The organism is Arenibacter latericius DSM 15913 (assembly GCF_000424985.1).
Classification (GTDB): Bacteria; Bacteroidota; Bacteroidia; order Flavobacteriales; family Flavobacteriaceae; genus Arenibacter; species Arenibacter latericius.
Genome location: NZ_KE384290.1, coordinates 1 through 57,671, shown reverse-complemented (window position 1 = coordinate 57,671; position 57,671 = coordinate 1). Strand labels below are relative to the sequence as shown.

Annotated in this window: 47 protein-coding genes (1 of these 47 running past the window's edge); 27 read left to right on the top strand and 20 right to left on the bottom strand. The window is 37.2% G+C overall.

All coding sequences use genetic code 11. The features are described from left to right. The 5 genes in view from nqrE to H344_RS0119050 are tightly spaced (at most 24 nt apart) and all read right to left on the bottom strand, a layout consistent with a single transcriptional unit that may run on beyond the window. A protein-coding gene (nqrE, locus tag H344_RS0119070) for an NADH:ubiquinone reductase (Na(+)-transporting) subunit E (RefSeq protein WP_026811724.1) crosses the window boundary here: on the bottom strand, positions 1–313 show its start. The gene continues 428 nt to the left of window position 1, outside the view; 313 of the gene's 741 nt are visible here — the first part of the coding sequence; the start codon lies at positions 311–313; its stop codon lies beyond the left edge, outside the window. A 24-nt stretch (positions 314–337) separates the two neighbouring features. Further along, on the bottom strand, positions 338–985 hold the full coding sequence (locus H344_RS0119065; protein ID WP_026811723.1) for an NADH:ubiquinone reductase (Na(+)-transporting) subunit D: 648 nt from the start codon (positions 983–985) through the stop codon (positions 338–340). A gap of 3 nt (positions 986–988) precedes the next feature. Beyond that, on the bottom strand, positions 989–1,744 hold the full coding sequence (locus tag H344_RS0119060) for a Na(+)-translocating NADH-quinone reductase subunit C (protein ID WP_026811722.1): 756 nt from the start codon (positions 1,742–1,744) through the stop codon (positions 989–991). 2 nt (positions 1,745–1,746) lie between these two features. Beyond that, positions 1,747–3,015 (bottom strand): NADH:ubiquinone reductase (Na(+)-transporting) subunit B, encoded by a 1,269-nt coding sequence (locus H344_RS0119055; protein WP_026811721.1) that lies wholly within the window; start codon positions 3,013–3,015, stop codon positions 1,747–1,749. A gap of 2 nt (positions 3,016–3,017) precedes the next feature. Beyond that, positions 3,018–4,367 (bottom strand): Na(+)-translocating NADH-quinone reductase subunit A, encoded by a 1,350-nt coding sequence (locus tag H344_RS0119050; RefSeq protein ID WP_026811720.1) that lies wholly within the window; start codon positions 4,365–4,367, stop codon positions 3,018–3,020. A 149-nt stretch (positions 4,368–4,516) separates the two neighbouring features. Here H344_RS0119050 and H344_RS0119045 point away from each other — a divergent pair, with 149 nt between their 5' ends. From H344_RS0119045 to H344_RS22320, 4 genes are all read left to right on the top strand, one after another. Then, a complete protein-coding gene (locus tag H344_RS0119045; RefSeq protein WP_026811719.1) occupies positions 4,517–5,761 on the top strand; it encodes a type IX secretion system plug protein in 1,245 nt (414 codons plus the stop codon). Positions 5,762–6,127: 366 nt separating this feature from the next. Next, positions 6,128–6,514, top strand: a complete 387-nt coding sequence (gene apaG, locus H344_RS0119040) for a Co2+/Mg2+ efflux protein ApaG (protein ID WP_026811718.1) — start codon at positions 6,128–6,130, stop codon at positions 6,512–6,514. A gap of 853 nt (positions 6,515–7,367) precedes the next feature. Continuing rightward, a complete protein-coding gene (gene pruA, locus H344_RS0119030; RefSeq protein ID WP_026811717.1) occupies positions 7,368–8,996 on the top strand; it encodes an L-glutamate gamma-semialdehyde dehydrogenase in 1,629 nt (542 codons plus the stop codon). Between the two features lie 161 nt (positions 8,997–9,157). Then, positions 9,158–9,286: a hypothetical protein gene (locus H344_RS22320; RefSeq protein WP_262482304.1), complete on the top strand. Its 129-nt coding sequence runs from the start codon at positions 9,158–9,160 to the stop codon at positions 9,284–9,286. On the opposite strand, the gene rsmG is transcribed toward H344_RS22320, so the two are convergent. After that, complete coding sequence (gene rsmG / locus H344_RS0119025; protein WP_026811716.1) at positions 9,283–9,918, bottom strand: 16S rRNA (guanine(527)-N(7))-methyltransferase RsmG; 636 nt, start codon at positions 9,916–9,918, stop codon at positions 9,283–9,285. The two genes, H344_RS22320 and rsmG, sit on opposite strands and share 4 nt — an antisense overlap. Positions 9,919–10,031: 113 nt before the next feature. Here rsmG and H344_RS0119020 point away from each other — a divergent pair, with 113 nt between their 5' ends. Both H344_RS0119020 and H344_RS0119015 read left to right on the top strand, forming a co-directional pair. After that, positions 10,032–11,135 carry a fatty acid desaturase family protein gene (locus H344_RS0119020; RefSeq protein WP_026811715.1) on the top strand — a complete coding sequence of 368 codons (1,104 nt, stop codon included), beginning with the start codon at positions 10,032–10,034 and terminating at the stop codon, positions 11,133–11,135. A 13-nt stretch (positions 11,136–11,148) separates the two neighbouring features. Beyond that, a complete protein-coding gene (locus H344_RS0119015; protein ID WP_026811714.1) occupies positions 11,149–12,333 on the top strand; it encodes a pyridoxal phosphate-dependent aminotransferase in 1,185 nt (394 codons plus the stop codon). A gap of 129 nt (positions 12,334–12,462) precedes the next feature. On the opposite strand, the gene H344_RS0119010 is transcribed toward H344_RS0119015, so the two are convergent. Together H344_RS0119010 and trkA are read right to left on the bottom strand one after the other, a co-directional pair. Further along, positions 12,463–13,953, bottom strand: coding sequence for a TrkH family potassium uptake protein (locus H344_RS0119010; RefSeq protein WP_026811713.1), 1,491 nt, complete (start codon positions 13,951–13,953; stop codon positions 12,463–12,465). Between the two features lies 1 nt (position 13,954). Then, positions 13,955–15,304: a Trk system potassium transporter TrkA gene (gene trkA, locus H344_RS0119005; protein WP_026811712.1), complete on the bottom strand. Its 1,350-nt coding sequence runs from the start codon at positions 15,302–15,304 to the stop codon at positions 13,955–13,957. Positions 15,305–15,736: 432 nt separating this feature from the next. Here trkA and ubiE point away from each other — a divergent pair, with 432 nt between their 5' ends. Together ubiE and porT are read left to right on the top strand one after the other, a co-directional pair. Beyond that, positions 15,737–16,468 (top strand): bifunctional demethylmenaquinone methyltransferase/2-methoxy-6-polyprenyl-1,4-benzoquinol methylase UbiE, encoded by a 732-nt coding sequence (gene ubiE, locus H344_RS0119000; protein ID WP_026811711.1) that lies wholly within the window; start codon positions 15,737–15,739, stop codon positions 16,466–16,468. 91 nt (positions 16,469–16,559) lie between these two features. Further along, complete coding sequence (gene porT / locus H344_RS0118995; RefSeq protein WP_034257030.1) at positions 16,560–17,288, top strand: type IX secretion/gliding motility protein PorT/SprT; 729 nt, start codon at positions 16,560–16,562, stop codon at positions 17,286–17,288. Positions 17,289–17,292: 4 nt separating this feature from the next. Here the strand turns inward: porT and H344_RS0118990 are convergent, their stop codons facing one another. After that, positions 17,293–18,012: a TrmH family RNA methyltransferase gene (locus H344_RS0118990; protein ID WP_026811709.1), complete on the bottom strand. Its 720-nt coding sequence runs from the start codon at positions 18,010–18,012 to the stop codon at positions 17,293–17,295. A gap of 75 nt (positions 18,013–18,087) precedes the next feature. Here H344_RS0118990 and tamL point away from each other — a divergent pair, with 75 nt between their 5' ends. From tamL to H344_RS0118960, 6 genes are all read left to right on the top strand, one after another. Further along, positions 18,088–20,631 (top strand): translocation and assembly module lipoprotein TamL, encoded by a 2,544-nt coding sequence (tamL, locus tag H344_RS0118985; protein WP_316929573.1) that lies wholly within the window; start codon positions 18,088–18,090, stop codon positions 20,629–20,631. A gap of 60 nt (positions 20,632–20,691) precedes the next feature. Beyond that, the gene (gene fbaA / locus H344_RS0118980) at positions 20,692–21,759 is read left to right on the top strand and encodes a class II fructose-bisphosphate aldolase (protein ID WP_026811707.1); all 1,068 of its coding nucleotides are present in this window, start codon (positions 20,692–20,694) and stop codon (positions 21,757–21,759) included. Positions 21,760–21,783: 24 nt separating this feature from the next. Continuing rightward, positions 21,784–22,644: an acetyl-CoA carboxylase, carboxyltransferase subunit beta gene (accD, locus tag H344_RS0118975; protein ID WP_026811706.1), complete on the top strand. Its 861-nt coding sequence runs from the start codon at positions 21,784–21,786 to the stop codon at positions 22,642–22,644. A gap of 173 nt (positions 22,645–22,817) precedes the next feature. Further along, positions 22,818–23,087 carry a 30S ribosomal protein S15 gene (gene rpsO, locus H344_RS0118970; RefSeq protein ID WP_026811705.1) on the top strand — a complete coding sequence of 90 codons (270 nt, stop codon included), beginning with the start codon at positions 22,818–22,820 and terminating at the stop codon, positions 23,085–23,087. A gap of 231 nt (positions 23,088–23,318) precedes the next feature. Further along, complete coding sequence (locus H344_RS0118965) at positions 23,319–25,538, top strand: polyribonucleotide nucleotidyltransferase (RefSeq protein WP_026811704.1); 2,220 nt, start codon at positions 23,319–23,321, stop codon at positions 25,536–25,538. A 184-nt stretch (positions 25,539–25,722) separates the two neighbouring features. Next, complete coding sequence (locus H344_RS0118960) at positions 25,723–26,586, top strand: sigma-70 family RNA polymerase sigma factor (RefSeq protein ID WP_026811703.1); 864 nt, start codon at positions 25,723–25,725, stop codon at positions 26,584–26,586. Positions 26,587–26,753: 167 nt separating this feature from the next. Here the strand turns inward: H344_RS0118960 and H344_RS20870 are convergent, their stop codons facing one another. After that, complete coding sequence (locus H344_RS20870) at positions 26,754–27,707, bottom strand: sugar phosphate isomerase/epimerase family protein (protein WP_034257023.1); 954 nt, start codon at positions 27,705–27,707, stop codon at positions 26,754–26,756. Positions 27,708–27,848: 141 nt separating this feature from the next. Between H344_RS20870 and H344_RS0118950 the strand changes: the two genes are divergently transcribed. From H344_RS0118950 to H344_RS0118935, 4 genes are all read left to right on the top strand, one after another. Next, entirely contained in the window at positions 27,849–29,084 is a 1,236-nt protein-coding gene (locus tag H344_RS0118950; RefSeq protein WP_026811702.1) for a DEAD/DEAH box helicase, read from the top strand. 139 nt (positions 29,085–29,223) lie between these two features. After that, entirely contained in the window at positions 29,224–29,883 is a 660-nt protein-coding gene (rpe, locus tag H344_RS0118945; RefSeq protein ID WP_026811701.1) for a ribulose-phosphate 3-epimerase, read from the top strand. Next, positions 29,883–30,875: a YpdA family putative bacillithiol disulfide reductase gene (locus tag H344_RS0118940; RefSeq protein WP_026811700.1), complete on the top strand. Its 993-nt coding sequence runs from the start codon at positions 29,883–29,885 to the stop codon at positions 30,873–30,875. The genes rpe and H344_RS0118940 overlap by 1 nt, the downstream gene beginning before the upstream one ends. Before the next feature lie 227 nt (positions 30,876–31,102). Further along, positions 31,103–31,669, top strand: coding sequence for a hypothetical protein (locus H344_RS0118935; protein WP_034257021.1), 567 nt, complete (start codon positions 31,103–31,105; stop codon positions 31,667–31,669). A gap of 57 nt (positions 31,670–31,726) precedes the next feature. Here the strand turns inward: H344_RS0118935 and H344_RS0118930 are convergent, their stop codons facing one another. Further along, complete coding sequence (locus tag H344_RS0118930) at positions 31,727–33,256, bottom strand: GH3 family domain-containing protein (RefSeq protein WP_026811698.1); 1,530 nt, start codon at positions 33,254–33,256, stop codon at positions 31,727–31,729. Positions 33,257–33,565: 309 nt separating this feature from the next. On the opposite strand from H344_RS0118930, the gene H344_RS0118920 reads away from it, so the two are divergent. Continuing rightward, positions 33,566–34,441, top strand: coding sequence for a glycerophosphodiester phosphodiesterase family protein (locus H344_RS0118920; RefSeq protein WP_026811697.1), 876 nt, complete (start codon positions 33,566–33,568; stop codon positions 34,439–34,441). A 61-nt stretch (positions 34,442–34,502) separates the two neighbouring features. On the opposite strand, the gene H344_RS0118915 is transcribed toward H344_RS0118920, so the two are convergent. Next, entirely contained in the window at positions 34,503–35,945 is a 1,443-nt protein-coding gene (locus tag H344_RS0118915) for a PHP domain-containing protein (RefSeq protein WP_026811696.1), read from the bottom strand. Positions 35,946–36,195: 250 nt separating this feature from the next. Next, positions 36,196–37,119 carry a dihydrodipicolinate synthase family protein gene (locus H344_RS0118910; RefSeq protein WP_026811695.1) on the bottom strand — a complete coding sequence of 308 codons (924 nt, stop codon included), beginning with the start codon at positions 37,117–37,119 and terminating at the stop codon, positions 36,196–36,198. Positions 37,120–37,347: 228 nt separating this feature from the next. On the opposite strand from H344_RS0118910, the gene H344_RS0118905 reads away from it, so the two are divergent. Then, positions 37,348–38,196 carry an AraC family transcriptional regulator gene (locus tag H344_RS0118905; protein WP_026811694.1) on the top strand — a complete coding sequence of 283 codons (849 nt, stop codon included), beginning with the start codon at positions 37,348–37,350 and terminating at the stop codon, positions 38,194–38,196. A gap of 40 nt (positions 38,197–38,236) precedes the next feature. Here the strand turns inward: H344_RS0118905 and H344_RS0118900 are convergent, their stop codons facing one another. The 7 genes from H344_RS0118900 to H344_RS22315 form a co-directional block, all read right to left on the bottom strand. After that, positions 38,237–38,875 carry a hypothetical protein gene (locus H344_RS0118900; protein WP_026811693.1) on the bottom strand — a complete coding sequence of 213 codons (639 nt, stop codon included), beginning with the start codon at positions 38,873–38,875 and terminating at the stop codon, positions 38,237–38,239. Positions 38,876–38,879: 4 nt separating this feature from the next. Further along, positions 38,880–40,151, bottom strand: a complete 1,272-nt coding sequence (locus H344_RS0118895; protein ID WP_026811692.1) for a hypothetical protein — start codon at positions 40,149–40,151, stop codon at positions 38,880–38,882. 189 nt (positions 40,152–40,340) lie between these two features. Then, on the bottom strand, positions 40,341–41,465 hold the full coding sequence (locus tag H344_RS0118890; RefSeq protein ID WP_084148856.1) for a metallophosphoesterase family protein: 1,125 nt from the start codon (positions 41,463–41,465) through the stop codon (positions 40,341–40,343). Between the two features lie 55 nt (positions 41,466–41,520). Then, on the bottom strand, positions 41,521–42,732 hold the full coding sequence (locus H344_RS20865) for a sialidase family protein (RefSeq protein WP_051254408.1): 1,212 nt from the start codon (positions 42,730–42,732) through the stop codon (positions 41,521–41,523). A gap of 198 nt (positions 42,733–42,930) precedes the next feature. Next, entirely contained in the window at positions 42,931–44,586 is a 1,656-nt protein-coding gene (locus H344_RS0118880; RefSeq protein WP_026811690.1) for a SusD/RagB family nutrient-binding outer membrane lipoprotein, read from the bottom strand. Between the two features lie 17 nt (positions 44,587–44,603). Then, positions 44,604–48,005 (bottom strand): SusC/RagA family TonB-linked outer membrane protein, encoded by a 3,402-nt coding sequence (locus H344_RS0118875; protein ID WP_026811689.1) that lies wholly within the window; start codon positions 48,003–48,005, stop codon positions 44,604–44,606. Between the two features lie 61 nt (positions 48,006–48,066). Continuing rightward, positions 48,067–49,017: a PKD domain-containing protein gene (locus tag H344_RS22315; RefSeq protein ID WP_084148855.1), complete on the bottom strand. Its 951-nt coding sequence runs from the start codon at positions 49,015–49,017 to the stop codon at positions 48,067–48,069. Between the two features lie 308 nt (positions 49,018–49,325). Between H344_RS22315 and H344_RS0118865 the strand changes: the two genes are divergently transcribed. The 7 genes from H344_RS0118865 (at position 49,326) to H344_RS20850 (ending at position 57,581) form a co-directional block, all read left to right on the top strand. Beyond that, a complete protein-coding gene (locus H344_RS0118865) occupies positions 49,326–50,627 on the top strand; it encodes a hypothetical protein (RefSeq protein WP_026811687.1) in 1,302 nt (433 codons plus the stop codon). Between the two features lie 11 nt (positions 50,628–50,638). Then, positions 50,639–52,021 (top strand): PhoPQ-activated pathogenicity-related family protein, encoded by a 1,383-nt coding sequence (locus H344_RS0118860; RefSeq protein ID WP_026811686.1) that lies wholly within the window; start codon positions 50,639–50,641, stop codon positions 52,019–52,021. Continuing rightward, entirely contained in the window at positions 52,008–52,928 is a 921-nt protein-coding gene (locus H344_RS0118855; protein WP_026811685.1) for an alpha/beta hydrolase, read from the top strand. Before H344_RS0118860 ends, H344_RS0118855 begins: the two co-directional genes overlap by 14 nt. A gap of 18 nt (positions 52,929–52,946) precedes the next feature. Further along, entirely contained in the window at positions 52,947–53,978 is a 1,032-nt protein-coding gene (locus tag H344_RS20860) for a polysaccharide deacetylase family protein (RefSeq protein ID WP_034257019.1), read from the top strand. Positions 53,979–54,231: 253 nt separating this feature from the next. Then, on the top strand, positions 54,232–55,104 hold the full coding sequence (locus H344_RS0118845) for a bile acid:sodium symporter family protein (protein ID WP_026811684.1): 873 nt from the start codon (positions 54,232–54,234) through the stop codon (positions 55,102–55,104). Between the two features lie 35 nt (positions 55,105–55,139). After that, positions 55,140–56,447 carry an MFS transporter gene (locus H344_RS20855; protein WP_051254407.1) on the top strand — a complete coding sequence of 436 codons (1,308 nt, stop codon included), beginning with the start codon at positions 55,140–55,142 and terminating at the stop codon, positions 56,445–56,447. A 15-nt stretch (positions 56,448–56,462) separates the two neighbouring features. Next, on the top strand, positions 56,463–57,581 hold the full coding sequence (locus H344_RS20850; protein ID WP_084148854.1) for a sialidase family protein: 1,119 nt from the start codon (positions 56,463–56,465) through the stop codon (positions 57,579–57,581). Positions 57,582–57,671 lie beyond the last annotated feature (90 nt).

Here is a 57,671-nt window from a genome sequence, read left to right as displayed (position 1 = left end):
CCACTACAATCTCTACCAATTGCACCATAGTTGCGATAGTAGCGATAAACAAGATAAAGGATAAGAATCCAAGATTATAATCGGCGTATTCTGGTCCTAACCATGCTAATGCTCCATCTCTAAGAAGATACTGATCTAACAACCAGTTAAGAGGAACGGTTACGGCCAATACGAAGATTACCGCAGCTCCAAGACCTACTGCTGTAGCTACCCTTTTGGATACCGCCAGATAGGAACACATTCCTAAGAAGGTCGCAAATACCATATTATCTATAAATATGGATTTAAAAAATAACTCTACATGTTCTAACATAACATTCTATTATATTGGTAACTACTAGTTTTCTTCAATTAAGTCTTTGTTTCTAGAACGCTGTACCCAAATAATGAGTCCAACCACAATCAATGCCATTGGTGACAACAACATAAATCCGTTGTTCTCATAGCCTATTGCATATAGTCCTGTTTTTGCAATAGGATCTCCTAAGACTTTATAACCTAGCAAGGTCCCAGAGCCTAAAAGCTCTCTAAAGAAACCAATGATTACTAGAATTATTCCATATCCCGCGGCATTTCCAATACCATCTAGGAAAGATCTCCAAGTTCCATTGGCCAAGGCAAAAGCCTCAAAACGTCCCATAATGATACAGTTGGTAATAATTAACCCCACAAAAACTGATAGGGTCTTACTAAGCTCATAGGCAAACGCCTTTAAAACCTGATCCACTATAATCACAAGAGTCGCTACAACGACCAATTGCACAATAATTCTAATTTTTGATGGGATAATATTTCGCATCAAGGAAATTACAACGTTCCCCATTCCCATTACAAACAGTACCGAAACGGACATCACAATAGACGCTTTTAATTCGGCTGTAATTGCTAGAGCGGAACATATACCCAATACCTGAATGGTAATAGGGTTGTTATCCGATAGCGGATCTAATATTAGATTTGCATCTTTTTTTGAAAGTAGTGCCATAGTTTATTTTTTAACTCTTATGGTTTCCAAATAGGGTTTATATAAATTTAAAGTCTCTCTGATCATTGCGGTAACTCCGTTACCAGTGATCGTAGAACCAGCCAATGCATCTACTGCATTATCATCTTTTCTCTCATTGGTAGGATCATTATTCCCCTTAGCAACCTCAATACCTGCATATCTACCATTGTCTAGTACAGACTCTCCTATAAAGTCGTCCATAAAATAACGCTGATTAATATTAGCACCAAGACCAGGAGTTTCACCAGCGTGATCAAAGAAAACGCCTTGAACTACCATATTAGCATCTAAGGACATAAATCCCCAAATAGCATCCCAAAGTCCTTTACCTCTCATCGGGATAATATAGTATTCCTTACCGTCCTTTTCTCCAACAAATAAAGGTAACCTTCTTACCTCACCTGCTTTCGCTAAAGATTCTTCTTTTTTAAGATCAATTAAGTAAGCCTTATCATCCTTAGTAATATCATCACCTTGAATAACCAACTGCTCCTTAATGTACTTATCAAACTCAGCTGCTACTTCACTGGTAGAAATAAAGTTTACACTACCTTCATCATCACCATTCTCATTTACCCCCATGGCATAAAGAATGTTCTGTTGTTTCTCCAATCTCTCGTTTTCACTGATCTTACCACTAAGTGATGAAGCTAAAAAAGCTAAAACCGATCCAACGATAACCACCATAACAGTGGCAAAAATAACCGTATAACTATTCTTCTCTGTATTAACTGCCATGTCTATACTGTTTCTGCTTTTAATTTATCTGCTTTACCTTCACCTTCTCCAGGTAAAACTACAGCGTTCTTTGCACGTTTCAACCTTCTATTTATATTTCCTTTCACCACATAGTGATCAATTGTAGGAGCAAATACGTTCATTAACAAGATTGCCAAGAAAACACCTTCTGGATAAGCTGGGTTGAAAACTCTAATTAAAACAGAGATCAATCCGATTAAGAATCCATAAATCCACTTCCCACGATTAGTCTGTGCTCCTGTTACTGGATCTGTAGCCATATATACAATACCGAAGGCCAATCCACCCACTAGTAGATGCTTCCAGTACTCAAAACTCATTAATCCGTAAAAAGTACTTGTTTCAGTTATCCAACCTGCTGATACGGCACCGTTAAAAATAAGTCCCATAACTAAGGAACCTGCAACGGCACTCACCATAATTCTCCAGCTAGCTATTTTACTAAATATCAAAAATAAACCTCCTAAAAGAATTAACAAGGTAGAAGTCTCACCAATAGAACCAGGTATAAAACCATAAAACATATCAGCAACAGAATAAGACATCTCTGTAGCTCTTCCTTGTGCTAAGAATCCTAATACTGTTTCTCCAGAAATTGCATCTGGACCACCTGCTAAATCAACTGCTTGGTGTACCCATACTTTATCACCACTCATCCATGTAGGATAAGCAAAGAATAAAAAGGCTCTAATTGTTAATGCAGGGTTTAGAATATTCATTCCTGTTCCCCCAAACACTTCTTTCCCGATTACCACACCAAATGCAACAGCAACTGCCAACATCCATAATGGGGTATCTACAGGAATAATTAATGGCACTAGCATTCCAGTAACCAAGTACCCTTCTTCTACCTCATGACCTTTCATAACGGCAAAAAGGAATTCTATTGCAAGACCTACTCCATAGGATACAATTACCAGAGGCAATACTGTCCACGCCCCCATAAGGAAGTTGTCCCAAGTAAGGAAGTTCCCAAAAAGAGAAGCTTGTCTAATAACTCCATTTGCTGCATCAACAGCAGCATAATGCTGGTAACCTGCATTAAAGATTCCGAATATTAAAACCGGAACCAATGCCATAATCACCGTATTCATAGTACGCTTTAAATCGTCTACGGCGCGAATATGAGATCCAGAATGGGTTGTTTCATTAGGCGAGTACAAGAAAGTATGCAAGGCATTAAATGCCGGAGCCATTTTTTTACCCCTATACTTTTCTTTTAGCTGATGTAAATTATTTTTTAAGCTCATCTTTATCCTATTTCTTTATATAATAAATCCAACCCTTCCCTAATAATCTGCTGATGGGGCTGTTTAGAGACACAAATAAATTCAGTAAGTGCAAAATCTTCTGGAGCCACCTCATACAGACCTAGTTGTTCCATCTCATCAATATCTTTCACCATACACGCCTTTAAAAGCTGTAAAGGATAAATATCCATTGGGAAAACCTCCTCATAAAAACCAGTAAGCACAAAATTTCTGTACTCCCCGTTAGTATTGGTATCTAAATCGTATTTTTTATTTGGCTGCAACCAAGAAAAAGTAAGTGATCTGGTAGATGATATCTTATCGAATACAGGCTTATTCCAACCGAAGAATTCGTAATCATCTCCTTCTGGAATAACACTTACGGTATTGTTATAAAATCCTAGATGACCGTCTGGTTGGGATTTACCACCAGTAAGCACATCTCCATTAATAACCCTAAAATTCTCTGAGTTTACACCACTTGCATAAAGGAAAGTAGAAACCTCAGCTCCAATTTTAGTAGTATAGTATTTTGGTGCTTTTACAGAAGAACCTACTAAAGCAATCACTCGCTCAGGATTAAATTTCCCAGTAAGCAACAACTCCCCTATAATCACAAGGTCTTGAGGAGCAACAGTCCACACCGTCTCTCCTTTATTGATAGGATCTATCTTATTGATCTGAGTCCCTACCAATCCTGCTGGATGCGGCCCAGACACTTTATGTAACTCAACCCCCTCCATTTTAGAGAAGATAGAATCAGAACCTTTACCTACAGACACATGAACCTTCCCTGGAGTAAGTTTCCCCAAGGCATTCAATGCTGCTTGAATCTCCTTATCCTTTCCTTTTAGCGAAAACTCTAAGCTCGCTGCTAAAGGACTGGTTACATAAGCCGAAACAAAAATGGCTTTAGGAGTCACTTCCGGATTTGCTATAATATCGTATGGACGTTGTTTAACAAACGGCCAACAACCCGATTTTAATAGCAAAGCCTTTATTTCCTCCGTACTACTGCCTGAGGAAATTGGGGTGTGCTCAATTGATTCCTGATTCTTATCAGCTAAAATTTTTAGCGACAATATTCTTCTTCTCGCACCTCTCTCCACTTCAATTAGTTCTCCACTAACTGGTGAGACAAATTGCATGTTTTCCACGTCTTTATTAAAAAACAGTGGCTCACCTGCCTTCACCTCAGCACCTTGCTTAACTAACATTTTGGGAGTAACTCCGTGAAATTCTAGAAGATTGATCGCGTAAACATTACTCGCTACTGCCTTGGAAACTGACTTTTCCGCTTCACCAACAAGATTAATGTTCAAGCCTTTCTTAATTCGAATGTCTTTTGACATATTTAGTAGACCTTAGGTTATCAAAATTTCGTGCAAATTTAGCACTTAATAAAAAGTTTTCATAATAAATGTCGATAAATTTGGTGTTTGGTCGCGCCAATGGTCATTAGGCACCCTTTTTGCTTACCTTTACCCTAAAATTTGGCCAGATGCACAGAATAATTAGCGTTGCTTTCTTCTTAGTTTTCAGTATTTCTAATCACGCACAGGTACTGGAAGAAATAAACGCACCCAACCATATAAAATCCATCATTTTTAAAGGGAGTACGGATGACCAATTCCCAATAGTTCCCCTTGGAGAATCTATATTTCTAGAATTTGACGACCTCCTTGCTAGCGAACAAGATTACTACTATAAAATTGTTCACTGCAATTATGATTGGACCACCTCATCCCTGTTAAAATCACAATACATTCAAGGGATGGACAATGAACGTATAACCGATTACCAGAACAGCTATTCTACCTTACAACCCTATTCTAACTATAAGCTCAGCATCCCCAATGAGTATACCCAACTAAAGGTTAGTGGCAATTATATTTTAGAAATTTATAACAGTTATGATGAAATTCAGTTTTCTCGCAGATTTCTGGTATATGAAGATAGAGTAAAGGTAGGCGGCGTAGTTAAACGATCTAAAGACTTTAACTACATAAACGAAAAACAAGTAGTTCAGTTCAACATCAACACCCAAAACTCCCCTCTTACAAATCCTAAAAAAGAGGTTAAAATAACTATCATACAAAATGATCAGTGGGCCACCGCTATAAACAACCTACCTCCTCAGTTTATTTTAGGCAATGAACTGGTGTACAAATACGATAAAGAAACTAGCTTTTTTGGCGGTAATGAGTATTTTAATTTTGACACTAAGGACTTACGAGCCCCTAGCTCTTCTATTTCTAGAATAGCACTAACCGACCTTTACAACCATTTTCTGTTTACAGATTATTTTAGAGACGACAGACCCTATACCTATTACCCAGATATTAATGGAGATTTTGTAATCAGGACACTTCAAGGACCAGAAGCATCTAGAGAAGCAGAGTACACTTATGTACATTTTAAATTGCCGTATACAGAAAAAATTGGCTTGAATGACGTTTACGTCTATGGAAAATTTAATAATTACGATCTAAACGAGGAGAATCTAATGACCTATAATGAAGCGACAGGAAATATGGAAGCCACCCTCAAAATGAAGCAGGGATTTTACAATTACAAATATGTGATGCTACGCCAAGACGGCACCTTAGACAAAAATACCATATCTGGAAACTTTCATTTTACGGAAAACAAGTACTTAATCCTAGTTTATTACAGGCAATTTGGAGAACAACATGACAGCCTCATAGGTATTGGATCAGCAAACTCCAGAAGCATTACCAACTAAAATTAGAGCAAATATAAAAACCCATACACCACATCGACACATTATCGTGGTGAAGAAGACCTAAGATTGAAGCTATTACACCGATTATATGTTAATTATTTTCTCTCTTTATTTATTCTTCTATATCTTGCTGTCTGATAACAGATTAACAATCCCCGTCGTTAAAGTTAATAGCATAGGAATAATTCTTTGTATTTTTGAAAATTCCTTTATTAAGTCGACGGTTTTTTTTATTGCTAGTCCTAATGATGGAACATTTCAATAGAAATAAGTTTACATCAAAGGGTTTATTTAGTTTAAGCCAGACACCGATTAGTATTACCGATAGAATTAGCTTATTTATTAATTAGTTTAGATGAGAATCTTATGATTACACAGGTAACCAAAGGCATAAAAATTTCAGTTAGCACTTCTTTCGAAGGTACATTTTTTAAGAATTATAAAATGCACTACGCCTTTGGGTATACGATAACCATTGAAAACCAAAGTAAAAAACCAGTACAACTTACCTCTCGTCATTGGCGTATTTATGATTCATTAAATGAATTAGAAATTTTAGACGGGGAAGGAGTCATTGGACAAAAACCTGTTATTAACCCAGGTGAATCTCACACATACACTTCTGGCTGCCTATTAGCTTCAACTGTTGGCGCTATGAAAGGGCATTACAATATGGTAACCCTAGCTACTTCTGAAATATTTAGAGTATATATCCCTACTTTTAAATTTAGCGCACCTTTCGCACTGAATTAAACATCCCAGGAAATCAGATTTATTAGCAAACTTAGCTTGTTAGTGCAAGGTTTTGCTATGCTTTATCTCTACACCACTATTTTAAACACATCTACTTCTAGAAATACTGGGCCAAGCTCAAAAATTGTGTAAGACTTAAATTAACAGGAAGGAGCAATGGCAAGAATCTTCCTTTATTGACATATCAATACTTTTCCATTAATGAAATGCTCAGCATTCATGAATTCCTTTAAAAAGCAATAAAGAAGGAGATGAATAAAAAAGTATTTAAACAAAACTAGGCTTAATTCTTCTTTCCTTAAATCTACAGATTTTCGACTAAAAAAGAAAGTAAGCCGAAAACCTTTGCTATAAGGCTTCTTGATTTATTTTCCTTATCCGCAGAATAGGATTCAAAAGCTCCGAGATTCAGCTTTTTTATATCCAAAAAAGCGCGGAGTTTTGAATCCGTTTTTTAGATTCCATCTAAAAAATTCATCAGGACCGATCGGAAAATGCAACGATTTGCATTTGTAGAGAGGGGCCAGTTGGCGCGCGGGCCATCGCTACAGCTGGCTCCTTAAATCAAAGGTACACAGTACCTTCGCTTTAAGGCCCTGTTCGTTTTCTTTGGACAAGCAAAGAAAATGAAAAAATATACTTGGGTAAGACTCAGATAAACATTTATAGAAAAAATTTACTATTCGAAAATTATTTAAGATACATTGTTTGCATAAACAGAACAATTGGTCATAATCCGAAATACCCTCTAAAAACTCCCCCTATTAAAACTTGTAATACCATGTTATCAGGTTTTAATATCGTAGGTACTTTTAGTACCTTTGCTTGAAAATTAATATATAAAATCATAATTATGGGTAAAGGTTTTTTTCAAGTACCTACAGCATATAATGAGCCAATAAAGAGCTACAAACCCGGATCTCCAGAGCGGGAAGAAGTATTAATACAATACAACAGCTACTTTAACACTACTGTAGATGTCCCAATGTATATTGGAAACAAAGAGGTAAGAACCGGCAACACCAAGCCGATGTCTCCTCCACATGACCACCAACACATTGTAGGGCAATATCACCTTGCAGAAAAGAAACATGTTTCCGAAGCCATTGAAAACGCCTTGGAAGCCCGCGAGAAATGGGCCAACCTTCCTTGGGAGCAACGAGCCTCTATTTTCTTGAAAGCTGCAGAATTAATTGCAGGACCTTATAGAGCAAAGATTAATGCAGCAACTATGATTGCTCAATCAAAGACCATTCATCAGGCAGAAATTGATTCGGCATGTGAGCTAATAGATTTCCTTCGTTTTAATGTGGAGTATATGTCTCAGATTTATGGAGATCAACCAGAATCTTCAGAAGGCATTTGGAACCGTGTAGAATACAGACCACTAGAAGGTTTTGTTTACGCCATTACCCCGTTTAACTTTACCGCCATTGCAGGAAACCTTCCTGCCAGTGCTGCCATGATGGGGAACGTAGTATTATGGAAACCTAGCGACAGCCAAATCTATTCTGCAAAAGTAATTGTAGACATTTTTAAGGAAGCTGGAGTACCAGACGGAGTAATTAATGTTGTATATGGTGATCCAGTTATGATTACCAAAGTTGCTTTAGATAGTCCAGACTTTGCTGGCCTTCACTATACAGGATCTACCCAGGTATTTAAATCGCTATGGAAGCAGATTGGAAACAACATTGACACCTACAAAACCTACCCAAGAATTGTTGGTGAAACAGGAGGAAAAGACTTTATAATTGCGCATCCTACAGCCAATACAAAACAAGTTGCTACTGCTATTGTTAGAGGTGCCTTTGAATTTCAAGGACAAAAATGTAGCGCCGCTTCTAGAGTATACCTTCCTAAATCTATTTCCAACGAAATCTTAGAGTTGGTAAAAGAAGATTTAAATTCTATGAACAAACCAGGTTCTCCAGAAAATATGGGGAATTTTATAACTGCAGTTATCCACGAAGCCTCTTTTGACAAACTGGCCAAGTACATAGACCAAGCAAAAAAAGATAAAAAGGCTACTATTGTTTCAGGTGGTAATTACGATAAATCCAAAGGTTACTTTATAGAACCTACAGTAATCGTTACTACAGATCCTAACTACACTACAATGGAAACTGAGCTTTTTGGGCCGGTAGTAACCATTTACGTTTACGAGGATAAAGACTGGTCTGAAACTTTAAAATTAGTAGACAGCACTTCTGAATACGCGCTTACAGGAGCCGTTATCTCTGCCGATCGTTACTCCATAGAAGAGGCCACTAAAGCCTTACAGAACTGCGCAGGTAACTTCTATATTAATGACAAGCCTACCGGTGCTGTAGTAGGACAGCAACCTTTTGGCGGTGCAAGAGCTTCTGGAACTAATGATAAAGCCGGATCTGCACAAAACTTATTGCGATGGGTATCTCCAAGATTAATTAAGGAGACTTTTGTAACACCAACAGATTATAGATATCCGTTCCTAGGATAATACAAATCGCATTAAAATAAAATACCCGTAGTGCTCATAGCGCTACGGGTATTTTATTTTTATTAAACAGAAGAAAATAACTCTCTTTAAAACACAATATCTTTTAAAATTTCACGTTACAGTAAGGAGCCTATATGCAGGCAACCTAAAACAGTAACATCATGTACAAACCAACAACCCATAACAGAACAAACTTAGAAATTTCTTCTTGGGCAACAAACTTCCCCAAACTCCTTAAAGAATATGCTAAACGCTGTAGAGATTCGTATCAATTAATGCTAAAACTTTAGCCTTTATACTTCATAGGGAGGTAAACCAATTTTTTAGTTTCAAAAAACTCCTCCTCAAAATAATCCGATATCGGGTATACTTCTACGGTTCGATATTCTTTTAGTTCTTCTTCTAAATCCCCACCTTTAAGGTAAAGGATACCGTTTTTACGATCATGGACAGAGTCCTTTTTTATTTTTCCTTTCACCCAATGCACAAATGTTGGCATAGCTGCTACGGCGCGACTAACGATAAAATCGAACTGCCGATCCAACTCCTCTACTCGAGAATGAATAGCGGTAACATTAGTGATATCTAAATTATCTATTACCTCTTGTACTACTTTAATCTTCTTACCGATAGCATCTACCAAAACAAATTGGGTTTCTGGAAATAAAATTGCTAAGGGAATACCAGGAAATCCACCTCCAGTACCAACATCTAAGACATGGGTATTTGGAGCAAATTGCTGAAATTTAGCAATTGCCAATGAATGTAAAACGTGGCGAATATAAAGCTCATCTATGTCCTTTCTAGAGACCACATTAATTTTCACATTCCAATCCTGGTATACATCTTGCAACTTGGTAAATTGTTCTTTTTGATGCTCCGTTAGATTGGGAAAATATTTATAGATAATAGTAAGATCCATATATTTAATAAATTAGTGCCAAAAATAATAATTTACTAACCATTGGCTTCGTTTTAACGACACCTAAATAACATTTTTTTTACATTTACCGTATATTTACAAAAAATTAAATCATGGAAAATAAAACCATTCGATTTTCTAGAAAAGATTCAGCTCAGTTTTTCAGAACATTAAATAAAAGAGTTAACGATTACTTTAAGGAAAATAACATTAAAAAAACAGGCAACTGGAAACTCCATTTAAAAACAGCTATTATGTTCACGCTGTTTTTAGCCCCTTACTTCTCTATATTAACACTAGGCCTACCTAATTGGGCCAACCTACTCCTAACCATTGTTATGGGAATAGGCATGGCAGGTGTTGGAATGAACGTTATGCACGATGGTAATCACGGTGCTTACTCCAATAAAAAATGGGTGAATAAGATTATGGGCGGCAGTATTTATATATTGGCAGGAAACGTTTATAACTGGCAAGTACAACATAACGTACTACACCACACTTACACCAATATTCACGAACATGATGAAGACCTTGAAGCAGGGCGAATCTTAAGATTCTCTAAGCATGCTAAATGGCATAGATTTCACAAGTTTCAGCATTATTACTCTATTTTACTATATGGACTACTAACGTTTAACTGGGCAATCACTACTGATTTCCAGCAAATGTACCGATACACCAAAAGAAAATTGTCTTATGGTAAGTTCCCTAGCCCAGTATTAAACTGGAGCCTACTAGTGGTTACTAAACTTATCTACCTAACAATTTGGATTCTTATCCCCATGCTATTCCTTGATATCGCTTGGTGGAAAATCTTATTAGGATTCTTTATTATGCACTATGTTGCGGGAGTTATCTTAAGTGTGGTATTCCAATTAGCACATGTTGTAGATCATGCAGACACCCCACTTCCTTCAGAAGACGGTAGCATGAAAAATACTTGGGCAATTCATCAACTATTTACTACGGTAAATTTTGGCACCAATAACAGAATTGTTAACTGGTTTACAGGCGGACTTAATCATCAGGTAGAACACCACATCTTCCCGAACATAAGTCATATACATTACACAAAAATTGCCAAAATTGTTAAAGAGACTGCAAATGAATTTAATTTGCCTTACAACGAATATGAAACTACAAGAAAAGCTATAATTTCGCATTTCAAACATTTGAAAGAATTGGGCAAAAATCCAGAAATACAATATCAGTAAACCTAATACAAAAATGAAGAACCATTTATCCGATAGGATTAACTCAATGTCCACTTCGGCCACATTAGCTATGGCCGCGAAAGCAAGAGAATTAAAAAGTGAAGGTAAAGATATCATCGGCCTTAGTTTAGGAGAGCCAGATTTTAACATTCCTGAATTTATTAAAGAGGCAGCTAAGGAAGCTATAGACCAAAACTATAGCAGCTACTCCCCAGTTGACGGGTACGCAGACCTTAAACAAGCGATAGCCAATAAATTTAAAAGGGACAACAACCTTACCTATGGTCTTAATCAGATAGTAGTTTCTACCGGTGCTAAGCAGTCTTTGGCTAATATTGCTATGGTTATGCTAAACCACGGAGACGAAGTAATCCTTCCTGCTCCTTATTGGGTAAGCTATAGTGATATAGTAAAACTAGCCGAAGGGGTTCCTGTAGAAGTACCGACGAGTATAGACACCGATTTTAAGATGACCCCTGCTCAATTAGAAAAGGCCATCACCCCAAAAACAAAAATGATTTGGTTTAGCTCCCCTTGTAACCCAAGTGGATCGGTATACAGCAAAGAAGAGTTAGAAGGCCTAGCAGAAGTATTGCGCAAGCATCCAAATATTTTTGTAGTTTCTGACGAAATATATGAGCATATCAATTTTAAAGGGAACCACGTAAGTATTGCTAACATAGATGGTATGTATGACCGTACGGTTACCGTTAACGGAGTATCCAAAGCCTTTGCTATGACGGGATGGCGTATTGGATATATTGGCGGACCAGAATGGATTGCTAAAGCTTGTACCAAGTTTCAGGGACAAAATACTAGTGGCGCTAATGCCATAGCACAACGTGCAACCATTGCTGCTTTAGATGCACCTGTATCTTCCATAAAATTTATGATTGATGAGTTTCACAAGAGACGTGACATCGTATTAGAATTACTAGGTGAAATAGAAGGTTTCAACTTAAACGTACCAGAAGGTGCTTTTTATGTGTTCCCAGACATTTCTAGCTTCTTTGGAAAAACACTTAATGGAACCACAATTAACAACGCTTCTGATTTCTCATTATACCTTTTGGAACATGCCAATGTAGCTACCGTAACCGGTGAAGCATTTGGAAATAAAAATTGCATCAGAATTTCTTATGCAGCCTCCGAAAAGGAATTAAGAGAAGCTATAGCAAGAATAAAAGCGGTTTTATAAAACGTATTCAAATTCAGTAAAACAAAAAATGGACATCCTAACCGATGTCCATTTTTTATTTACCCTTATTTTAATTTCTATCAAAAAATAAGATCCTTAAAGCACCTTATTATTGTACTCCACAAAACCCTAGGTTCTTTTCCAAAAGTAGGGAGTTAATAGTATTAATACTGTAAAGAGCTCCAATCTCCCCAACAACATTAAGATTCCGCACCACCATTTTCCAAAAGCGGGCAAGCTATTAAAATTACTAACAGGATTTAACTCCCCAAATGCAGGACCTACATTACCAAGAGAAGATGCAGCACCACCAATAGCACTTATAAAGTCGAGCCCAAGCGCCCCTAAAACCAAGGAACCTACTATAAAACACAACATATAAAGCACAAAGAAGGCTATAATATTATATACAATATGCTCCTGAACCGTTTTATTATTATACCGTACGGGGATAATAGCATTGGTGTGCAAGGTTCGCTTAAACTCTAGCATTCCATTTTTTATAATTAACACATGCCTCATCACTTTTATACCTCCAGAGGTAGATCCTGCAGATCCCCCAATAAACATAAGAATAAAGAAAAGTATGGTTACAAAGGGCGTCCATGCGGTAAAATCTGCCGTTACAAATCCGGTAGTGGTAATCACGGAGACTACTTGAAATAGCGAATGCCTAAAGGCACTTTCAGCCTCCCCAAATACCATTGGATGAAAATCTGATACCGGTATATTGGCTTTTAAATACACTACCAAAGCAGCAAGGACCGTAAAGCATCCTATTAAAATAGAATAAAATTTAAACTCTTCATCTTTAATAACTTTTTGCACCTTCCCTTTAAAAGCATAATAACTCAATACAAAATTGCTACCTGCTAGGAACATAAACAAAATCACTATATACTGTATCAATGGCTGATCATTCCAATACGCCATACTTGCATTTTTCGTAGAAAATCCTCCAGTAGATAAGGTAGCTAAAGAATGGTTAATAGCATCAAAAAAGCTCATTCCTGCCAATTTCAATAAGATTGTTTCGGCAATGGTATACGTAAGATAGATTAACCATAACCTTTTGGCCGTATCGGTTATCCTAGGGTGTAACTTATCTCCACTAGGACCTGGTGCTTCTGCGGCAAATAACTGCATCCCTCCAATTCCTAAAAGTGGCAAAATAGCAATAGCCAGCACTATAATTCCCATCCCGCCAATCCAATGCGTTAGACTTCTCCAGAAAAGAATGCCTTTGGGAAGCGCCTCAATATCATCTACAATAGACGCGCCGGTAGTAGTATAACCAGAAATAGTTTCAAAAAAAGCATTGGTTACACCTGGGATACTTTCAGAGAAGAGATAGGGCAGCATTCCCGAGATAGACATAACCAACCACCCAAAGGTAACAATGATATACCCCTCATGCCGTTTAACCTCTTTATCATGCTCCCGAGTATAAAACATAGATAAAACTCCCACCAACATAGTAACGATAGCCGCAAGAGCAATATCTAAGGTTACACCATCTTCATAAACACCACTAACAATAGCCGCTAAAACCATAAATCCACCGTTGCACAGCAACAGTAGCCCCATCAAATGAAAGATTATTTTTTTATTTAGCGCCATTTTATAGGAAAAGCTTTTCTATTTTACGGATAGCACTTGGCAAGCAACAAACCACTACCCTATCACCCGCGGCAATCTTAAAGCCACCCAAGGCAATTATTCCTTCATTATTCCTAATTACGCCACCAATAGTTGCCTCTTTAGGGAAGTTTAAATCCCTAATATATTTACCGGTTACAAGAGAACTAGGCTTCACAATGAACTCTAAAATCTCCGCATTTAAATTATTCAGCCTTGTCATAGCTACTACCTCTCCTTTCCGTATATGCCTAAAAATATGATTAGCGGCAAGTAGCTTTTTATTTAGTAAGGTGTCTATTCCTATAGAATGTGATAATTGAAAATAATCCATGTTCTCTACTAAAGCCATAGTTTTCCTAACATTCTTGGATTTAGCCACCAAACAAGACATAATATTGGTTTCAGAATTTCCGGTTACGGCAATAAAGGCATCCATAGCTTCTAAATTTTCCTCCTCTAGCAATTCTACATTTCTTCCATCTCCATTTATTATCAGCGCATCTGGCAACTCATCAGCAAGTTCAAAAGCCCTTTCCTTATTTTTTTCAATCAGCTTAACATTGAATTTTTTTCCACAAAGGTCCCTTGCCGTTTTAAACCCAACATTACTACCCCCCAGAATCATTACATTCTTTATCTCCCTCTTAACCTTTCCTGTTAGCTTGTAAAGATCATTGAGACCATCTCTATTGATAATAAAATAGACTTGATCTTTCTCCTTAAAGACTGTTCCTCCACGAGGAACAATAGTATATTGAGTACCCATTCTCTGAATAGCAATAGGCATAAAATGTAATTCGGGAAATATATTTGCAGCTTCCTGTACCGATTTACCCACAAAGGGTGCCGAATTAGGAAGAGAAACCCCTACCATAATTAACAGTCCCTCCTCAAACTCATAGGTATTATTAAAAGCAGATTGATTTATTAACAACTGAATTTCTGCAGCTGCAAGCGCCTCGGGAGAAATTAGTTCATCAATCCCTAATTCATCAAATTTAATAAGGTCCTTATTATGAATAAATTCTGCGTTAGAAATACGAGCAATAGTACGTTTACAACCTAATTGCTTCGCCAACATACATAAGGTTATATTAGTAGTCTCAGAAGAAGTCACCCCAATCATAAGATCGGACCCCTCTATTTGAGCCTCCTTTAAAATAGCAATTGAAGTAGCATCTCCCTTTATTACCCTAATATCTAAATGACTATCAGCATAAGAAAGACTATCCTTATTACAGTCAATTAGCGTAATATCCTGAGCTTCATAAGAAAGCAACTTAGCCAAATGAAAACCCACTTCACCTGCCCCTGCAATAATTATTTTCATTGGTATTTAAAATTGATTACAAGCAATTAAAAGTAATGTATATTTTCTATCCAGTTCCATTTAACTTGCTACTGCTCTAGTTATATTATATATGTATAAATCTTTTCTAGCAAACCAGATAATATGAAGATTTCCAAAAAGACTGACTTTAGAAATTAAAATCATTGAGCTTAAATAACTTTTTTTAACAAGTGCAATATTCTAATCTACCCAAAACTTATGAGGTACAACTGAATTTCCTATAATTAAAGTTAGCTACTATTTTTTAAAGTATAAGTTAAATTACTCCTTATACAGACGCAAAACTACATAAATATATCTGTTTGACTTCTACATTTTTTAACTTAAAAAAGACATTTGCGCACCGATAAAACAAAAAACAAACCAATAACTCTTTCACTATATAGTATATTTACCAAAAATTTCACGCATATGAGTAAGAAAGTTACCCCATACAAAGATTCCAATCTTGGAAAGAAAGAGCAGGTAACAAAAATGTTCGATACTATATCCGGTAAGTATGACGGATTAAATAGGGTTATTTCTTTTGGGATCGACATTAAGTGGAGGAAACGGGTAGTAGCCATTGTAGGCAAAAATAAACCTGAATCTATTTTAGATATAGCAACTGGAACCGGAGACTTGGCTATAAATATGGTACAAACTGGAGCTAAAAAAATTACAGGTCTAGACATCTCCCCTGGTATGCTAGAGGTAGGTCGCAAGAAAATTGCAGCCAAAAAATTGGACAAAACCATACAAATGGTAGTAGGAGATAGTGAAAACCTACCTTTTGAAGACAATACTTTCGACGCTATTACTGTTGCTTTTGGGGTTAGAAATTTTGAAAATCTAGAAAAAGGACTCTCAGAGATTTACAGGGTATTAAAGAAAAATGGCACTTTTGTGGTATTAGAAACTTCTAATCCTACAAAATTCCCCTATAAGCAAGGCTATAATTTTTACACGAAATATATTTTACCAACTATTGGAAAACTATTTTCTAAAGACCGTAGCGCCTACAAGTATCTTTCAGAATCAGCTGCAGTTTTCCCTCATGGGACTGCCTTCAACAATATTTTAAAAAAAATAGGGTTTATAGATGTAGAGAACAAGCCCCAGACTTTTGGCGTAGCATCTATTTATGTTGCCACCAAAAAATAAATAAAGTCGGGAACAGGGCCGTTCTTTATGCTAACGTAGTATGGATATGCAAATTATGGTTAATTTAATAAAAGCATACATTCCCAGGCTGATGAAAAAAAACACAATCTTAATGGTGTGCTGTATCCTTTTAGGCACTACTATATCTGCACAATTTAATGAAAGACCGGTCCTAAACTTACAAAACGAAGACAAACACCCGCTGAATTGGGGGTATTTTTTAGGCTTTAATCAATACGACTTTAAGTTTGAGTACCTAGAAGATGAGGGAGACAAAACCGATATATTAGTGGATAAATCCTTAGGGTTTAATGTGGGCTTGATTGGCGAACTGCGAATTAACAACCACTTAGACCTTAGATTTGAACCTGGCCTACACTACAACAAAAGAGTCTTAGGATTCCCTAATAAAGAAAAGAATGGACTTCCTGTTTTTGATGATGAAAAAGATGCACTTAGAGAAGTAAAATCTACCTATCTACATTTCCCCTTACTCCTAAAAGTAAGCACCAAGCGATTGGGGAATTGGAAACCATTTATTACTGGTGGCGTCTCTACCTCCTTAAATCTAAGTAGTAATGAAGACAGTCAGGAAGACAATTCTAGTAATAAATTTAGAATGAAAAAAAACACCTACTATTATGAAATGGGTTTTGGAATAGATTTTTACTTAGAATACTTTAAGTTCTCCCCTTCTATAAGAGGCATTTTTGCTATTAGTGATGAGCTGGTACGAGACATTGACGCAGATAGTCCGTGGACAGGCAATATTGACGCTATGAAAACCAGAGGCATATTTGTAAACTTTACCTTTGAGTAGGCTACTAAGACCTTCTAATTTCACTTAATAAAATAGCTGTAGCTGTAGCTACGTTTAAACTCTCTGCAGTTTTAGGTCCAAACTGAGGGATACTTATTCTTTTACTTACCAACCCCTCTATTTCTTTAGATATCCCATTGGCCTCATTTCCCATTACCAAAACACCCGCTTTAGGCAAGGACGATTTATACACTTCCTCTCCGTCCATAAAAGCCCCCAGAACCATTGTCCCATCCTCTATAACAGACTGAAGCTCCTTATAAACAATATTTACCCTGCTTATAGACCCCATAGTAGCTTGTAGTGTTTTAGGATTGTAACAATCTACGGTCTTTGGAGAACAGATAAGATCCGATATTCCGAACCAATCACACAGCCTAATAATAGTCCCTAAATTTCCAGGATCACGGACATCGTCTAACGCAATTACCCACCCAGAGTAATCTACTGGCTTAGGTGTTGGAAAGTGAAAGACTCCTAAAACCTTGTTAGGAGTGGCCAAGCCACTCATCTTTTTTAGATCCGCTTCGCTTATCACTTCTATATCCCTAGAATTCCCCTTTATTATTGAAGCATCTGTAACATATACCTTATAAGGTTTTAAGGAAGAAGCTAGCAATTCTCTCACTGTTTTTATACCCTCTACTACAAATAAGCGATTCTGTAAACGGTACTTTTTCTGCTGTAAACTTTTTATAAACTTTATTTGGCTTTTAACAACCATACAAATAATGTATTTTTGACCTCCATGAGGATGCGATCGTTTATGAATTTTAACGCTACGAAAATAAGCTTATTATTGCTAGTAATTGCAATGACCTCGTGCAACGCATTAAAGAGGGTTGGCGACAATGAGTTACTATTAACCAAAAACACAATCTACACCGATAGCGTTAAGGTCAATAATGAAGATGTACATAGCCTCATTTTCCAAAAACCCAATAGCACCGTATTAGGATACCCCCTTAGATTAAACTTATACAATTTAGCAAAAAAAGATCCCGACTCCTCTTATAAGGCATGGCTTCATAAAAAAGAAAAACGAGAACAACGACTTATTAATCTTCTGTCTAAAAAGCAAGTAGAAAGATTAGGTGAGTCCTTTTTAGTTAAAGGATATAGTGTTTGGCTAAAAAATATTGGGGAAGCTCCCGTTGTAATAGATACTAGTAGAGCAAGGAGATCGCTCCAAAGACTAAGCGCATACTACAAAAGCAAAGGATATTTTAACAACAACACCTCCTTTGTTTTAGACAGTAGTAGACGCAAGCAAAGAGCAGCAATCGATTATAACATCACCCTAGGAGAACCTTATAAAATTGACTCCCTACAAAGAAGTATAAGTTCTCCCCAACTAGATTCTATCCACCTATTAAACGTAACAGATTCTTATTTAAAATCGGGAAACCAGATTAATCTAGAAGATTTAAGCAATGAAAGGGAAAGGCTTACCGAGCTCTTCAGAAATACCGGTGTCTATAATTTCCAAGAAAGCTCCATATCATTTGATCTGGTAGGAGATACCACCAAAATAGGGACTAATCAAAAATTAGACATACTGCTCAATATCGAAGATCTAAACAAGAGAACAGACAATGCCCTTACCTCTTCGGAATACAAAGTACACACCTTTAAAAAGATTAACATTTATACAGATTACTCCTTTAATGGGTTAACAGATAGTTTACAATCTATAGACTATAACGACTTTACTATATATTATAAGGATAGGCTACGTTATAAACCCAAGGCCTTAACCGATGCAATTTTTATAAAGAAGGATAGTATTTATAAGGAGATAGACCGAATTAGAACTCACAGACAAATCTCCAATTTAAATACCTTTAAATATCCCAATATTGAATTTGTAGAGGATAGTACCGAAGCGAAATTAACAGCAAACATACATCTATCCCCACGACCTAGATATTCGTTGGGAATCGATTTTGATGTAACCCATTCTAACATTCAATTCCTTGGCCTTGGATTTAGTCCATCCTTACAGGCAAGAAATTTGTTTAAAGGGGCAGAAAATCTCAGCATTTCGGGAAGGATCAATATGGGTGCTTCCAAGGATCCTAGCATAGTAGACAATCGGTTTTTCAACATTCTAGAGTTTGGAGGAGACATCAATCTAAATATACCTAGGATATGGATGCCTTTATTTAACACTACCAAGCTGATTCCAAACTATATGGTTCCACAGACTAAAATATCTTTGGGTACTAGCTTTCAACAAAACATTGGTTTAGACAAAGAAACGTTTAATGCCATCTTGGGGTATAACTGGTCTCCTACAGATCATAAAAAGAATACTATAGAATTATTAAACGTTCAGTTTGTTCGCAATGTTAACCCGGATAGATTCTTCTCTGTTTACCAAAATACTTTTAATAAATTGGATAGGATAGCGAATAGCTATCAAAACAATCCTTCTCTGTCCGAGTTTTATGAAACCCCTGAGGGCAGCACAGAGCCGCGACTAATTATCCCTGAGGGAGCTTCTGGTTTCACCAAAGCTATTTTAAACAAAGAAGTGAATGCACCCCTTATACATTTCAACGAAGTAAGCAGTATTGAAGAACGAAGAAAGCGACTTTCTGAAAACAACCTGATTTTCGCTAGCAATTATACTTATAACAAGAATAACAAAATAAGTCTCACTGACAACGACTTTTATCAGTTCCGTTTTAAATTAGAAAGTGCTGGGAATTTACTCTCCGGAATTTCTAACCTTATCTCATTTGATAAAAGCGAGAACAATAAAAAGTTGGTATTTGGAGTTCCCTATTCCCAATATATAAAAACGGAATTCGATTATATACAACACTGGAGTATTTCTAGCGACGAGGTACTTGCTTTTAGAAGCTTTTTTGGGATAGCTATACCTTATGGAAATTCGGACAACATTCCTTTTGCAAGGAGTTATTTTGCAGGAGGGTCTAACGATAACCGAGCCTGGCTCCCTTATTCTTTAGGACCAGGACGCACCCAAGATGTAAACGATTTTAACGAGGCGAACTTAAAAATAGCTTTAAATTTAGAATACCGATTCCCTATAGCAGGAAATATTAAAGGAGCCTTATTTGCTGATGCGGGCAACATTTGGAATGTTCTAGATAATGTTCAGGATGAAGCAGCTACCTTTAATAATTTTGACTCCCTTGCTGATATCGCTTTAGGAACAGGACTAGGGATTCGGTACGATTTTTCATATTTTGTATTCCGGCTAGATATGGGCTTTAAGACCTATAATCCGGCAGAAGAAAATTCAAAAAGATGGTTCAGAGATTATAATTTGGCTAACGGGGTATTCAACATAGGTATTAATTATCCTTTTTAAGCCTAATATTTTTAATTACTTTTGTCACATCTATTTAATCATTTACAATAAATTAAGATTATGGCACACAATATTAAGCCAGGAGTTGCAACTGGAGATGACGTTCAGAAGATATTCAATTATGCAAAAGAAAATGGGTTTGCACTACCTGCTGTTAATGTTATTGGTTCTGACACAATAAATGGAGTTTTAGAAACAGCGGCAAGTCTAAACGCTCCGGTAATTATACAGTTCTCTAACGGAGGCGCACAATTTAACGCAGGTAAAGGCCTGTCTAATGAGAACCAACAAGCTGCTATATTAGGAGCCGTTGCAGGTGCTAAGCACGTACATGCATTGGCAGAAGCTTATGGTGCTACTGTTATATTACACACAGACCATTGTGCCAAAAAACTTTTACCTTGGATAGACGGCCTATTAGATGCTAGTGAAAAGCACTTTGAAGAAACAGGAAAGCCGTTATACAGTTCTCATATGATTGACTTATCGGAGGAGCCGATAGAAGAAAATATTGAAATCTGTAAAAAATATCTTGCTAGAATGAGCAAGATGGGAATGACTTTAGAAATTGAGTTAGGTATTACCGGTGGTGAAGAAGATGGTGTAGATAATTCCGACGTTGACGTTTCTAAGCTTTACACTCAGCCAGAAGAAGTAGCTTATGCTTACGAAGAATTATCTAAGGTGAGTCCTAAGTTTACCATTGCAGCTGCCTTTGGAAACGTACACGGAGTTTACAAGCCAGGAAACGTAAAATTAACACCTACAATTTTAAGAGACTCACAGGAGTTTATTACTAAAAAATATGGTGTTGAGCACAATCACATCGATTTTGTTTTCCACGGTGGATCAGGTTCTTCATTAGAAGAAATTCGCGAAGCTATTGGATACGGAGTAATTAAAATGAACATAGATACTGACCTACAATATGCTTTTATGGAAGGGATCAGAAACTATATCCAAGACAAGAAAGACTATTTACAATCGCAGATTGGAAATCCAGAGGGAGCAGATGAGCCAAACAAAAAGCATTACGACCCACGTGTTTGGTTAAGAGAAGGTGAGAAAACTTTCGTTACGCGTTTAAAAAAGGCCTTTGAGGACCTTAATAATGTGAATACCCTATAACCCCCTAACCTTAAAAAGAAACTTATGTCATCTTGGTTTAAGAGAAAGGAAAAAGGAATTCAGACCGCTACGGATCAGAAGAAAGATACGCCTAAAGGCCTTTGGTACAAATCGCCTACAGGAAAGATTGTTGAATCTGACGAATTAGCAAAAAACTTTTATGTTAGTCCTGAGGATGATTATCACGTACGAATTGGCAGCAAGGAGTACTTTGAAATCTTATTTGACGACAACAAATACAAAGAGTTAGATGCTAAGCTATCCTCCAAAGACCCTCTAAAGTTCGAGGACACTAAAAAGTATGTAGATCGTTTAGCTGCTGCAGAGAAAAAAACAGGTTTAAAAGATGCTGTTAAAACCGCAGTAGGTAAATCGCAAGGGAAGAATTTAGTAATCGCTTGTATGGACTTCAGTTTTATTGGAGGTTCTATGGGTAGTGTGGTTGGAGAAAAAATCGCAAGAGCAATAGACTATTCTATAAAGAAGAAGATTCCCTTTCTAATGATCTCCAAATCTGGAGGTGCTAGAATGATGGAGGCCGCTCTATCGCTTATGCAGCTTGCCAAAACATCAGCTAAATTAGCACAACTTGCAGAGGCAGGTATTCCTTACATTTCATTATGTACGGATCCTACAACTGGAGGTACAACCGCATCATACGCTATGCTAGGAGATATCAATATTTCTGAACCAGGAGCTTTGATAGGTTTTGCAGGACCACGTGTAGTTAAAGAAGCTACTGGTAAGGAATTACCAGAAGGTTTCCAGACAGCAGAATTCCTTCAAGAGCACGGTTTTCTAGATTTTATTGTCCACAGAAGAGACCTTAAAAAGAAAATTAACCTCTATATAGATTTAATAGAAAACAATCCCGTAAGGAAATAAAGATAAGGCCTTGACTACAAAATCAAGGCCTTTTTTAGTTATACACCTAGGCAATAGGCATTATAACCAACGAAAAAAGATTATTAATACCCGTTGGATGTAAAAAATAACCTATCTTTGCGCCCTGATTGAAAAACAATCACATACATAAAAATCATTAAACAAATATTGGAATGTATTTAAGTAAAGAAGTAAAGGCCGAAATTTTTAAAAAACACGGCGGTGACGCAAAGAACACAGGTTCTACTGAAGGACAAATAGCTTTGTTCACTTACAGAATTGAACACCTATCTCAACACTTGAAGAAAAATCGTAAAGATTTTAACACTGAGCGTTCATTGGTAAAATTGGTAGGTAAGAGAAGATCTCTTTTAGATTATTTAATTAAGACTGATATCGTTAGATACCGTGAGATAATTAAAGAATTAGGAATTAGAAAATAAATTGAAAAAGGGGAAACGTTTAACTTTCCCCTTTTTTCATATTACTATACTATAATTTTTATAGTATTATTTTTTTTACAAAGTCCCTTGGTTTATTTTTAAGGGCAAAATAAAAAGCTTACACACAGTTTTTCATTGGTCAACAACAACTACAACACAACAACATCGTCTTTACAGACGAAAGACCATTGTTTAACAGGCCTACAAAGAGGTAGGTTTTAATTCGTATTTATGATACCAAAAGTATTTAAAGAGGTCATCGACCTCGGGGACGGTAGGGAAATTTCTATCGAAACCGGAAAATTAGCAAAACAGGCACATGGTTCTGTTGTTGTTCAGTCAGGAAAATGTATGTTGTTATGTACAGTTGTTTCCAATTACAAACAAGGTGATGTGGATTTCCTTCCACTTACAGTAGATTACCGTGAAAAATTTGCAGCATCAGGACGTTATCCAGGTGGCTTTTTTAAGAGAGAAGCAAGACCTAGTGATGGGGAAGTATTAACCATGAGATTGGTAGACCGCGTATTGCGTCCACTTTTCCCAAAGGATTATCATGCTGAAACTCAGGTAATGATCCAATTAATGTCTCATGATGAAGATGTTATGCCAGATGCTATGGCTGGATTAGCTGCTTCTGCTGCTATTCAGTTATCAGATTTCCCGTTTGAATGTCCAATCTCTGAAGCTAGAGTTGGTCGCGTTAACGGCGAATTTATCATTAATCCAACTCGCGCACAATTAGCAGAGTCCGACATCGATATGATGATTGGTGCTTCTGCCGATTCTGTAATGATGGTGGAAGGTGAAATGGATGAGATTTCTGAAGAAGAAATGGCTGAGGCTATTAAGTTTGCTCATGAAGCTATTAAAGTACAATGTGCTGCACAAGTAAGATTGGCAGAGGCATTTGGAAAGAAAGAAGTTCGTGAGTACGAAGGAGAAAGAGAAGATGCTGACCTAGCCAAGAAGATCCACGATATGGCTTATGATAAGGTATATGCTGTTGCAAAAGCAGGTTCTTCTAAACAAGAAAGAACTGCTGCCTTTGAAGCTATAAAGGAAGAAGTTAAAGCTAGTTTCTCTGAAGAGGAAGTTGAAGATTACGGATCAATGATTTCCAAATATTACAACCAAGCAGAGAAAGAAGCGGTAAGAGACCTTACTTTAAATGAAGGTCTTCGTTTAGATGGTCGTAAGACTGACGAGATTAGACCTATCTGGTGTGAGGTAGATTATTTACCTTCTACACACGGTTCTGCAATCTTTACACGAGGAGAAACTCAAGCCTTGGCAACAGTTACCTTAGGTACTTCTAGAGAAGCTAACCAGATAGATATGCCATCTTATGAAGGTGAAGAGCGTTTCTATTTACATTATAACTTCCCTCCATTTTCAACTGGGGAAGCAAGACCTATTCGCGGAACATCTCGTAGAGAGATAGGACACGGTAACCTGGCACAACGTGCATTAAAAGGAATGGTTCCTGATGAGTGTGCTTATACCGTAAGGGTAGTATCTGAAGTATTAGAATCTAACGGTTCCTCTTCTATGGCTACAGTTTGTGCTGGTACAATGGCACTTATGGATGCTGGTATTCAGCTAAAGAAGCCTGTTTCTGGTATTGCTATGGGATTAATTTCTGATAGCGAATCTGGAAAGTACGCTGTATTGTCTGATATTTTAGGTGATGAAGATCACTTAGGAGATATGGACTTTAAAGTTACTGGAACCGCAGACGGTATTACTGCATGTCAGATGGACATTAAAGTAAAAGGATTGTCTTACGAAATATTAGTGAATGCGTTGAAGCAAGCACGTAATGGTCGTTTACATATCCTAGAGAAATTGACCGAAACTATCTCCACTCCAGCTGCAGATGTTAAGGCTCATGCTCCTAAAATGATTACAAGACGTATACCTAACGAGTTTATTGGTGCTTTAATTGGACCTGGTGGAAAAGTAATTCAAGAATTACAAAAAGAAACTGATACTACTATCGTTATCAATGAAGACCCTGTTACTGAAGAGGGAATTGTTGAAATTTTAGGTGTAGGTAGTGAGGGTATTGATGCTGTATTAGCAAAAATAGATTCTTTACTATTTAAGCCAGAAGTTGGTAGTGTATACGAAGTAAAAGTGATCAAAATGCTAGATTTTGGAGCGGTAGTAGAATACACAGATGCCCCAGGCAACGAAGTATTGCTTCACGTTTCTGAATTGGCATGGGAACGCACCGAAAATGTTTCCGATGTGGTAAACATGGGAGATGTTTTTGATGTTAAATACTTTGGTGTAGATCCAAGAACTAGAAAGGAAAAGGTATCTAGAAAAGCTATTTTACCAAAACCTGAAGGATATGTGGCAAGACCACCACGCGAAGATCGCGGTAGAAATGACAGGGGAAACGATAGAAATAGAGATAGAGATCGCAAACCTAGAAGAGACTAATTAAAAAATAGTCACCATACTAAAAGCCCCGTTTTCCAAATATTTTGTGAAAACGGGGCTTTTTTCATGTTGAACGGACAAAATTCAAAAATAATACAGACTAATTGTAACATTTCTAACTTTCCTACGTATAACTATTGCAGCTTATGATTAGTGCACTTAATTTAGAAAGGAAAAAATTTCGATGAGACAGCTTAAAATTACAAAACAAGTTACCAATAGGGAAACTGCTTCTTTGGACAAATACCTACAAGAAATTGGAAAGGTAGACCTGATTACTGCAGATGAGGAAGTGGAATTGGCGCAAAGAATCAAGGCAGGTGATCAGATTGCACTTGAAAAACTCACCAAGGCCAACTTACGATTTGTGGTATCCGTTGCAAAACAATATCAAAATCAAGGTTTAACACTTCCCGATTTAATTAATGAAGGTAACCTTGGCCTGATAAAGGCTGCCCAGCGTTTTGATGAAACTAGGGGATTTAAATTTATCTCTTATGCAGTTTGGTGGATTCGTCAGTCCATTTTACAAGCTTTGGCAGAACAATCTAGAATTGTAAGATTGCCATTAAACAAAATTGGATCTATCAACAAAATAAACAAGACTTTTGCCTTCTTGGAGCAAGCACATGAAAGACAGCCTTCTCCAGAAGAAATTGCTAAGGAATTGGATATGACCGTTGATGACGTAAAGCAATCCCTTAAAAACTCGGGTCGCCATGTATCCATGGATGCTCCCTTAATAGACGGTGAAGATTCTAACCTTTATGACGTATTGCGTAGTGGGGAATCTCCTAATCCGGATAAAGAACTATTGCACGAATCATTAAGGACAGAAATAGAAAGAGCCTTAGAAACCTTAACCCCTAGGGAAGCAGATGTAATCCGTTTATATTTTGGCCTAGCTGGTCAACATTCAATGACTTTAGAGGAAATAGGAGAAACATTTGACCTTACTAGAGAAAGAGTACGTCAAATAAAAGAGAAAGCAATTAGAAGGTTAAAACATACCTCTAGAAGCAAGATTCTTAAAACATACCTTGGGTAACTCCAATCAATTTAAATTTTTACTCATTTCAACACCATAATTGGAAATATGTAGTAAAAATCGTAAATTGTACCGTTAACAACAGTTATCATGACTGTTCGTTTTTTGATTGATGAATAAACTCCGGCTGATTACCGGAGTTTTTCATTTAATTGCATTATGGAATATTATAATTCATAATAAAAAGAATCTCTCAACACTTCTAAACTTTTTGGAACTGCTGTTTCTGGAGACTCATTCCCCTCAAATTCTAGAGAAATATATCCACGATAATTATTATCGCGCATTATCTGTCCAATTTTAGGGTAGTCTATGTCTAAGGTATACCATTTACCACCTCCATAATAGGTTTTAGCTTGTACTAAAAACGCCTGCGGTGCGAGTAATTTTAGCTGTTCCTCTCTATTTTCTAAAAAATTACCAGTATCTAAAGTCACCTGCAACCAAGGACTGTCTATACTATCTACAATTCGCTTTACGCCCTCTGCGGTCCTCCCCAGCCCCCAATGGTTTTCTAAGCCTAACACTACTCCGCATTTCTCTGCTACAGGCAAACATTGCTCTATAGCATCAATCACCCAAACAAAGGCATCCTCATCTGTATAACCTTCTATAGGCGATTCTATACCTTTATTAGCCATAAGTTCATTAAAAGAACCAGATGTTCCCCAGCGCCCCGTATTTAATCGCATCGTGGGAATCCCCAACTTATAAGCCAACTCAATTTGATGGATAGTCTTTGCCACATTTTCATCACGAGCACTTTTTTCGGGGCTAACATATCCCTGGTGGGTAGAAAACCCCATTAGGTCTAACCCTGCATGAAAAGCGCGTTTTTTAAGCTTTTGCAAATAGCTATTCTCTTCAGAACTCATCTGAACCAATAAAAGCTCTATCCCATCAAAACCCATTGCTGCAGCCTTATCTATACAATACTCCATAGATACGTCTTCCTTAGGCCCATTAAATTGCCAAAAAGAATAGGAAGATACCCCAATAGGATTATGCTTAATTTTTTTGGTGTTTTTTAAATCTGTTGCCCCGCGAATAGGACTAAAACTACTAAAGGCTGTACCTGCGCTCACCAAAGCAGCTCCTTGCATAAATTTTCTTCTATCCATAATCTTATAGTTTTCTTGGTTATTACTCTTTCTAAATATAGTGAATAATGCTATACTCTTTTAAATCAAAAAGTATCGGTTACCCCTAAAATACAAGGATTAAGATGTATCTTTGCATCCATATTATTATAAATAAAATGCATGAATTTCAAGGAATTAAAGCTTAACAAACCACTTTTAAGAGCCGTTGCTGAGAAACACTACAATGTCCCAACTCCAGTACAGGAAAAGGCTATTCCCTTAATTTTAGAAGGGAAAGACGTAATTGTTTCGGCACAAACAGGAACTGGGAAAACCGCTGCTTATGCACTACCCACCTTACAACTGTTATTCAACAACCAGGAAGGCGCTAAAAAGGGGAAGAAAATAAAAGCTTTAATTGTAAGCCCTACTAGAGAGTTGGCAGTCCAGATTCAAGAAAGCTTTAAAGATTACGGCAAATACAGTGATCTTGTTTCCACTGTTGTCTATGGAGGTACCGCTATGGAACCACAGATTGCGGAACTAAAAAAAGGCGTAGATATTCTTGTTGCTACCCCAGGTAGACTTTTAGATTTGCATAAACAAGGATTAGTAAATTTAGATTACGTAAGAACCCTTGTCTTGGATGAAGCCGACCTAATGTTAGATATGGGTTTTATAGACGATGTTAATAAGATAGAGCGACTCTGTCCTTCGGGAAAGCAGACCCTTCTCTTTTCGGCTACCATTCCCTACAAAGTGGTTCAATTGGCGAACAGCATTTTAAAAGACCCTACAGAAGTTGCTATCACTCCCACTTCCTTGGCTGCTGCAAGAGTACACCAGTTACTGTATTACACACCAAAATCTAAGAAGATAGAATTATGCCTACACCTTTTAGAAAATACCATAAAAGGCAATATTCTCATCTTTAGAAGGACCAAATTTGGAGTAGATAAACTAGAACAAAGACTGCTTGATAACAATTACAAAGTAGAAACTTTACACGGGGATATGTCCCAGATAGATAGGCAGGAAGCACTAAAACGATTTAAGAATAAGGAAGTCAATATCTTTATTGCAACCGATGTAGCTGCTAGAGGGATAGATATAGATCATTTAGACAACGTATTGAATTTTGATCTACCTAATATTCCTGAAACCTATGTTCACCGTATTGGGAGAACGGGAAGAGCAGGACAAAGCGGAACGTCATATTCTTTTTGCTCTGCAGAAGAAAAGGAATATCTGATTAGCATACAAAAGCTAATGCAAAAACATATAGACGTGGTAGAGGACAACCCCTTCCCATTAGCCCCCAACGCCAAGCCAGAAGTACATAAACGCAAGGGTAGTAAACACAGAAAGGGAAGAAAATCTATAGCATCTAAAAAGAAAAAGAAACGCTGGTATTAATATTTCCCTGCCTATGAGCTAGATAATACTAATATTACGGGTATTCACAATTAGATTTCCCAATCCAAAAATATAGGTCGATTTAGTAGAACCTAGCAAATTCACTATCTTTATATAATAAAATATCAGACGATTAAGAATGGATAAAAAACTTATTGCTCCTTCCATATTAGCAGCCGATTTCGCCAATCTACAGAAAGACATAGAAATGGTGAATAGTAGTGACGCAGATTGGTTCCATATAGATATAATGGATGGGGTCTTTGTACCTAACATTTCCTTTGGCATGCCGGTTTTAAAAGCTATTACCGCCCATGCCACAAAAACCATAGATGTACATCTAATGATCGTAGATCCGGACAGGTATATAAAAACATTTGCACAATTAGGGGCAAATAACCTTACCGTCCACTATGAGGCTTGCACACATTTACACAGAACCCTACAAGCAATAAAAAATGAGGGTATGACCGCTGGGGTAGCTATTAATCCACATACCAATATTAGCCTTTTAGAAGATACTATTGAAGATATTGACTTGGTATTGATTATGAGTGTAAACCCAGGATTTGGAGGGCAAACTTTTATAGAAAACACCTATAATAAAATTAGGGATTTAAAGGCCTTAATTAACCGTAAGAAGGCACATACCATAATAGAAATAGATGGCGGAGTAACCTCAGAAAATGCTAAGCAGCTTATAGATGCCGGAGCAGATGTTCTAGTTGCAGGTAGTTTTATTTTTAAAAGCGACAACCCCTCAAAAACAATTACAGAATTAAAAGAATTAGTAGGATAATGAAGGATTTTGATATTATTATTATCGGTGGAGGACCAATAGGAATAGCATGTGGATTGGAAGCTCAGAAGAAAGGGCTCTCCTATGTAATTATAGAGAAAGGATGTATCGTTAACTCACTTTACAACTACCCTCTAAACATGCAGTTTTTTTCCTCTTCGGAAAAACTAGAAATAGATAATATCCCTTTTATCAGTATAGAGGCTAAGCCTAAGAGGAATGAAGCCCTAGAATATTATCGAAGAATAGTAACCTCTAATCAGTTGAACATTCAATTATTTGAGAAGGTAAACGCTATTGATGAATCCAATGATCTGTTCCTTGTAAACACCACAAAAGACACTTATAGAACGGATAATATTATTGTAGCTACCGGATTTTATGATATTCCTAATAAGATGAATGTCCCTGGAGAAGATTTGGAAAAAGTTTCTCATTACTATAAAGATCCACACTACTATTCCAGTCAGAAAGTAGCGGTAATTGGAGCCAGTAACTCCTCTGTGGATGCTGCTTTAGAATGCTACCGAAAAGGTGCCGATGTTACTATGATTATACGTGGACCAGAAATTGGAGAACGTGTTAAATATTGGGTGAGACCAGATATTGTAAACAGGATTAGCGAAGGGAGTATAAAAGCCTATTACAACAGCAATGTAAAGGAAATTACCGACGATGAAATACATATAGAAACTCCAGAAGGCAACATAGCTATAGAGAACGATTATGTATTGGCCTTGACGGGATATATGCCAAATTTCAGTTTCTTAGAAAAATTGGGAATTCATTTATCTGAAGACTATAAGAAACTACCAAGTTACAATCCTGAAACTATGGAAACCAATGTTCCTGGCATCTATTTAGCTGGAGTAATATGTGGCGGAATGGAAACTCACAAATGGTTTATAGAAAATTCTAGAATTCATGCTCCTATGATTATAAACCATATTGAAAACAAAATAAAAGCGCAAAAGACAACTGTAGCTAATTAATTATTTTAAGATTATTATCCCCTGTTTTTTATTTTACAAACAGGGGATATTACCCCTCAGGAGTTAAGAACACCCCTTCACTACCCTTTCCTTAACCCGTTTCCAATATTTATTAATGCGATAGCAAATGCTATTCTGTGCGCATTTTTTTTTCTTTATCTTATACTACATCTAACGAGAAATCATTGAGAATCCAGATGAGAATTCTATTAACATTTACTTTTTTTATGACTTTAGTTTCTTTAAATGCACAACATATTGTACCCCAATCCATAAAAAATGAAGTAGCTACTGCTCTTACTTATTATCCCGAATTGGCAGATACTCCAATTACCGTAAAGTTTAAAAAAAACATCAAAAAATCTACCATGATGGCCCAACCTAAATTCTGGAGTCTTTTTGGGTCTAGGAAGAAGAGAAAATATGTTATCCTAATAAGTGAAAAATTTAAAATTTCGGGGAAAGAATTCCACACTAAATCCATTGACCCAAATATCATGATTGGGTGGCTTGGACACGAGTTAGGACATATTATAGATTACAAGAATCGCAGCAGTCTTAATTTATTCTGGTTTGGAATTAAATACTTCCTCTCTGGTTCCTATATAAAAGAAGCGGAACGTGCTGCGGACACCTATGCGGTATCCCACGGAATGGGCGACTATATTTTAGATACTAAAAATTTTATATTAGACCACGCCGATATTGAACAGGATTATAAAGATCGAATAAAAAAATATTATTTATCTCCTGAGGAAATTATGATTTTAGTAGCAGAAATGGAGGACAAATAATCTGATGTTGCCATTAAAACAACTGAGTAAGTGCTCCTAAAAAATAGTTTAAGTTAGTTAGGAGTGTCTATTTTTTTCAACAAACTTTTCCCATTCTACAAACTTCTCTTCTCCCATTACACGTTCCATTTTAACCTGTCCGCCTTTCTTTTTATTGGCAGCATTCCATTCATGGAACATTGAAACTGGCACCCCAGTTACTTTTACACCCTTTAATGCTTTTGAACGGGCCACTTTATAATTTTTATTGGCTTCTTTAAGAAAATTATCTAAGCTTTCTGCTGTTTCCTGCTCATCTATTTGTGCATCCACACCTAGATACCAACAATGGTGAAACTCTCCATCAATCTTTTTAGCGCAGATGGTGTACTCTGGTATTTTTATAGAAAACTGATCCTCCAGGTGGTTCACAGCATCATCCATTTTATTCACAGATAGCTGAGACCCCACTACATTAAGAAAAAACTTAGTCCGACCAGTTATCTTTATTTCTGCGCGCTCTACATCTGTGAACTCTATAGTATCTCCAATGACATAACGCCAAGCACCAGAAACAGTACTTATAATTAACACGTAATCCTGATTCAATTCTACGTCAGACAAGGGAATACAAGGAGCATCTTTTACTAAGGCACCATTTTGATCAATATATTCTGGTTTAAATGGAACAAACTCAAAATAAATTCCCCCATCAGTCACTAATTGCATAGCGTTTGTTTCTGGTCTAGCCTGAAATGCTATAAACCCTTCGGAAGCCAAATAAGTATCAATAACAGTGATTGGTTTGCCTAATAAGGCATTAAAACTTTTTTCATAAGGCGAAAATGCCACTCCTCCGGAGGTGTATACTTGTAGGTTTGGCCACAGCTCGTGGATATTATTAAGATTGTGCTTCTTAATAACCTCCTTTAGCATTAGCTCCATCCATGATGGAATACCGCTTAACGCTCCTATGTCCCATTCGGTCGCTTTTTCTGCAATCTTATTTACGCGTTCGTCCCAATCGTCTATTTCTGCAATTTCCTCTCCTGGCTTATAATACCCTCTAAACCATCCAGGAATTTTACTCGCACTAATTCCACTGATTTCTCCTTCTAAATGTTCATCTACATTATCCAAATCAGTAGAACTCCCCAGCATCATTATATCTTTTTCATAGAAATCGGCAGGAAGATCAAAATTGGCCAAAGCATATACTTGCTTTATACCAGCATCCTTAATGGCTTTAATCATATCATTAGTAACCGGAATACGTTTGCTAGTTTTTCCCGTTGTTCCAGAACTCAACGCAAAATAGTCTGGCTTCCCTGGCCAACTTACATCTTTTGCTCCCTCGTGGATTTTAAACCACCACTCCGAGTTCATCTTATTATAGTCAAAATAAGGCACTTTATCTGCGAAGGTTCTTTCTAGATCTGGGGATTGTAAAATTTCATCGAACTTATAATGCTTTCCAAAATCGGTTTCCTTTGCCGTCTCTAAAAGCTTGCTTAGCACCTCTTTTTGCGAATCCACAGGATTCTTTTCACTAACCAATTGATCTCTTAAATCTAGGAATCCCTTAACTATACTGCCTACTATCGCCATTTTTTACTTATAAAAATATAGGAGTATTTTATAACTGATGAACTCGGACACTAATTATATTGATGCTATTAAAAAGCCCCTTGCTTTATCCCGTAAACAGCAAATCCTTACCCTCTTTATATTTTACCCAAAAACAGGCATAAAAACAACAAAAAAACAGCAATATCCTATTACTCATACAATTAAAGATTAGCTATATTAGTAAACCCTATTCAATGATAAGCCCTATTAAATATTAACATCGTAAATCTATTGTTCTAAGGCTTACCTCAGTTTGATAGCAATAAAACCAACAAATTTTAACCTTAAATGAAAAATTGCTCCTCTTTAATAACCAAAAGAATTCCGGTTCTTCTATTTCTTTTTCTATCTCTTGGATTATATGCTCAAGAAGCTAATTTAGATAGCATACTATTCGACTTTCACAACAAACCCGATCGCGTTTTAGTGGCTGCCCATAGAGCCACAAATGAGTATTATCCAGAAAACTCTTTGGCAGCAATTAAGGAAAGCATCCGCATAGGTGTAGATATAATTGAATTGGATATTAGAAAAAGTAAAGATGGTGAGCTCGTTATTTTGCACGATCGCACTTTAGATAGGACTACCAACGGAAGTGGAAAAGTAGGTGACTATACTTTAGAAGAACTAAAAAAACTACGTTTAATACATATGGATAGTCTTACCCTGGAGCGTATTCCTACCTTTGAGGAGGTGTTGCAATTGACCAAAGGAAAAGTACTTATCGATATCGATTTCAAATTGGAAGACATGGCTTCCATTGAGAAAACCTATTCGCTAATTCAACATTATGGAATGGAGAACCAGATTCTATTCTTCCTTTATGATTATAATGAAACTCCTACCCTACAAAGCCTGAATCGCAAGATCCGAGTAATGCCAAGAGCCTATTCTAGAAAAGATGTTAGAAGGATTCTAAAAATGAATGATATAGATATTATTCATATAGATGAAAGCTATTATAAAGATCGAGCAATGCGTAAAATAATAGACTCCGGGGCAAGAGTTTGGATTAATGCGTTAGGAAAATATGACACTATGGAAGGAGTGAAAAAAAATGCTGGATTTGATGCTTTATTGAGCAAAAAGTATGTTAATGTAATACAAACCGATTTACCAGAGGCACTTTTAAAGTACCTGAGAGCACGTAACCTCCATAGATAAATACACCTTATTAATTATTTAATAGCTAATGCTATAACGCAGAGGTTTGGTAATTTCACTCTTAGTTTTCAGCCTTCCGGAAGAATCTTCTATATATCATAGTGGCAGAATATAGTATAAAAGCACCTCCTATAATAAATAGGAGTGTACTGTACTCCCCATATAACTTGGTATGTCCTTCTATGGCTAGGCCTCTTGTAAAATAAAATAATCCCAAAAGCAACATAAACAAAGCGCTAATTGCTCCCCAAATTGGTAAAGCATTATTACTAGCCATATCCCGTCCTATTCTAAACTTTAGGACCATCTGAAAAATAGCCCACCATATTATCCAAGATGCTACTTGATACCCTTTTAGCGTTCTAAAATAATTAATAACAGTTACAGGCGGACCGATTAATAGGGGCATTTCCTCGTAGAGCGGTCGATCCCGGTACATAAGCACCCTTAGCTTACTCTGATCCCTATCTCGTAAGATCTTGAGTATAGAGCTCTCTTTAGAGGCTATATCCATATTATGCCAATTAGGAATAGCAAGGGCATTCCAAATGGCGCATTTCCTTCCATAGCCGTGATAGTCCAACCCACCTACCATAATGAGGCCATTATCTTCACAATATTGTTTAAGCTCCTGAAATAATGTGCGCTTATAATATAACTCCTTACCTACATTTTCAATTTCAAATCCATCTACACCCAACGCTTTATAAAACTCCTTTTCTTTTCCCTTACCATCAAACCAATGATTAATAATAACGGCACCGCCATTTTTATGTGTTAGCTTAACAATGCTGGAGTCTGGTTGCCCTTGGGTTTGGAAACTTCCATCGAGCCCCAAAAGGCTCATGTGGTTAGAACCGGAATGTTCTTGCCCCACCATAACTAATGGCTTTAATGGAAATTTGTTATCCCGCTGTTGCTGGGAAAATTCTAGCGTTTTATTATAATTAGCATGATCAGTAATAAAAAAAGCGTCAAATCCATTTCTTTTATGCCACTTCCACATGTTCATTTGTGTGGTAAGTCCGTCATGACTGTATTCTGTATGAGAATGAGTGGTCACCAAAATATCATTCTCGGAATTATTTACTATGGTATTACTTGGCAAAGGGATAAATAAAATGATAAGAAAAAAAGCAAACCCTATCCCTACCAATATGGGAAGGTTTCCAAACATGCCTAATATTTCTTTCCTTTTTAAAAATTTAGAGGGTAGGCTTTTTAATTGTATTAACCTATAAATACAATACAGGATTAAAACCCATAGAATGGCAGCTGGTATTTCACCTAAGGGATCTACAGCACGATTAAAAAAGAGTAATGGCCCTAGGAATGGCTCAAAAACCATTCTCCATAGCGAAATATGAATACTGTAGTCAGCAACAGGCTGTAATGTTAACGCATCTATAATTTCTATTGGAAAAGGAAAAAACAAGACTAAAAATAGAATGAAAAAAGCAAGAGCAACTCCAGATAATTTCACCTGCCTAAATTTATTTTCCATGTTTAAAAAATTACTTTCTGCAGAAGGAAAGTCCGCTCATTTATACAACGACTAAAACTCCATTAATTCACCCTGCCGATTACGCCTTGCCTTAATTTATACCGGCACCTACTGCAATCTTAACAAACACTCCCGTACCAAAGATTGTCTTACGGGCTTATCTGGGAAGTTCAGGATACTTAAAAGTATGGAAATAATTATAACTTACATAAGAATCTCACTAGTAAACAACTACAATATTGTTTAGATGTTATTGTGTAGTATTTGCCGTATTATAATTCTTAAATGCTAACACGTACTCTTTAATTTGATGTTGTTGTTCCTCATTAAATCGTTGCAGCGGTTCTGCCACATAATCTTGACAAATGTTCATAGCAGACAAGGCCGTTTTAATTCCCTTAATATGTCTAGAGGAATATTTACCCACTTCATAAATGGTATTTTGGACCTTGATAACTTCTTGGCGTAGGGCCTTCACCCTTTCACAGTCATTCTCCAGAGTGGCTTCATAAAGTTCTACAAACAGCCTAGGGAAAAAATTGGCACCACCAGCTACCGTACCATGACCTCCATTCATTATCGTTTCTGGCAAGAATAATTCGGTCCCCGTCATAATGGAGAATGAGGGATCCTTTTTAAACTCCTCAATCAACATATAAAGAAATGACAAATCACCAGAACTATCTTTTATTCCTATGGCTCCTACCTCCCAGGCTTTCTTCACTATTTTCATAGTCAAGTTAAGTTTTGTACAGCTAGGCATATTATATAACATAAAAGGCAAGGGTAATTGCGGCGCTAAGTTTTCTAAATAATCCATCATTTCTTTTTCCGAAATAGGAAGATAAAAGGGAGGTGCTATCACCAAGGCGTCGGCTCCAGCTTTTTTAGCATGGGTTGCAAGTTCTATTGTCTCTTCAAAGGAAGTATCTGTAACCCCAACAAGAATAGGAACCTTATTATTTACCAACCTACACGTTTCTGTTATTAATTTCTTACGAATTCCATAGCTTAAGCTAGGACCCTCTCCCGATGTCCCCAATAGAAAAATCCCGTGTACACCACCACTTAATAAATGACGTACTAAATTATTTAACCCATTAATGTCTAGTTCTAGATTCTCTTGGAGCGGAGTAACCATTGGTGGGATAACCCCTTTTATAGGTAAATTCATTTGCTTATATTTAAAAGTCCTCCGTTAACTGGCAAAAATTAATAGCAACCATAAAGCTTAAACAGTACAGCCTATTAACATCTTCATTTTAACCATATTAGGGCTTACACAAATTAAACCGAATTTAAATCCTTACACCACTACAATATTGTTCTAATTACATTATATCTTACCCTTTATTCCAAATTAATTAATTATATTGTATCAATAATGTCAATATAATTAAATATGGAATTTATTTTTGAGAATATCTATGTCCCAACCAAACATTCCTTTATTTCAAGAAAATTGCCATTAGCATCTAATGCAAGAATTCACTCTCATAAAAACTTTGAATTAAATTTTATTACTTCTGGTTCTGGAAGGAGAATTGTAGGTGATAATATTTCTGGATTTGAAAAAGGAGACTTGGTACTCTTGGGACCTAATTTACCACATTGCTGGGAAGTGTTAGACGTGGAAAAAGGGAGAGATCCTTTTTGCATAGTCACCCATTTTTCAGAGGACATCATAAATTCGGATTTTTTTAAAATGCCCGAATTAGAACAAGTGGTAGACTTATTAAAACAATCGAACACAGGATTACGTTTTAAACTAGAAGATGACTCCTATATACGGTCTATTCTAGAAAAAATGACCCTATTAACCGGCTTAGAATATTATATTCAATTATTATCTATATTTAACTATCTCATCCAAGAAGAAGACAGGGAAAACTTATCTAACCCTAACAGCAATACCCCCATATTCTCGAAAAATCTAGATAAGATAAACAAGGTGTATGAATATGTTTTCCAAAATATACAAGATGGAGTAAAATTGGAAGAAGCCGCATCTGTTTTAAATATGGCTCCTAGTAGTTTTTGTAGATACTTTAAGAAAAAGACCAGCCTTACCTTTATGGAGTACGTAAAAAGTGTTAGAGTAGGGATAGCTGCCAAGTTACTAGCAGAGACCGATAAGCAGATTACACAAATTTGCTTTGAAAGCGGCTATAACAACCTCGCAAATTTTAATCACTATTTTAAATTTATAATGGGAAAGACCCCTTCCGAATACCGTAAAACCTTTAGATAATCCTACCCTCTATTGTACTAAGCACTTTTAAAGTAAGTTTTTACCTCCTAAATAAATTAAGTAATAGGCCTAATAAAACCACTACAAAAGAAACTAAAGTGATAGGAGGCAAACCCCCTTTCCAATTGGCAGTGCTGAACCAATTATGATATCCCAAATAAAATAGATGCACCCCAAACAAAAATAACAAACTCAATATAAACTTCTTGGAGATTAAAAACTGTACTAATTGCTCCTTTCCTACTCCCCCATTATTAAAACATTGATGATAAACTACCAACATTATAAAACTAAGGCCTCCGGCCAATAAACTTATTGATCCCCTACCAGACAACGTACCGTCTTCCTCAAAAAATACTTGGAAATAATTAGGATTTAGAATCAAAAAGCTCAATAAAACATGGAGGATAGTCAGCAGTAGTCCGGCAACTCCCAATAGCTTTTTCCCTGATCTTGTAGCATAAATAGAAATGCCTAATGTGGATAGGGGTCTAATGGAAATACTTAAAGTAAGAAGTGTTATAGCGGCTAAGGACACTCCCTTATTTAATACAAATACGGGAAAATCCTTCCAAGGAATCCCACCCATTATATGATATCTTAAAACAGCATATGCCGTGGCTAATATTACGATAAGGATAATAAAACCAAGGCTATTTCCTTTATTTTTTTTAGTCATAAACCTAGTCTAACAGAAATCTATTATGTCCACCTATATCGCCATGTACATTAATAGCCATGAATGCCAGCAAAGCCATAAATGCAATAGCAGCCAATAAATAGAACATCCATATTTTTATAGACACCCTTTCTTGATTCCCAAAAGGAATAGGTGCCTTAACAAAACGAAATAATATTAACAGTATTAAAATATTCAACAAATACAGATGATGGGTAGGTTCCATTAGGCCTCCAAAAAGCCCTTTCACGATATAGCTTACCAACATATAGGGAACCAACAGAGTGAACAGGATATGTAAAACCTCTTTCTGCCCTAATCGGTTTTTTTTCAATTGCCAATACAGTAAAAACATCATTGTTATAAGCACCCCAGCTGCCACCACCGCACTTGTAGTAGCAAGAGACTCCAAGTTAGGTAAATCTTTTAATCGTCTAGACAGATGCTCATAGCTTAGGGATTCTCTATAAACTATTAGGGGTATACATACAGCTATTACTCCCCATGCGCTCCACTTTTCCCACTTTTTAGGCTCGGGGATATCTAATGGCCATTTGGAAATGAAGACACCATAAGCCATCCCTAATCCTCCAAAAAATCCAATGCTATATTCCATAACGTTCCACATATTAAAGGACACATTAGCTGTGATCCCTATTACTTGTAAAAAATTACCGAAACCAAAACCAATACCTGCGCCTAACATAGAGAAAAATGCTACTCTCATTGGGGAATGTCTTTCCTCCCTAGCCATATGCCATAGCATTGCTAGTGCTGCTCCTAGACATACTGCCCAAGCTTCTGATCTTGGCGGAGTCATTTTAATTCCTATTTGCTCTACTAAGAGATAATAAGATAGGAGTCCGCCTGCCGTCATTTCAGCCATTAAGACTCCCCAATTCACTCTTTTTTCTTTAGTGGAATCTAGAGCGAGACCTACTAAGCCACCACCCAACAATCCAAAAAGTCCGCCTATAACGAACAACATCCCCAATCCGTAGTAGGCATTAATAAAATTATCTGCTTTGCCATAGCCCACTATCATCCCGTAGCTAATCATGCCACCTGCTCCCCAACCTACTGCAGAAGCTAAGGCAATAACCATTATTTTACGATACCAATCTTGGCGTTGGGAGACTAGTACCAAGGCAACTCCCCCAATAGCACCAGCCCATGCGGCACCCTGCTCATGACCAAACTGTCCCCGAATGGCCCATGCGGTTGCTAAGGACATGGCAACAAATAGCATTGGGACTCGCCAAGCGCCTGTTTTCATAATATTTCTTTATGGTTACTTTCTATATTATTCACACGTTTTTTCTACTTATTAACCCAGATCCCATGGCATCACTAATCCAAATTATATTCTTAGAGTATTTGGTTCCGATGTCATTGGTTACACTTAGGAAGTAGCCTATAGAACAATTCAACAGTCTAATCAGCAGAGTTTGGTGATTAGTACAATTTACTTTCGTCTCTTAACTTCTACCGTTTCTATTTCGTTGCCGTTTATATCGGTCACCAGTAAAATGGCTTTGTCTTTTTCTACCTTTACGTTTACGAAATGCTCTATTTTACTAGATTTCTTTGTTTCAGGAAGTTTAAAGTCTATATCATATAATGGGGCTCCAGCTCCGGCAGAAGTCACATAATGAACTCCGTTTTTATAGGCCCTATGGTAATGATGATCATGTCCGTTAAAAAATACCTGAACCTTGTGTTTTTCAAAAATATCTCCCCAGAATTTTCTGGTCCTCTCAGCTTCTGCTTTTCTATTTTTCATTACACTATACAGGGGTTTATGTTGAAAAATAAAAACAAAGCCAGCTTCTTTATTAAGTTCTAAAACTTTTTCTAACCACTTCTTCTGAGTATTAAAATAATCTGAGAATGCTTCTTGCCAAAAGGCGTCGCTATTTTTATCGGTTACAAATTCGGGTTGAGAGATTTGTTTTCCTTCACTATCCAAAACAATCATAAGGGCATCACCAACCGTAAAGTAGTAGTATTTCTCATTATTGGGAAGATCAAAAAGATCATAATAGTAGGGAGAATCCTTTTCATGATTTCCTAGTACTGGATAGTAAGGTGTATTGCGCATCAATTCTTTATTCACCTCAAAAAATGCTTCCCAATCTTCTATCGATCTTCCATTGGATACCAAATCCCCAGAATTAACAATAAACCTAGGATTGGTTTCCATTATTTTAGCCACCACCTTAGCGTGTACATCATGCCTACTTCTAGAATCACCAGTTACCACAAAATTAAACGGGGCTATTTCCTCAGGGTAAGTGGTTAATGTACCTTTCCCTTCATCTGTACCATCATTAAGTACGTCATAGGTGTATTCCGTATTGGGCTTTAATCTACCTAAATGAATTTTATGGTGTTTATATTCACTAACTATCTTTACATTTCCTTCGGGATCCGTGATGGTAGGCTCACTTACTTTAGTAGACCAGCATATAGTAGCATCCTTGGTTCCCATTTGTTGAATATAAGGTCCGAATGCAATTTTACGGTCTTTTTGTGCTATTCCATAACCACTGATTAATAAGCATAATAAGAGCAAAACTTTTTTCATCATTTACAATTTTAAATTTTAATGTTTTTTCTTTTCTATGATACTTTTCCTTTTTACATCATTTATTTTCTTTTACCCATTCTAGCGGAAACGCCACATGTTTAATGGTTTTATTTCCTTTGAGGTGATAGGAATACGTAATATGGATTAAATCATCTTTGGATTGAATCATAGAGGGGTAAGAAAAAGAGCCTTCTTTGTTAATCTCATTTTCTAGATTTCGGGTCCACTTCCACGTTTTTCCTTCATCATCGGAAACACTTACTGCCAAACTATATCTTCCTGATTCAATATCATTATAGACCATAATCCAATTCCCATTCTTAAGCACAATGGTCTCTACACTAGTACCTGGATTAGGAATATTAGATTCGCTAGCAGGGGTCCAAGAATACCCATCATCCTTAGAAATACTTTCCAAAATTCGTCCGGGAGCATCCCCATTATCACGCATATAAGCTATTAGACTTCCATCTTTCTTTTGCACTAAACTAGGCTGAATATTTCCATAGCCCACTATAGGCAAACTCGGTTCCCAAGTGGCACCATTATCATCAGAAATACCAATGAGGGAAAGATTATAGCCATCCGAGTAAAGTGGTAAGAGAATACGACCAGAAGGAAGTACTGTGGGATGAATTCGCGTCATCCACCCCGTTTCTTTTTTGGTCTTATCCTTAGCAGATTCTATAATCATGCTTTCATATTTAGGTGCATATTCTGCCCATGTTAAACCTCGGGAAGGCATCGCCTTAAATTGCGCTTCTATAGTCTTTTCAAAAGCTTCATCGGGTTTTAATAAAATAACATCTTGCCATTCCCATTTTGGAATATCTGCTTTCATATAATCCGTAGCTACCTTATATTTTAAAATAGATCGTTCCCATCTATTCGCCTGAACTACAATCCAAAAAAGGTATAATTTACCTTTCGCATCCAAAAAAAGCACCGGGTTACAATCGGGTTGACCGGGAGTATCCGCCAATAAAAATGGCTCACTCCATTTATTACTTCCTTTTTTTAATTTAGAACCATTTATTACAACATCATTGGATTTACGTTCCCCTGAACCTTGAAACCAACATGATAAGAGGTCTCCATTAGGTAGTTCCACAATAGAACTTGCATGCACATGCTGCCCTTGAAAGGGAAAAATATATTCTTCCCCATACTGCTGTTTTTGAGCAAACAGACTAACAGAGATAAAAAATACCCCTACAAAATATAGGAAGGTTCCTGGCAAATTTTGGATAGCACTAAATAGCTTCATTTTAAAAAATTAGAAATTGAAAATTGATTCAATGGTTTTAATGAAATGCAATGAAAAAGAGGTTATTTAAAAACAGCCTGATTATCATGCCGAGCAAAATGGTATCCTCACAGACATTTAGCCTTTACAAGTTTCCTTTTGCGCTAAACGAACATCAAAACCTACTTTTAAATTTCCTCTTTTGTTTTTGAAAAAATATTAATAGGGTTTACCTGTACCTTGTAGGACCCACATTTTGGACCAGGCACTGTTATTACTAGTATCTTCTCCTTTAAACTGAGTGGCCTCTAACCTACTTATAGCAGCATCGGCATTATCAGCATTGGTATCTATTTCATTTATATGATAATAAAACCTCAGGGGTAGTGCATCTCGTTTAGAAGCCTCTCCAGTCTGTAAATTTGGCAAACCAGTTCTTCTATAATCGAACCAGGCTTCTGCGGCTGACGTCCAGTTAGCAATCCATTTTTGTTGCATAATATCTTCCAAACCTCCATAGGGTGCCCCTGCTATATAGCCATTAAAACTACCGCCTACTCCCCAAGTTTCTAATGACTGTTTAACCCCCTCGTTATAATGGGGTTCTGGACCACCAGACACCCAACCCTTAAGTGCTGCTTCTGCCAATACAAAATGAACTTCAGCAGCAGAAAGTAACCGTGCTTTTAAAAGAGGCCCGCTAGCTTCTTTATAGATATCATTCAACTGTGAAACATGTGGATTATATGAGCCTTGCTTAAACTCCTTTTTTAAGTTGTAAGCAGGTCCCAAGGTGATAGCAGTTGGTAACCCTATATAATCCTTAGCGAAATTTACAGGTTCTCCCACAACTTCTTCATAGGCATCTACTATATCTTGAGAAACGTGTCTTTCCCCATCTTCCATATAATCTGTACCATCTGGCGCCCCTGCGTCTAATACTAAGGGGACTCCTACTTTATTAGCCCAAACCCCTAATCTGGGGTCCTCCAAAGATTTTAAAACTTCTACCAAGGTTTCTGCCATTTTAATTCTAAAATACGCGCCTTGAGAATCGGTGTCGAATTTAGTGTTGGTAGGCCAAGAGTCGTTTCCGGTAGTACCTATATAGTCCATAGCCGCATCATCTGCAGCATTTAAAATTAAAGGAAACTGCCCTGGATTGGATGCTATCCTTTTAATACCATCTTCTGCCAAACCTGGCTCTTTTTCAGACAATCTCATATAATATCTCAAAGCCAAGGAATTAGCAAACTTTCTCCATTTAGAAGCGTTACCCTTAAAAAGTACATCTTGGGATGGTTTAATACCTAGATAAGCATTCTGATCTTTGGATAGCAGCGTATTTGCCCTAGCTAAGTCGTCTAGAATTCCCAAGTAGATATCTTTTTGATTGTCAAAGGCAGCATTAAAAAATTCTGCTCCTTCATCTCCTCTAAGGGCTTCTGAATACGGGGCATCTCCCCAGAGGTCGGTTATCATCCCAAATAAATAAGCTCTCATAACCAAGCCTACTCCAAGATGGAATTCTAAATTCTCACTCTCTGCCTTTTGAATTAAGGTTTTATTATTGGTCAAAATACTATACAACCCGTTCCAACTGTGAGAGTCATTACCCCAGTCATAGGTGTTATGCCCTCCAGACCATCCGTCTTTTTGGGTGTGTTGCATTACTCCAGCGAGGTCACCAAACCCTAGATCCAGGGTATTTTTTGCTGCACCTGTAATAACTGTTGGAACCAATAAATTAGGCTCCACAGTTTCTGCGCTTATCTGATTTGGATTTTCATTTAACTCTTCCAACCCATGGCAAGACACCAAAAAGGTAAGGCCAATTAACATTACAGCAACTTTATTTCTTATCTGATACATCATGATCATAGTTTTATAATTTAAAATGTGATACCAATTTTAAACCCTACCGGGATCACCCATGGATCTACGTTATAGCGCTCAATACCTTGTTTAAATTGTGTACCGCGTTTGTCTCGTCCAGATTCTGCCTGATACGCCCTTTCTGGATCAATTCCGAAAGCCGAATCTTTGGTCCACAACATAATGTTCCTACTATATACCGATAGCGTTACATTGTGAAGTCCCGCCCTATCCACAAATTTACGGGGAAGGTCATACCCCAAGGATATTTCTCTCAGCTTTATGAAGTCCGCATCGAACATATGAGGGGTTCCAAAATCCCATGCATTAGCAACGGAGAAAGGGATAAAACTTGTTCCTTCTAAGCCTAGGTTCTCTCTTTCCAATATAAACTTGCCATTTTCATCATGATACCCTACTACTCCAGCATTAAAGACCCCATCATAGACAACGCTACCCCCTAAGGCTTCTGGAAATCCACCATCTCCTGGAGGTCCTCCAATAGAGATAAAATTCTCCCCATGAATTAATAAATCTGCATTGTCTAGTACCCAATCCTTTAATTCCTGTCCCGTGGAAGAAATTCCCGGATTTATTAAATTATCTATTAATTGCTGACTAAATCCATCCTCGGTCATATACCGAGAAGTCTGGGACATATATTGCCCTCCTGAACGCCAATCAAAAGTCAGATTCAAGGTGAAGTTTTTATAAGATAGGCTACTTTGCAGTCCCATAATAAAGTCGGGGTTATAATTCCCTACCTTTACACGCTCATCTTCTGCTAGCCATTCTGCGTCTTCACCTTCCCCTAGCAAGGGATATCCAAAGTATGGAGAACTAGTATCGGTTACTCGTTTTATCTTAGGTGAATAAAGATTACCTACTAGGCCATCTTCTCCAGTGGCAGGATTAGCGACATACCCCCTAGAGACACTTTTATTATCACTCCAGAATTCAATATACTCTATCCCTTCGGCAAGCGCTTTTATCTTAGATTCGTTGGTAGTGAAGTTTAAGTTTAGATCCCAATTAAAATTTTCATTTTGAACAGGAGTAAGTCCTAGGGAAAATTCGTAGCCTTTACTCTCTAGAACTCCTGCATTTATACTTACACTGCTATATCCTGATGAACCTGGAATTGGTACACTGGGAACAATTTGATTTCTATTTTCTACCGTGTAATAAGTACCTTCAAAACGCAGCCTATTATTAAATAGGGCAAGGTCTAATCCAAATTCCTTGGAAGTGGCCTCCTCTGGCTCTAGACTTGGAGTACTTAATCCACCTGAAGCACTATAAAGCACAGCATTATCCCACTGCCCAGCGTTGTTGTAATAAGCTCCTAGCTGATATGGACTAGTATCATTTCCTACTCGGGCCCAGCCCCCTCTTAATTTAAACAGATTTACCTTGGGAATCTTGACTACTTCACTAAGTAAAAAACTAAGAGAAGCCGATGGGTAAAAATAAGAGCGGTTATCTACAGGTAGGGTACTAGACCAATCGTTCCTAGCGGTAACATCTAAATATAGCAAATCCTTATACCCAAAATTGGCAAGTCCGTACACACTATTGATAGCTCTTTCACTTAAAAAACTAGAATACACTAAAGCTGTAGGCGCTATATTTTTAACCGTAAACAAATCTGGAACAATTAGCCCCACTCTAGAAGCAGCAGAATTACTGATTCCATCACTTTTCTGATACATTAAGTTACCACCGGCAGAGATGCTGAAATCGAAATTATTATAATCCTTGGCGTAGGTGGCTAATATATCCACATTAGTTTCTAGACCATCGGATTTAGCAATACCATAAGTCCCATTGTTAGGTTCATTATTATATCCTGGGGACATTTTGGTTTCTTGCGTCTGGTTATAACTATTTAGGTTATAACTTGTTCTGATGTTGAATTCCGGTGATAATTGCCAATCTAAGGCTAGATTACCATATATACGGTAACGAGAATTACTGTTATTTATCCCATATGCTAGAAAATAGGGATTGTTATAATCTTCGGAGATACTGAGCACCTCTGTACCCGGAAGATCATAATCCCTCAACTTTCGTAAATCGATGTTAGCTGGGAAGTAATACGCCCATTGTAAAGGATTAGCCCCTCTATTGGAAGCAGGCCTATTATCTGAATAACTATGCACTACATTTACATTAGTACTTATAGTTAGTTTTTGATTTAAATTTGATGATGCCGAAAGGGAAAAACTATTTCTATTAATATCAGAATTGGGAACAAGTCCTCTATTTTCCATATTGGTTACCCCCAATCTATAATTAAGCACATCACTACTATTAGTCACGGTAAGGCTATTGGAGGTAGTAATTCCAGTTTGTAAAAAATTCTTGACATTGTTGGGGTACGACTTTAGTTCTGTTGGAATACGAACTCCGTTAGCATCCCTTGGAGAGTCCCATTGTACCGCAAAATAACCTTTGTCTAACTCTGGACCAGAATTACCTCCAGACAGTGATATCTCGGGCATAATATTGCTTCCTCCCTGAGATTCCGGAGAGAAAGAAAAGTACCCCGATGCAAATCTTGTTTGTTGTTTTAGATACTTGTAAGGAACGTCAAAAACGGTACTAGAGGAAAAGGAAACCTTCATTTTTTCCTTATCCTTTGCTTTTTTTGTAGTGATTAATACCACCCCGTTACCAGCACGGGAACCGTAAAGCGCTGCTGCACTAGGTCCTTTTAATATACTTACATCTTCAATACTTTCGGGGTCTAAATCCGATATAGCATTCCCATAATCTACTCGGTTGTCCCTTCCAAATCCGCCTACATTATTAACAGAGTTAGCAATAGGCACTCCATCTATCACAAAGAGAGGTTGGTTATCCGAACTTAACGAAATAGCGCCTCTTATCACCATACTTACAGAAGAACCAGTACCTCCAGTAGCATTTAGGGTTACCCCTGCCACTTTCCCGGAAAGGGAGTTTAGTACATTCTCCTGAGCAACACGGGTAAGTTCCTCCCCAGCAACATTTTCTACTGAATATCCTAGAGATTTTTCGGCCCTTCTAATACCAAGCGCAGTAACAACTACCTCATCTAATGCTTCTTCACTAGTTGCAAGTGGCACATTAATATTTGTCCTTCCGTTTACCGCTACCTCGGTAGTTTTAAATCCTAAGTATGAAAATACCAAGGTCCCATTGGAATTAGACATGATAATATTATAATTACCATCAAAGTCGGTCACTCCCCCTTGGTTGGTACCTTTTATTAGTATAGTTACACCTGGCAAAGGCATGCCGTCATCTAAGGACGTAACACTCCCAGATACCGTATGTTGTACTGTCTGTGCCGCTAAGAAAGCCGTACAAAAGAACAACAGCAACGAACATAATTGTTCACCTATCGGTTTTAGATTATTTATGTACTTGTTCATAAAATTATTTTGTGGTTGGTTAATTTATTCTGAATACTTCAGCATATACTGATCTAACGGTTTATTTCACAACTTCAAAAGTTAACACCAATGCATGGGTATTAATACCGATGGCATCTGTGGAAGCAGCCATGAACATTGCAATTCGCATTGTATTATCATTTATTTCCTTTACGATTACTTTTCGTTGGAAATCCATAAATCCCAAAAACTCGGTTCCCGAAAAATCAAGGGTACTAACCCCTTCATAGGTTAAGGACATTCCTGGGCCATATACTGAAGAGACGGTAAAGTCTTCACTCTCCACATAGGTAAATGTTGCGGAATCATCTGGGGTATAAGCCCCTGTACACAATCCAAAACTTTGATCTGCACTAGGGTTTACAATACCCGCCCCACCAGTAGTAACAAATTGATAAACTAGACCGCTAAAAGCAGCACCGTCTGCTTTAACATCATGTTCGTACTTACCATCAAAATGAAAGGTATACTCATCTTCATAGACCTCACCAAGGCCTAACCCAGCTCCTAAAATTCCTGCAGGCAATGGGTTTGGAGCACCAGCGAAGGGTGACAGGGATCCATCGGCATTGGCAAAATAATCTGAAGCTGAGTGACTACTAGCTAATCTCCAGGTCTTTCCATTAGTTGCTGTTGGGCCGCCAGTAAGAAGTATATATGGAGTTAAATCTACGGCCAGCTGAATTTCTTTACTTACCGTACTTCCATCTACTCCAGTAGCATTTAATGCTACATTATAATAACCCCCGGTATCGTAAGTATGTACGGGATTTTTCTCAGTGCTTGTATTGCCGTCTCCAAAATCCCACGTCCAAGAGACTGCACTATTTGTTAATCCTTGAAAGGCTACCTTCTTTCCCTTTACACTGTTAAAGATATCCGCAGAAAGCTGTATACTTTCTTTATCCGAATCGTCTGAGCTACAAGAGGATAAAAACAATAAAACAGAAAACAGCACTCCAAAAATTACTGTTATATTTTTTTTCATCATAGGTTTGGCTTTAGATTTAATGTTTGGTTGGTTAAAATTCCATTACAATTATTTAGAGGCTCGTAATCTTCCCCCTACAATTCCGCACTTTATAATGTTGACTTCTAATTATAAGATATCATTTATTTACCAAACTTAATTTTAATTTTTTCATTATGATTCAGCTATTTTATTAAATATGCATTAAAAATTACCCCTCGATTTAATTAATTAAATATAATTTTACTAAAAAAGTCAATATTCTTATCATAACATCTGTTTAGAAAATTATAACTTTTCAGGGGTGTACTGTTAAATAACTCGATGAAATGCTAGATTCCTCTCAATCTTTCACACTGCCATTTAGCCTTCTTTTATTCTGTTTTTCCCTAGGAATACAGTCGCAACAATTGAAGGTGGGAGCAGCTATGCGCAATATTACTCCAGACCCACTAATTGCTGTTTCTGGCGGAGTAGATACTCCCAAACCCGCAAATGTCAAAAAAGGTGAACTTACCGTTAGGGCAATGGTTTTAGAAAAAGCTGGAGAGCGCATTGCCATTGTCAACATAGATAACCTAGGTTGGCCCGCTGTCCTAGGAAACAGATCAAAGGCAATGATTAAAGGTATTTCACCAGAAAACATTGTAATTGGAGCAACCCATACCCATAGTGCACCAGATGCCTATGCCTTCCCTGATAAATCTGGGAAATCTGCCGCAGATATGGCTTATTTAGATTGGTGTGTTGTACAAACGGCAAATGCGGTAAATGAAGCTATTGAAAATTTAGAGCCAGCTTATTTAAAGATTGCAGTTGGAGAGGCTAAGGGTAAAATTGCCTATAACTATTATGCTCCTCAGCTCTACGACCCTAGATGTGGAATAATACAAGCCCTAGGCTCTAATGGAAAAAATAAAGACAAACCTATTGTTACCTTGATAAATTATGCCATTCATCCAGAAGTGATAGGCAGCAATCAAGGAATATTAAGTCCAGATCTTATAGGACCACTATATAACCGCATAACCTCTAAGACCAAAGGATTGGCTGTTTTTATGAACGGAGCGCAAGGAGGTATGGTAACGGCAGATAATAGACTAGATAAAGGCAATGAGGCAAACGATTGGGAAGAATGTAATAGAATAGGTAATTTATTAGCAGACGAAGCCCTACGCTTACTAGCCGATGCAAAACCTCAACGCGATCCACAAATATTTGCACAAAGCAAACAAGTTATTTTTCCAATTGAATCTGAAATGATGCGTTTTATACTAAACAACTCTCCATTAAGCATCGGAACTTCTGATAAAAACAAAATTTCTACCACAATTACACTTTTAAATATAGGTACTGCCCAGGTTCTAACCATCCCCGGCGAAGCCCTACCCAATATTGGTTATTATCTAAAGCGAAAGATGCCTACAGATCATTCTTTCTTGTTTGGGTTGACTAATGATGCTTTTGGTTATATCTTAACCAAAGAAGATTATAACAGCTTTAAGCGATACGAATATATTACCAAGACTAGTTTAGGAGAAATGACCGGTGAAATCTTAGTTACGGAATTACTAGAACTCATTAATAAAAGTCCAATACCAGACAGCATTAAAACATACTCATCCAATTAAAACAAATAGCAATGAAAAAACACCTATCACTTTTTACACTAGTATTCTTAGTACTAGTTTCGGCCTGTAAGGAAGGTCCAACCAAATTAGCAGATAATAAGCGTGTTTTGGACCCTATAACTCCCGAAACTGCATTAAAAAGTTATTTGCACAACAATGACTCTCATTATGAGTGGGAAATTAAGGAAACTTATAACCTTGGAGAATCCACTGTTTACGAAATATTACTTACCTCCCAAAAATGGCGCGAATTTACTTGGAAACACCAACTAACCGTATTGGTGCCAAAAATAGTATCTCATGATGGCGCCTTATTATTTATTACGGGGGGAAGCATAAAGGATGGCTCTCCCAATTGGTCGTCCAATAAAGAAAATAAAAGAGCACAAAGTTTTAATCATATCGCAGATAAAAACCAAGCAATTGTAGCGATTATAAAACAAGTTCCTAATCAGCCTCTCTATGATGGGATGGTAGAGGATGAACTCATATCCTATACCCTACACAATTATAAAAATGACAAAGATTTAACTTGGCCTCTCCTTTTCCCTATGGTAAAGAGTGCGGTAAGGGCTATGGACGCCATACAGGAGTTTAGCGATAAAGAATTAAAACAACCAATTACACGTTTCACTGTTTCCGGAGCCTCTAAAAGAGGGTGGACCACTTGGCTTACTGGTGCTAGTGATAATAGGGTTACCGCAATTGCTCCTATGGTTATAGATGTGCTTAACATGCCTGTAAGCTTAGATTATCACATTACTGCTTGGAATGAATACAGCGTGCAGATTAACGATTATATAAAATTAGAAATTCCGCAAACTGTACGCTCTGCAGACGGAAATGCCCTAACCCAAATGATAGACCCTTACTCATATAGGGATCAACTTACTATGCCTAAATTGATATTTATTGGTACTAATGACGAATATTGGCCAGTAGATGCCGTTAAAAATTACATAGATGATATTCCGGGAGAAAACTACCTTCATTATGTCCCCAATGCTGGCCATGACCTTGGAGGAGGAGAACAAGCCCTTAGGGCACTAAGTGCTTTCTGGGGGAAATCATTGAACGAGGAACCCCTATCCCCTTTAACCTATAATATATCCACGAACACAGAATTGGCTACCCTTACTGTACATACCACGGCAAAAGAACTACAAAACGCCTATTTATGGTCCGCAGATTCCGAAGATCGAGACTTTAGGGATGAGGAGTGGTCACCTATAAAAATTGACATCACAGATCCGGAAAGTATTATTTACAATATACCCTTCCCTGAGAAAGGATATAAGGCCTTTTATATCGATTTGGAATATACCGATTCCAATGGAGAGCTATACACAAAGAGCACTAGAATGTATGTAACGGATACCAATGAAGTTCTTTAATAAAAAAAGCAGGATTTGGGTAGCGAGCTTTACCGCCCTATTGCTATTAAGCTCACTTTTTTTGTGGCTATCCATATTTAATACTAAGCAAACTATAGCCGTAACTAGTTACTATGAATATGATAAGGTAATCCCCCTAAAAGACACTTTAGCCCTACTTGAAGAAACTGATGTTTTTAAATTATATCATTTAAAGTATACTAGTGTACACAACAAAATGGTAACCGGTTTATTGAGTATTCCTAAAAATGAAAAAGCGCCTTACCCTGTAATCATCCTAATGCATGGTCTCGGAGACCATAAAGAGGTAGATTATGTTACATACGGTAATTCCCTCTTCACTAAAAATGGATATGCTGTCTTACGATTAGATATGAGCAACCATGGGGAAAGAAAAGACAAGTTTTATGATTTTAACCTTACAGGAGACTATAAATATTGGACTAGGGAGATTGTATCCCAGACTGTTTTTGATTTAAGACGTGCTGTAGATTTTATTGAAACCCATAGCGAATTGGACCCAACAAGAATTGGTTATTATGGGATTAGCTTAGGTGGAATTACAGGCACTATATTTTGCGGAGTAGAAAAGCGAGTAAAAGTACCTATTGTGGCATTGGCGGGAGGCCAATTAAATTTACTTTATGGAAAGGCTGCCTTTTCCCAGAAAGCGAAGGAATTTACCAGTATTATTGAACCGCTAAACTTTGTAAAACAAATTAGCCCACGCCCTTTTTTAATGTTAAATGCCAAAAATGATGAAGTAGTCCCGCCAATGATGTCCAAATTACTTTACAAGAAGGCAAAGCAACCTAAAGAAATAATATGGTACAATGCCAAACATAGGGATGCTCCTTTGGAAAAAATTTATGGAGATGGCCTAAACTGGTTTATTAAACATTTATAATCAACAAAAAATATAACCATGATAAAATCACACAAACCTAAAATTATCCTAGGCATTTGCCTATCTATATTCTTAACGGGATGCGGAGAAAAGAAAAAGAATAATCAGGCTACAACAACCTCAAAAGATACCGTAGAAAAACGTGTAGAAATCCCCACTACATGGGCAGAAAAATTAGGTTGGCCGGCAGGAAAAAAAGTTATTATGCTCCATGCCGATGATATTGGTATGTGTCCAGAAGCCAATATTGCGGCAAAAGCACAACTAACCTCAGGTCAAATTCAGTCTGCAGCAGTTATGATTCCTTGTCCAAATGCAGAAGAATTTATTAGCTGGGCCATAGAAAACCCAACAATGGATATAGGCCTCCACCTTACCCTAACTAGCGAATGGAAAGACTATCGGTGGGGACCGATTACCGATAAAACCGAAGTTCCGGGCTTAATAGACCCTGAAGCTAAATTATGGCGAAGCGTTCCCGAAGTGGTACAACACGCCACTGCCCAAGAAGTGGAAAAAGAGATACGTGCTCAAATAGAACAGTCCATAGCTTGGGGCTATACTCCACATCATATAGATACCCATATGGGAACGCTTTACGGCGATCCCAGTTTTGTAAAAGCTTATATAAAAGTAGCACAAGAATATGGCATCCCAGCCAATATTATTGATATTTCTAATCCAAAAGTATTAGCTATATTTAAGGAGCAAGGATATCCGTTAGATGATTCGGTAGTGAACATGATTGCGGACTACACCCTCCCCAAATTAGACTTTTTCACTAGTGCGCCTAAGGCGAAATCCTACGAAGAAAAAGTAGAAAACTTTAAAGCATTAATCTTAGGATTAGAACCAGGACTAACCGAGATTATTTTCCATCCCTCCGTGGAAACAGAGAATTTAAAAGGCATAACCAATTCATGGCAAGAAAGGGTTTGGGAAGCTAAGATGTTTGGAGATCCAGAGCTAATAGAATTCTTTAAAAAAGAGGATGTTATCTTTACCAATTGGAGAGAGATAATGAAACGATTTAAGGAGATGAAAATATAGTAGCAAATAGCAATATTGATACGCTACGAATCATTCCATAGAAAGAAGCCACAAGAAGTTCTTAAATCTATTATCAGGTAGTATTGGTTAGTTAGATTAGATCTAAAACATCTAATTAAGCTGAGTCAATATATGATGCATATAGCATAATATATACGAAGCAATTGTACTTGCTATATGCTTTATTTGTTAGTCGTGGATGGACTACCATCCTGAAGATTTAGGATTAATAATTAAGATATTATAATTATTTATGAATACTACCTCTGGAATTATCCTCGCTATTTCACTTATCATTATCATGTTTGGAATGGGATTATCCCTTACCCTTTCAGATTTTAAAAGAGTATTGATTTATCCAAAAGCAATGATTGTGGGACTTTCTTGCCAAATAATCTTATTACCTTTAATTGGATATCTTATAACCGTATATTTAAACCTGTCCCCTACCACCGCCGTTGGCGTGATGTTATTGGCTGCATGTCCTGGAGGCCCCACCTCCAATATGTTGTCTTACTTAGCAAAGGGCGATCTGGCGTTGTCCGTTTCTCTAACGGCAGTATCAAGTTTACTCACCATTATTACCATACCAATTATTGTACAATTTGCGTTAGTAGAATTTGCTAACCAAAGTCTAGCAGTTTCTGTAGATGCCCTTACTATGGTAAAGCAATTATTTATTATCGTCTTAATCCCAGTAGGTCTAGGGATGTTGGTAAAAGGACAGTACCCACTTTTTGCTCATAAGATGGACAAGCCTGTAAAAATTGCTTCAGCCATAATATTTGTTCTAGTAATTGTAGGGGTAACTATTAGTATTAAAGATGTATTTATGAGTTACTTACAAGAGGCTGGACTGCCAGCAATACTGCTTAATATAAGCACTATGACCCTAGGGTTTCTTTTGGCTGTTTTATTTAAATTATCCAGACCACAGGCTATAAGTATATCTATAGAAACTGGAATTCAGAATGGGACATTGGCCATAACTTTAGCAACCATAGCTCTTAATAATGCTGAGTATTCCATAGTACCTGCAATTTATGGCCTTCTTATGTTCGTAACTGCCTCGGTCATCATATTTATCAGAAAGCCACTTGGTGTAAAAAACGAAATAAGCGCCTAGAAGCAACTCTATTTTAACTCCCCTCACCCCAGTTTATGAAAAAACGCCATCTGATTGTAGTTATTATTCTATTCATCTATTTCGTGATTTCTTTTCTGACCAATATTATAGAGCCATTAATTCCAGATCTTATTACGGACTTTAAGGTGAGCCTTACCATGGCAGCATTATTACCCTTTGCTTTCTTTGTCGCTTATGGATTATTTTCTATCCCATCTGGGTTAGCTGTAGATAGATATGGAGAAAAGGCCTCCATTTTAGGTGCTTTTTTTATTGCCTTTTTAGGTGCAATATTGTTCTCTTTAGTCCCTACTTTTTCCATAGCTTTACTTTCCCTGTTCTTAATTGGCTCTGGCATGGCCATGTTACAAGTTGCAATTAACCCATTATTAAGGATTGCAGGAGGAGGAGAAAATTTTGCTTTCAATTCTGTATTGGGACAATTAGTCTTTGGAGCAGCCTCCTTTGTGAGCCCTATGCTTTTTTCCTATATGGTTTTAAATTTAGAGAGCTTTTCCGGAACAAATAATAGTAATTTTATTATCACTCTCTTCCATAATTTGGTACCTGCCGAAATTCCTTGGGTCTCCTTATACTGGATCTTTGCTATAGTTTGTTTACTGATGTTAATCCTGATCTCACCTATAAAACTTACTAAAGCAGAACGAAACGATGAAGAAAAAGCAGAGAACTGGGATACAAACAAAAAGCTATTAACAAATAAAAAGGTAATTCTTTATTTTTTTGCCGTGTTTGCTTATGTTGGCACCGAGCAGGCTATAGCAAATTGGACACCTCAATTTTTATATGAATACCATGGATTGGATCCGCGATTAGAAGGAGCGAGCACTATTTCTCTTTTTTGGGGATTTTTAACTATAGGCTGTATCTTAGGTCTTATCTTACTAAAGCTAATGAATAGCAAATTAGTATTAAAACTTTTTTCGGGAGCTACTATCCTGAGTCTTACCGCTGCATTATTTGGATCGGCACAAATAGCACTAATTGCATTTCCTATGGTTGGTTTTTTTGCTTCTGTGATGTGGTCCTTAATTATTTCGCTAGCATTAAATTCCTTTCAAAACAATCATGGGGCATTATCTGGTATTCTCTGTACGGGAATTATTGGCGGTGCAATAATACCTCTGATTGTAGGCACAATTGGAGATGCTATAAATCTCCGAGTCGGAATGCTTTTTTTATACTTAACCCTAAGCTTTATATTTAGTATTGGATATTGGGCCAACCCGCTGATTAAGAATGAAACCATTAAACTAAAGGATCTATTTGGAGCACAAACTCCCCCTAAACCCTTTAATAACCATAAAAACACTATTCACTAACCAATTTATTAAAATATGAAAAGGCAAACTATAATTCATGCTAAACCTCAACATCAAATTAAAAAGTACATTGGGATGAAATCACTATTCTTTTTATGTTCTTTGATACTCGTATCTTGTAAAGGAAAAATGGAAAAATTACCAGAAGTTATTCCCTTAGACCATCCTGCTATTATAGAACAAGAATTTATATACAACTTAGATAAGGCACTTACACCAGAGTGCCATGCCTCTACTGTAGAAGTAAGTAACGGCACTGTAGTTGCTTCTTGGTTTGGAGGCACTAAAGAAAAGAATGACGACGTTGGAATTTGGTTATCCCGAAAAACAGGTGATACTTGGTCTACCCCTGTAGAGGTGGCGAATGGAATACAAGACGATGGCTCTAGATTTCCGTGTTGGAACCCTGTGCTATTTAAGCCAAAAGGGCAACCCCTAATGTTATTTTACAAAGTAGGTCCCGATCCCAAAGAATGGTGGGGTCTTTATATGACTTCCAATGATGATGGAAAAACATGGTCTACCCCTACAAAGCTCCCTGATGGCGTCTTGGGACCAATTAAAAATCAGCCTATACAAATGGCTAATGGAGAGATAATATCTCCTTCTAGTACAGAAAGTGATGAGGACGGATGGCAGATACATTTAGAACATAGTTCGGACTCGGGTAAAACATGGCACCGTACAGAATCTCTAAATGATGGAAAAGAGTTTGGCGCCATACAGCCGGTAGTATTAAATTATGGGAATGGAAAACTACAGTTATTGAGTCGCACCGAAAACGAGGTAATCTCCCAAAACTGGTCTAATGACTATGGCAAGACCTGGAACAAAATGACCGCTACGGAACTCCCCAATCCAAACTCGGGCATTGATGGAGTAAGCTTAAAAGATGGCCGACAATTATTGATATATAACCCTACAGGGAAAAACTGGGGCGACCGAGTACCTTTAAGTTTGGCATTATCTACGGATGGCAAAAAATGGAATAGGGCACTAGATTTAGAACCACTTCGCGAAAACACGGATAAAGAAGGGGAAGAGTACTCCTACCCTACTATGCTTCTTGCCGATGATGGAATGGTTCATATTGTATATACTTGGAATAGGAAAACGGTAAAATACATAAATTGAGTTAGTCACTTAAATGCTGTATCTTGTCACCAATAAAACTAAGCATTATGGAACAATTTACAGGGCAAAGTATACTGAACTTTATAAAGG

Bases quoted from the DNA above. Each gene is read 5' to 3' on its own strand.
- H344_RS0118990 (WP_026811709.1), bottom strand. From the start codon at position 18,012: ATGGTTGTTAAAAGCCAAATAAAGTTTATAAAAAGTTTACAGCAGAAA.
- H344_RS0118915 (WP_026811696.1), bottom strand. From the start codon at position 35,945: ATGGAAAATAAATTTAGGCAGGTGAAATTATCTGGAGTTGCTCTTGCT.
- H344_RS20850 (WP_084148854.1), top strand. From the start codon at position 56,463: ATGAAAAGGCAAACTATAATTCATGCTAAACCTCAACATCAAATTAAA.
- H344_RS22315 (WP_084148855.1), bottom strand. From the start codon at position 49,017: ATGATGAAAAAAAATATAACAGTAATTTTTGGAGTGCTGTTTTCTGTT.
- fbaA (WP_026811707.1), top strand. From the start codon at position 20,692: ATGGCACACAATATTAAGCCAGGAGTTGCAACTGGAGATGACGTTCAG.
- H344_RS0119020 (WP_026811715.1), top strand. From the start codon at position 10,032: ATGGAAAATAAAACCATTCGATTTTCTAGAAAAGATTCAGCTCAGTTT.
- H344_RS0119060 (WP_026811722.1), bottom strand. From the start codon at position 1,744: ATGGCAGTTAATACAGAGAAGAATAGTTATACGGTTATTTTTGCCACT.
- H344_RS22320 (WP_262482304.1), top strand. From the start codon at position 9,158: ATGTACAAACCAACAACCCATAACAGAACAAACTTAGAAATTTCTTCT.
- porT (WP_034257030.1), top strand. From the start codon at position 16,560: ATGAAAAAAAACACAATCTTAATGGTGTGCTGTATCCTTTTAGGCACT.
- H344_RS0118910 (WP_026811695.1), bottom strand. From the start codon at position 37,119: ATGAATTTACCTATAAAAGGGGTTATCCCACCAATGGTTACTCCGCTC.
- H344_RS0119010 (WP_026811713.1), bottom strand. From the start codon at position 13,953: ATGGCGCTAAATAAAAAAATAATCTTTCATTTGATGGGGCTACTGTTG.
- H344_RS0119045 (WP_026811719.1), top strand. From the start codon at position 4,517: ATGCACAGAATAATTAGCGTTGCTTTCTTCTTAGTTTTCAGTATTTCT.
- H344_RS0119055 (WP_026811721.1), bottom strand. From the start codon at position 3,015: ATGAGCTTAAAAAATAATTTACATCAGCTAAAAGAAAAGTATAGGGGT.
- apaG (WP_026811718.1), top strand. From the start codon at position 6,128: ATGATTACACAGGTAACCAAAGGCATAAAAATTTCAGTTAGCACTTCT.
- H344_RS0118865 (WP_026811687.1), top strand. From the start codon at position 49,326: ATGCTAGATTCCTCTCAATCTTTCACACTGCCATTTAGCCTTCTTTTA.
- H344_RS0118905 (WP_026811694.1), top strand. From the start codon at position 37,348: ATGGAATTTATTTTTGAGAATATCTATGTCCCAACCAAACATTCCTTT.
- H344_RS0118930 (WP_026811698.1), bottom strand. From the start codon at position 33,256: ATGGCGATAGTAGGCAGTATAGTTAAGGGATTCCTAGATTTAAGAGAT.
- H344_RS0119065 (WP_026811723.1), bottom strand. From the start codon at position 985: ATGGCACTACTTTCAAAAAAAGATGCAAATCTAATATTAGATCCGCTA.
- H344_RS0118950 (WP_026811702.1), top strand. From the start codon at position 27,849: ATGAATTTCAAGGAATTAAAGCTTAACAAACCACTTTTAAGAGCCGTT.
- rpe (WP_026811701.1), top strand. From the start codon at position 29,224: ATGGATAAAAAACTTATTGCTCCTTCCATATTAGCAGCCGATTTCGCC.
- pruA (WP_026811717.1), top strand. From the start codon at position 7,368: ATGGGTAAAGGTTTTTTTCAAGTACCTACAGCATATAATGAGCCAATA.
- H344_RS0118890 (WP_084148856.1), bottom strand. From the start codon at position 41,465: ATGATGAAAAAAGTTTTGCTCTTATTATGCTTATTAATCAGTGGTTAT.
- rsmG (WP_026811716.1), bottom strand. From the start codon at position 9,918: ATGGATCTTACTATTATCTATAAATATTTTCCCAATCTAACGGAGCAT.
- H344_RS0119050 (WP_026811720.1), bottom strand. From the start codon at position 4,367: ATGTCAAAAGACATTCGAATTAAGAAAGGCTTGAACATTAATCTTGTT.
- H344_RS0118845 (WP_026811684.1), top strand. From the start codon at position 54,232: ATGAATACTACCTCTGGAATTATCCTCGCTATTTCACTTATCATTATC.
- accD (WP_026811706.1), top strand. From the start codon at position 21,784: ATGTCATCTTGGTTTAAGAGAAAGGAAAAAGGAATTCAGACCGCTACG.
- H344_RS20855 (WP_051254407.1), top strand. From the start codon at position 55,140: ATGAAAAAACGCCATCTGATTGTAGTTATTATTCTATTCATCTATTTC.
- H344_RS0118875 (WP_026811689.1), bottom strand. From the start codon at position 48,005: ATGAACAAGTACATAAATAATCTAAAACCGATAGGTGAACAATTATGT.
- H344_RS20870 (WP_034257023.1), bottom strand. From the start codon at position 27,707: ATGGATAGAAGAAAATTTATGCAAGGAGCTGCTTTGGTGAGCGCAGGT.
- rpsO (WP_026811705.1), top strand. From the start codon at position 22,818: ATGTATTTAAGTAAAGAAGTAAAGGCCGAAATTTTTAAAAAACACGGC.
- H344_RS0118935 (WP_034257021.1), top strand. From the start codon at position 31,103: ATGACTTTAGTTTCTTTAAATGCACAACATATTGTACCCCAATCCATA.
- H344_RS0118960 (WP_026811703.1), top strand. From the start codon at position 25,723: ATGAGACAGCTTAAAATTACAAAACAAGTTACCAATAGGGAAACTGCT.
- H344_RS0118880 (WP_026811690.1), bottom strand. From the start codon at position 44,586: ATGATGTATCAGATAAGAAATAAAGTTGCTGTAATGTTAATTGGCCTT.
- H344_RS0118895 (WP_026811692.1), bottom strand. From the start codon at position 40,151: ATGAAAACAGGCGCTTGGCGAGTCCCAATGCTATTTGTTGCCATGTCC.
- ubiE (WP_026811711.1), top strand. From the start codon at position 15,737: ATGAGTAAGAAAGTTACCCCATACAAAGATTCCAATCTTGGAAAGAAA.
- H344_RS0118860 (WP_026811686.1), top strand. From the start codon at position 50,639: ATGAAAAAACACCTATCACTTTTTACACTAGTATTCTTAGTACTAGTT.
- H344_RS0118920 (WP_026811697.1), top strand. From the start codon at position 33,566: ATGAAAAATTGCTCCTCTTTAATAACCAAAAGAATTCCGGTTCTTCTA.
- H344_RS20865 (WP_051254408.1), bottom strand. From the start codon at position 42,732: ATGAAGCTATTTAGTGCTATCCAAAATTTGCCAGGAACCTTCCTATAT.
- H344_RS0118900 (WP_026811693.1), bottom strand. From the start codon at position 38,875: ATGACTAAAAAAAATAAAGGAAATAGCCTTGGTTTTATTATCCTTATC.
- H344_RS0118965 (WP_026811704.1), top strand. From the start codon at position 23,319: ATGATACCAAAAGTATTTAAAGAGGTCATCGACCTCGGGGACGGTAGG.
- trkA (WP_026811712.1), bottom strand. From the start codon at position 15,304: ATGAAAATAATTATTGCAGGGGCAGGTGAAGTGGGTTTTCATTTGGCT.
- H344_RS0119015 (WP_026811714.1), top strand. From the start codon at position 11,149: ATGAAGAACCATTTATCCGATAGGATTAACTCAATGTCCACTTCGGCC.
- H344_RS20860 (WP_034257019.1), top strand. From the start codon at position 52,947: ATGATAAAATCACACAAACCTAAAATTATCCTAGGCATTTGCCTATCT.
- H344_RS0118855 (WP_026811685.1), top strand. From the start codon at position 52,008: ATGAAGTTCTTTAATAAAAAAAGCAGGATTTGGGTAGCGAGCTTTACC.
- H344_RS0118940 (WP_026811700.1), top strand. From the start codon at position 29,883: ATGAAGGATTTTGATATTATTATTATCGGTGGAGGACCAATAGGAATA.